The sequence below is a fragment of the Turicimonas sp. TL08 genome (genome assembly GCF_054660695.1).
The window spans coordinates 1-57,671 of the sequence record NZ_BAAGDP010000014.1; the positions used below are offsets into that span (position 1 = coordinate 1).

Genomic DNA, 57,671 nt, shown 5'->3' on the forward strand with positions numbered 1-57,671 from the left:
CAGTTTGTAATGATTTTGAAGCTGACTTAGTAGAGTTTGATAGCGAAAAATATCACGTTCATTTGTTAATTACTTACCCACCTAAAGTCTCTATATCTCGTTCAGTCAATTCTCTGAAAGGAGTATCGAGCCGTCTTATTCGAAAAAAGAAATATCCCTCCATTCGTAGTCAATTATGGTCAACTACTCTCTGGTCGCCCTCTTATTTCATTGCAAGTTGTGGAGGCTCCCCTACTTCGATTATCAACCAGTACATTGAACAGCAGAATACGCCTGACTGAAAAAAATTTTAGATTCGGCCCTTATATGGGGATGTTGCAAAATTCGATTTTTTCGAATGCAAAACATCCCTTTTTTATATCGCTTTTTTACGGTAATTGATTGTTCTACTTTTATTTTTTTAGTAGTTTCCAAAATCAAGCCTTCAAAGAACTCCCATTAATACGTCCAAAGTTATCCACATTTTTGGACAGTGAGGACAACAGAAAAGAAAGAGGTCCTCTAAAACGTCAAATTGATATATATGGCGAGTAATTTCATTGTTGCTCTTGCCAAAGCAACAGAAGGGTCGGCACCCTCAATTTGCTTTTAGATCAAAGAATTAATTCTTATATTTATTACTTCTAAATAATTAAGAAGGGGCTGAAAAATTCTTCTTTGCATAATGAATTTTGCAACAGCCCCTTTTACGGGCCTTTCTGATAAAAAATTCTTTATTGATAAAAGAATCTTGGGAAAGGCATTTAGAAAATCAACAGCGCGTCTTCAGCTCCGCTGTAAAGGAAGCGGCACATAAAAGTTCGAACTTTCATGTGCCGTGTTGAATTGAAATCACAAGAAATTAGACCGCTGCCGCATCGTTTCCGAATTGCGGATTCTTCTTCTCTCTTACAACATTGAGTTTATTCAATGCATCCAGATAGGCTTTAGCCGAAGCTGCTAAAATATCCGGGTCAGCTCCATTGCCGTTGACCATTCTGCCGCCAAATGACAACCTGACTGTAACTTCGCCTTGGGCTTGGGTTCCAAGAGTCAAAGCATTAACGGAGTAAAGAAGAAGTTCTGCCCCGCTCTTCGCACAGCTTTCAATCGCATTGAAAGTTGCGTCGACAGGGCCGTTTCCTTCGGCTTGACCGTGACGCTCTACACCGTTTTCCAGATAAACAATTTCTGCATACGGACGCTTACCAGTTTCACTAGCCTGCTTCAAAGAAACAAATTTGATGTTTTGCTGCTCTGTGTATTGCTCATCAAATAACGATTGAATATCTTCATCAAAAATATCCGTCTTTTTATCTGCGAGCTCTTTAAAACGAGCAAAAGCTTCATTAATTTCTTCTTCACTCTTTGTAGGAATACCGAGTTCTCTTACGCGCTGACGGAAGGCAGATCTACCGGACAATTTGCCGAGAACAAGCTTGTTGGTATTCCAGCCCACTTCCTCAGCCGTCATGATTTCGTAAGTGTCTCTAGCTTTTAAAACACCGTCTTGGTGAATGCCCGAAGCATGAGAGAACGCATTGGCACCAACGATGGCCTTGTTCGGCTGAATCGGGAATCCTGTGATAGAAGAAACCAACTTAGAAGCTGGAACCAGTTGTCTTGTATCGATATAGCAGCCGAGGTTAAAGAAATCTTTTCTGGTCTTAACGGCCATTACAACTTCTTCCAAAGCGCAATTGCCTGCTCTTTCGCCCAGACCGTTAATAGAACATTCAATTTGGCGCGCGCCTCCGAAGTGGACTCCGGAAAGAGAATTAGCCACAGCTAAACCGAGATCATTATGACAGTGAACAGACCAAATAGCTTGATCAGAGTTGTACACATGCTCTCTTAGATTCTTGATAAATTCTCCGAAAACGGATGGAACGGCATATCCGACGGTATCCGGAATGTTAATCGTGTTTGCTCCCTCTCTGATAGCTGCCTCAATGATTCGATATAAAAATTCAGGCTCAGATCTGGAGGCATCTTCACAAGAGAATTCGATATCGTCCGTGTATTTTTTAGCCTCACGGATCGCAGAAACCGCAGCTTCAATTACTTGGCCCGGCTGCAAATTGAGCTTTTTCTCCATATGCAGGGGAGAAGTAGCAATAAAGGTATGAATTCTCTTTCTGGGAGCGGCTTGAATAGCCAAGCCGGCCTTTTCGATATCTCTAAGGTTTGCTCTTGCCAAAGAACAGACTGTTGAGTTTTTAACGACCTGAGCAATAGCTTGAATAGCTGCGAAATCACCGGGAGAACTCGCTGCAAAACCAGCTTCGATAACGTCTACTCCCATTCTTTCTAATTGTTTAGCGATTCTTAATTTGTCTGCCTGCCCCATCGTGGCGCCCGGGCTTTGCTCACCGTCTCGAAGAGTGGTATCAAAAATGATTAATTTTTCCGGTGTATTCATAGGTCTTCTGAGTTTAAGGTTTATAGGCTTAGAGTTATATCTAATCTTATCTATTATATTGAGGTGTGAAAAGAAATCGTAGTTTTTGACAAATAAAAAGGCGCCACTCGGGCGCCAAACTTTGATCAAATTATTTATTGCCGATCTTGAGCCTCAACAGGTTCTTCCGGCTCGTCTAATTCGATCTCATCTTCTTTAGGTCTGACCGGATTATCTTGCCCTGTGTACCAAAGATAGAACTGGTAAATAAATCCGCTGAGTGCGTAGCAGCAGAAGAGGACAAATACCACCAAAGCCGGATCATTTGCTACAACAAACAAAACAACCACGGCAGCAATCAGAACCCAGAAAGGAACACTCTTACCGGAATGGAAGCTCTTTCCGGAATAGAAAGGAGCGTTGCAGACCATGGTTAAGCCGGCATAAACGGTGATAACCAAGGCGAGCCAAGGCAGCCATGCAGCATTAACCGGAATTCTTTGATCAGCAGCAAGCCAAACGAAGCCAGCTACAAGAGCAGCCGCTGCCGGGGAAGGAAGACCTTGGAAGAAACTCTTATCGACCACACCGACATTAGTGTTGAAGCGTGCCAGTCTCAGAGCCGCACCTGCACAGTAAACAAAGGCAGCCGCCCAACCCAGACGTCCGAGATCATGCAAACACCACTGATACATAACTAAAGCCGGTGCCATGCCGAATGCACACATATCTGCTAAGGAGTCGAATTCAACACCAAATTGGCTGGAAGTATGAGTCAAACGCGCTACGCGTCCGTCGCATCCGTCCAACACCATGGAGACGAAAATGGCAATAGCAGCTTTCTCGAAATCTCCTTGGATTGCTACGACTACTGCGAAAAAGCCCGAAAAAAGGCTGGAAAGAGTAAATAAGTTCGGAAGAAGATAGATCCCCTTCTTCTTTACCGTGTCAATTCTTTCCTTGACAATAGCCTGAGGAGTGATACGGGGTCTAGGAGCTAGATTTAAACGTCTTCTCGAGCGAGCGGCTTTCATCTTATCGCTTGGTGTGGGCATTTATGCCTCCTGTTTTTCAGCTGTTTGAGCCGGCTGAGCAACCGGGATTTCAACTTTTTCAGAAGCTTCTAATTCAGGGACAGGCTGACCTTGGACCGGTTCTTCTAATTTTTCCGGATTCAAAAGGGCAATCACTGTATCAGTGGCTCTGACCTTCTGTCCTACGAAAACTAAAACTTCTGAATTCAAAGGAACATAGATGTCAACTCTGGATCCGAAACGGATGAACCCATATCTCTGTCCTCTTTCAACTTCTTCACCAACATGCAGATGGCAAATGATGCGGCGTGCAACCAAGCCGGCAATCTGCACGAAAGTGATAACAGGACCTTCATCGGACTTGACGACAACAGCGTTTCTTTCATTTTGTTCGCTGGCCTTGTCCAGGTCGGCGTTAACGAAAGAACCGGGGATATATTCGATAGCTTCAACTTTACCGCCAACGGGGCAGTAGTTTGAGTGAACATTGAAAACATTCATGAAGGTAGAGATGAGCATCTCTTCCTTGCCTGTATACGGGTTAATACATTTTTGAATCTTGCAGATTCTGCCGTCAGCACCGGCTAATACAGCATGAGGTGTCTGGCTGACTGCCCTGGGCGGATCTCTGAAGAACTGAATAACGAAGGCCAACAGGACAAAGCAAAGGAAGGATATAAATCCTCCAAAAAGGAGCCAAACAAGAAGGGCCACAAAAATTGAAGCGCCTATGATGCCCCAACCTTCTTTAGCAAGAATGGGGTGGGATGAATTTGGTCTCACGAATAAATCTCCTTATTAGTTTCCGCAGATTCAATCAACTTCTGCGACTGTTTGTGCATATTTTGATTATTTTAGTCAAAAACCCTAGTGCATGAGCACCAAAGAGCAAACAAAAACGCAAAATTAACCGATTTTCAACTAATCATTCGGGTTTGCAGTCGGGTTACTGTGGGTTGTCGGGTAGAATTTTCAGACTTGCCCGTGCAGATAGCTCTACATTTGAAGTACCCGCTTCGAAAGACGGCATCGTCACCCCTGCAGAAGAATCCGCAGCCATCATGGAGCGCACAGCGAAGTTTCTTGGAGCAGAATCAAAACCTTGGTTAAACTCAAGCTTTTCTATATAAAAAGTTTCAACCGGAAGTTTCATGGCCAATGCAACATTAGCTGCCTTTTTGTTGACGTTTTCAACAACCATGCCAATTAATTTTTCCTGAGTAAGTTCTTTGGTAGCCTTTGTCAGGCCGTAGTTAATATTGTCTAAAGCCAATTTGGCATTTTGTGCAGTTTGAACTAGAGCAGGAACTCCTTCAATATCTTCTGTCTGAACCTGGATACGCTGAACGGCTTTCCAACCAACAATTTCAGGGGCCTGCCCTGCTTTTGGCTTGGAATAGACAGGAAAAGCGGAGTAACCGTAATTTTGAATTTTTGCTAAAGAGGAAAAATCAGAAATGGTCTTTTGTGCCTCGGCCATGATCCCATTTAGATTTGACTGAGCAGAAGGAAGATCCTTACTCTCAGAAACAGCCGAGAAAACCATCACTGCCAGATCATTCGGAATTTCCGAACTTGCTTGTGCAACAAATGTAAGATTTGAACCAGCCGGCAATGACTTTAGTTGGATACTTTGAGCCGCAGCTCCTGTAGAAAGAATAACTGCGGCAGTAATAGCTGTTAAATATCTAATCATTTTTTTCCTTTGTTTGAGTAGGCTTCAATGATATACAAATAGCACCGAAATGTTCTTGTCTGAGGAAAAACGTGGCCCAAATTAAAAAATGGCACCAATTCTGTAAATCCTTGTTATTTTGTATACCAATTCTTAATTTGGTTAAATGAAAACTTGAAAATTATTGGTAGTATTGTCCGTGTTGTTTGCAGGGGTGAAGAAAAATCTAAATAAGTCTGTGATTTATCCACCTCACAATCCTTAGTAATTTCCATGGATAGGTAGTTTATTTAGTCATATTAAATAAATTTGTAATATAGCGAAATTATGCTCTTACATTATGAAATAAATGACAAATGTCAAAGGTTTTAATTCCATTTAACCCCTAAAACTGACAAATTAAGATATAGGCGGTAAGTACTAAGTATTTTTACTCTATAACAAATCCCAATTTTAATTTGGACAACGGTTAAATAAAATGAAACCAATAATATGAGGTGCAAGTTTGAAACGTGTTGCAGTTTTTGGTGGTGCCGGCTTCATTGGCACCAACCTCGCCTATCGTCTTATTGAAGAAAATCGGCAGGTTTATAATTTTGATAACCTTTCGGGTTCGGGGAATCTGCTCAATATCGCTGATTTGATGCAGAAGCCACACCATATTTTTGCCCGCTGCGACGTTTCCCATGCTGATGAAGTCCGTCAAGCGCTTCTTACAGCTGCAGTAGATACAATCTTTGTCACGATAGCTCCCAGGAATAAGTCTGTGGAGGATGCTCTAGAGGGATTAAAGACTTTCTTAGATTCCTTAACTCTTTGGAGAAACAGGTTTGTTCGGAACCCTGAGAATGCGCAAAAGATTATTTTTCTGACAACCAGAACCTGCAAAAATGGTTTTTCAGAAAAAGCTGTACAGATGATTGACGGTTACGCCTCACAGGGGCTGCCTATAATAACTTTATCCGTTCCTTCGGTTTTCGGTCCATTCCAACAACCAGACAGCCCCACTCCTTTCATGATTTACCGTGCGATCGAAGGAGAAAGCATTCCGGTCGTTCCGGAAGCACTTATTGACGATCCTCTCGTCTCCGTGGACGATGTTGTATCGGCCCTTCTTTACATAGAACAGAACGGGGAGCTTGGAAAGCATTACCGTCTTCTTCCCCCCGGCTCCCAACTTTCTCAGCTTGAGATTGCTAACACCATCTGTGATGTTCTCAATGCGGAAGTTCCTCCTCCAATGGGGAAGTATCAAGCTTTGATTGATGAACTGGATGCCCCGGCGATTCAAAATGGAATTTCTAATAGCTGGGAGAATGAACTCATTCCTTTGCAGATTGAAAATCCGAAAGAAATAAAAGCCGCTCTGAATGATACGGTTAGGTGGTACTTAAAGCATCCGGCTTGGTATTCTCAATCTAGAACCAGATTTTTTGATCTCTGGCAGGACAGCAATAATATTTTTAATTTTTCAGGACTTCAAAAAGTCAGTTGAGTATGAATAAGGCTGCACCTTTCTTCCCGAAAATTGCAGGTGCAGTCATGAGCTTTGCTGAAAAACTCTATTTCTTCTTTACAAACTAACCTGACTTTCACCGGACAACATTGCGGAGCTTTATTCTCTCAAAACTTCAAAATTTATCTTTGTTTTCAGCGAGCGGTTTTTAGGTGCATAGTCCTTCATTTCCGGGACAGCTCCGCCGGCAACCGCCCAAAAGTAAAGACCTGCCACAGATGCGTAAGGAGACAAACGCTTTTTATATTTTTCAAAAAGCTTTTTAGAGATTTGTCGATGATGGTAAACCATCCGCATTCCTCTCAAGATGGCTAAGTCACCGAAGCTCAATATATTTGGACGCTGCATTGAAAAAATTAAAAGCATTTCTGCTGTCCAAACTCCTATTCCATCGAGTTTGATCAATTCTTTGCAGACTTCGTTGTCAGACAGGAACCTCAGCCCCTCTATGTCTAAATCTCCGTCCACAACTTTCTTAGCTGCTGCCTTGATATATTCCGCTTTCTTAAAGGTAATGCCAAAGGTTTGTAAAGTTTCTTTATCCAAACCTGCAATATGTGTAGAAATCAGCGGATATCCAAGTTCATTCGTCATCCTCTGCCAAATTGTGGAGTGAGCCTTAGTAGAAATCTGCTGACCGACAATTGAGTGGACCAGCGCGGAAAATAAATCCGGAATAATCTCTCTTTCAATGTGGCCGACTTTATCGATGACCTCTCCTAACCGCTTGTCTCTGGCTTTAAGGAAACTGATTTCCTTATCGCCATAAACGAAGAAAGCCTCATCCTTCATCGTTTTCTTCCAGAAAGTATTTATTTGAATCTTCCGGAGCTTCTTCCCGTTCCTTATCACCGTAGCTCCTCACCGCATGAGCAACAGTTATTCTGTAACTTTCGAAGAATTCAGACCGTCCTTTTTTCTGAGATACCCGATGTGCAATTGTGTTTCTCCATCTGTCAACATCTTTTTCACTTTTCCAGACATTCAAAGACAAAAGCTTGTTTTCTTCCTTCAAGCTGACGAATCTTTCTGTACGTACTAGTCCTTCTTCCCCATCGAGAAGATGTTTAAGTTCTTCTGCTACCTTGAGATAGTGATCTGTTTTGTCAGGCAATAGCTTTACCTCAAACATTACAATCACATTTCGATTTATTTTGTTCATTTTTATTTGATCCTGCTATTACAAAGAGAAAGTCAGATATCTTCATTTACTGTGCCACTTCCACCCGTTCTCATTGAAACTTCCTTGGATTCGCAGTTGTCTCTCCTAAGTCCTTGAGCTCAAGAAAGATAGAACTTTGCACGTTCATGTGATAACAGCCAGGTTTTAGCCTCAAAGCCCCCACCATAGCCGGTGAGCTTGCCGTTCGCTCCAATAACTCTGTGACAAGGAACAATAATAGAGAGAGGATTAGCTCCGACGGCCCCTCCCACAGCCTGGTAAGCTTGGCAACCCACAGTTGCAGCTATCTCACCATAGCTCTTTGTTTCACCAAAGGGAATGTGCAGAAGAGCAGTCCAAACTCGTTTCTGGAAATCTGTCCCTATAAATTCCAGCGGAAGATCAAAATCCTCCCTTTTACCTTGAAAATATTCGATCAGCTGCGCCTTAGCTTTTTCAATAACTGGAGAAGTTCCGGCTTCAAACTCCTTCTTTGTCAAACGACGAAAACGACTTAACGTCGGTAAACGATGCCAACCTTCCACCCAATCGCTCATGACAAGGCTGTTCCCGATAGATGCTAAATCCAGCCAGCCGCAAGGTGAAAACCACTCTTGGTGGATAATCGCATCGTTGTGATCGGTACTTTTTAACATTTCGACTCCTTGTAAAAATATAATGATGAGTTGACTTGAACTTTTAGAGAGGTGCTCTTTCAACCTCTTGGATAAACCCAAATAACAAAACAAACCTAGTTCTTGACCTGAACAATCAAAAATGCAAAACGAAACCTCTGACAAGTGGCAATCCATCTCTAAAGACTATATCGCCGGAGAAATGCGGCCCTCTCATAAACATTCCCGAGCCCAACTTCTCTATGCTTGCGAAGGCGTAATGCTTGCCGCCACTCGCCAGGGAAGAAGGATAATTGCCCCTTATCAGGCTCTCTGGATTCCGGCCGGCATAGAGCATTCAATTACATTTCTATCGGCAACTAAAATGCGTTCTTTGTATTTTGATAAGAGCGAATACAAAGATATCTTTGAATCAAAAAGCATTAAGGTCTTTGCTGCAACTGCTCTAATTCGAGAACTTATCGCTACTCTTTTTCAGCACCAATTCCCCGGGGCAAAGCAAGAAATGAGACGCCTTCTTCTGCTTTTAGTCCAAGAGACAAAAGCTTTTAACGCAGACGTCTTAATGCCGGAAGAAGAGCCGTTACGTTCAGCGCTCAACGATTTACTTCATCATCGTGCCTGGTCAACCAGTGCACAAGAGCTAGCCAATAAATTAAATGTGACCCCACGAACCTTCACCCGTCACTTTATTCGAGCTACCGGGATGAGCTTCCGCGATTGGAAACACCGGATGCGTCTTATATTTGCTCTTGAAAAAATTGCGAACGGGTTTCCTGTGAAATCAGCTGCAATTTTGGCCGGCTATAGCGACGCATCGGCATTTTCCATTCAGTTCAAGAATCTTTACGGAGCTTGTCCAAGCCATTTTCTCAAATCCGACAACTAGTCTTCAATCTCCCGGATTAAATAAAAACGTACTTGAGAAGTCGGTCGCACACTTCCTTCATCTTTGCAAACGGAATCCCAACGTTCATTCTTATTCCGCAGGGAACATTAAAAGCCTTCCCGTCTCTCCAAATAACACCGGCTTCAACCCCTCTTAATAAAACTTCTTCTATGGCTACCCCATGTTTTTGACACCATTGAGAACATTCAAGCAACATCACGAATGTGCCTTGAGGCTTAACCAGTCGAACGCCCTCAAAATTTTGATGAATAAAAGAAGTGGCATAAGTAACGTTCTCCTCAAGAACTTGCTTAAGTTCATCTAGCCAGATTCTTCCCTGCTCCGAGTAAGCTCCTATTAGTGCATGCATTGTCAGAACGTTCATATCGTTGTAGTGAGATGTGCAGCTCTGCCAAGAAAGTCGATCCAGCAGTCTCTGGTTATAAACAATATGATATGCACCAACAATCCCGGCTAAATTGAAGGTCTTTGACGGAGAATAAAAGGCCATTGTCCTTTCTCTTAGTGCCGGAGACACAGTTTGAAGCGGGATGTGGCGATTTCCGAATAATGTGAAATCAGCCCAGATCTCATCACAGATCACGTAAATATCATATTTTTCGCAGAGATCTGATAACCGTTCCAGCTCCTCTCGGTTCCATACCCGGCCAGTCGGGTTATGAGGGGAACAAAAAAGGAGAGTATGGATTTTGTGTTGTTGGATTTTTCTCTCCATATCAGCAAAATCCATTCTCCAAACTCCAGCTTCATCTACTACCAAATCACTCAAAACAATCTCATAACCATTTCGCTTTAACTGAGTTAAAAAACCAGAATAAATGGGTGAGTGAACAAGGACTGCTCCTCCCCAATCCGTGAGGACGGTTAAGGCGCTTGTGACACCTCCTAAGACGCCGTTTTGATACCCAATGTTTTGCTCTGACAAATCTGTTACCCCGAAGCTGTCTTTTTGCCATTTCTTGATTGCTTCGTAATATTCTCCAGAGGGAGCAAAATAGCCAAAGATTGGATGATCCAAACGTTTTTTGATTGCTTCAATTACGCATGGGGCTGTCGCAAAGTTCATGTCTGCCAGCCATAACGGAATTGGGTCAAATCCCGGTTTTGGATTTCCAACCGGCAATTGCCATAAATCATTTTTTAATCGATCCGCCGACATCGAATCGTGTCCGCACCTATCAACCCATGTCTCAAAGTCAAACATTTTTTCCTCGGTAAAAACTAATGGTTGTATTGGTTATAAAAATCACCTAATCAACCTAAGCAGATAATGCTTGCCGAAGGGAAGAATTAGCTCATAACTCCTGGCCCCATCAGCTTTTAATTGAAATCAGTCTACCAAAGGCAACATTTTCTTAAGAGACAAAGAGTTTTTGTTAAAAGACAAAAAAAATGAAAACTCACCGCTTACAGATAGCCAACATAAGTCTTTAACGGAGAGTCTTCTTGCAATTACTTTGGATTTAGGGCTTTAAAAGAAAAAATGCCCCTTTAAGAAAGCAGCTTTAAACCGTAAACTTAAAGGGGATTGAGATTTATCGGGTCGGTTTCGACTTCCAATAATCTTCTTCCGTATCCGGTTGGAATACTGATGTGATGCTCACAGCTTTCATTGATGGAACATACCCGAGACCAGGCTGAACCATTTCTTGGAATCTTGGATCACTAATTGTTTTAAGAATTGACCAGGCAACAGCCTTATCTAGTCCAGCGGCTAATCGTGAGCAGCCCTCTCTCATGTTCTTTAAGCCGTCAGTCGGAGCGTTATAGGTAATTTCTTGTTTGAGCATACCGCCATTGGAAGAAAAGATTTCCATTTTGATCCGCCATTGAAGCTGAGTCGGCTCGGCAATAATTTTGACAGAATCGATGAGGTTATAGAGCTTTACCTTTGGCTTTTCTTGATTGAGCATTCCAACACTGGAAAGATCGGTGATGAAAGCATTCTTCCAATAATGAGCGAAAGCGTCCCTCAGATCTGAAAACTCTCCTTCTCCCGGAATAGCAATTCTGTCGCCCGCACAATCCAAGTCTATTATCTTGACTACCCTTACTTGTTCTACCCCAATGTCTTTTGCGTCGATGCGATGCCATGCACGCTGAATTTGTGCGTTAGGCTCGAATGAATAGCTGTAATAAGGCTCGGTTGTTTTACACGCAGTTAACAAAAGAGCGGCAGAGACTGCTAAAGAAATAGAGAGAAGTGTCTTCTTCATGAGAGGAATTTACCTATTCAGAGTTTTTGAGGATTGTATCGCACCTCTTACCTCAAACTTTTGACTTCGACTGATTTTCCTTCTGTTAACTTAAATGGAAGCAGTAATTTTTACAAATGATTCATGGTGTGGTCTCTTCCTTTCAGCACCGCTTCTAAGAAACAAAACCTATTTTTTCTGAGTTTCTCATCAGTTATCATCTAAGAAAGGAGAAAGCGATATGTTTAGTTGGTACCGCTATTGCTTAAAGAAATACTTTGATTTCGAAGGAAGAGCTTCCAGAGCTGAATTTTGGTCATTCGCGTTAATTAACATTTTTGTTCTTTTCAGCTTTTCTCTTCTTACCGGAACTATTCACGGAGAAACCGCATCCGGAGAAAAATACAGAGTAATGCTGGCTGCGCTGAGTAACTATCCTACCTTAGTTTCTGTCCTCACTAGTTTGGAGGTTGTATTCGGCGTATTTATTTTTTGTCCGGCTCTGGCTGTTACCGTTAGAAGACTCCATGATGGAAACCATTCCGGCTGGTGGGCGGCCGGACAGTTCATTCCTTTCTTGAACTTTCTTGTTCTAATTTTTTTACTGCTTGATTCACAAAAAGCTCAGAACAAATACGGTGCACGCGCTCCAGTAAGCCCAGAAGATATCGTCCATTCTGAAAATAAGACATCGGATAGTTTTTTCTCTCGATATTTACGACCAAATCGCAAGAGCACCTATAGTTTTCTCTCTCAACATCAAAGTCTAGGCAGTAAGCATTCTCTTGGATCTTCAACCTCTAAGGCTTTGAAGGATGAGAAAAAAGAAATGGATAGAATCGTCGATGAATTGCTGTCGGAAGATTTTCCAGACAGTGTAGAGGAGTTTGAAAGAGAGGTGGAAAGAAGGCTAGACATAGCCATGGGAAGAGATAAGGATCATCCGGATGAGTTTCTTTCCGGGACATCTTTCGCTGAGCATCGTAGAGAAGAAAAGGCAACAGAAATAGCAAGACGGTTAGATGCTCTTGCAGAGCGCAAGCCTCCACTCTCGCAAGAAGAATTGAATAGAGAATCAGAAAAAATCTTAAATGAAGTATTGGGAGAAAACTGGAGAACCAATGGCCTTCCCTCTGAAACTTTTTCAGCACGTCGAATAGTAGAAGAAAAAGGAGATGAAATAGGAAGAAAGCTCGAAGCTCTTAACAAACGCTCACCTGCACCATCAAAGAAAGAACTCGCTAGAGAAGTTCAAAAAATAATAGATGAGGCATTGGGAAAAGACACAAGCGATCAAGATTTCTGGTCCCAATTTAGACAAGATAAGTGGGATGAGATAATGAGAAGACTTGAGGAATTAGGGGCCAGAAAACCGCCACTCTCTCAAGACGAACTTGATAGAGAAGCCTTAGTAACTCTGGTTGAAGTGTTGGGAAGAAACTAGAACAAGTAAGTTGTTCTGGATTATTCATAATCAGAACTTTAAGGACATTACCTTCAAAGGGCGTTTTTATAGTGCCATCTTTGCAGATCCCAGATTCTGAATGAAAAAATTTTAAGAAAAACAACTTGTTGTGTTTTGCAATATCGTCAAACAGAAACAAAGTTTGGTTTTTCTTGTCCTTTACTTTTTTGGGTGATAATCTCGCTCTCCCTTTTGCTGGTCCTCTAAGATATCAATACTTATAAGGAGAAGATGCTATGTTTCGTTGGTATTTTTATTGTTTCTCTAAATATTTAACTTTTAAAGGAAGAGCATCCAGAGCTGAGTATTGGTCATTTACTTTAATCAATATCGTCATTCTGTTTTGTTTGGCTCTTTTTGGCGGGGACATAGATGCCGTACTTACCTCCGGCGATTCCATTAAAACTCTTGTCAATCCCCTAGCAGGCCAGCCTGAATTGGTTTCCACTATCTCTATCATCAATGCAGCGTATAGCCTACTTGTTATTTGTCCGGTTATTTCGGTGACAATTCGCCGCCTTCACGACCGAGATCACACAGGATGGTGGATTTGGGCCCAACCCATTCCTATCTTGAATGTTGTCCTTTTGATTTTCCTCTTGTTAGGTTCTCAGCGTGGCCCTAATCAATATGGTTTACGGGCTCCAACCAGCCCCTCGGATGTTGTGCCCGAAGGCTATATGAGCCCTTATGGTTATTTCCAAGCAGAGGATCCTTCACAACAGCCTTACAACAATAGTAATATCTATCAAAGACAGCCTGAGCAAAGCTATCGCCAGCCTGCTCCGGTTCAGACCAACAATTATCAAAACGTAGGAGAAGGAAGCGTTATGGACGAAATGATGAAGAGCAATGAAAAAAATGCAGACGTTCAGGCCGGCATTGATCAAGGAAAAGTACAAACTCCGGCACAGCCTGCCAGCAAATCCTCAACTCACCGTCCGATGGGAGCTGAGGAATCCAGCATGGTAGATTATCTAAAACGCCTTTCCGGAAAGAAATAATCAAGCTAAATTAAGAATCGAATGATTCTGCTTGAGAGGCTTGAGAGCCGAATACGGCTTTCACAGCCTCTCTTAAATTTTCTACCGGTACGATTTCAACTCCCGGCAAGTCAGCAACTTTGTTCTTCTTCGGAACAATAATTCTCGTAAATCCAAGTTTTGCCGCCTCTTTAATTCTTTCCTGGCCTCTGGAAACAGGACGAATTTCCCCGCCCAAACCTACTTCGCCGAACATGGCTGTTTTGTTAGATACGGCATGATTAGTCATAGAAGAAACAATAGAAATCAAAACCGGTAAATCACTTGCTGTTTCGGTAATCTTTATACCTCCGACAGCATTTAAAAAGACATCCTGGTCATACGTAGCCAATGATACGTGTCTGTGAAGAATCGCCAGAAGCATGGTCAGCCTTTGGCTGTCAGTACCTACCGTCAAACGTTTTGGATTTGGGAGCATTGATTTATCAACAAGTGCTTGGATTTCGATAAGAATCGGTCTCGTTCCTTCCAAATTGATAAAAGTCACGCTTCCGGATACGCCCTCCCTTCTTTCGGCAAGGAATAAAGCAGAAGGATTTCTAACACCTCTGAGCCCTTTATCTGTCATTCCGAATACACCGATTTCGTTGACCGAGCCAAATCTGTTCTTGCAGGCTCTGAGGATGCGATAGTTTGATTCCGTGTCTCCCTCGAAATAAAGCACAGTATCGACCATATGTTCTAAAACACGAGGACCTGCCATTGCTCCTTCTTTAGTAACGTGACCGACAAAGATCACGCCTATCCCTTTTCGTTTTGCAAGTCGAGTTAATCGGGCTGCGCACTCTTTCACTTGTGAAACGGAGCCCGGGGCGGCAGACAAAGCATCGGAGAACATGGTTTGAATGGAGTCGATAACAACCCATTGAGGCTGTTGGCTTTCGATAATGCTCTCGATCTTTTCCAGCTGAATTTCGCTTACGAACTTCAACCCCTTGGTATCGACTTCCAGCCGTTTTGCACGTAAAGCAACTTGCGTCGGACTCTCTTCACCGCTCGCATACAAGCAAACTTGACCGAGGCCAACCATTTTGCACATTGACTGAAGCAATAAGGTGGATTTGCCGATTCCCGGATCTCCGCCTATGAGAACTACTGAACCGGGAACGAATCCGCCCCCAAGCGCCCTTTCTAATTCGCTAAATCCAATGTGAATACGGGCAACCTCTTCCGCTTTTACATCCGAAAGGTCCAAAATGCCGCTTGTGCCTGCAAGGGCTAAATGAGCCGGCTGAGAATCTTCTTCTGCTCTCGCGTAGCGATTCTGAGAGGGCTCGGCCACCTTGAACTCCTTCATCGTGTTGTAGGCTTTGCAAGACGGACACTGTCCGAACCATTTCACGGTGTCATAACCGCACTCAGAACAAACCCAGTAAGTTTTATTTTTTGATTTTGCTGCCATATTCGATCTCTTATTTTTGTGCCGGTTAATTGTATTTTCTTTCTGGAGAACTGAAAAGGAGACATTTCTGATACTCAAAACTTATAAGAGAACCGATTAAATCATAGAAAACACCGACACTAAGGTAGAATCTCACTTAGCGACAACCGATCCTTATTAAATGCCTATACCCAAAATAAAAGACTCGGAGAGATGGAGTACTTTCATTCAGCCAGTAATTATGCTGGCGGTTGATTATTGCTCTATCCTTCTTGCGGAGTGCGTAGCAATAGAATTCAGAGAATTTCTCCTACAAACTTTAGGGCATACGCACGACAAATTCGACCTAGACAGTTTCTATTTCTTCCTGTTTGTCCCTTTAATTTTTATTGTTTTCCTCCACTGGGGCCGAACTTATATTCGTCTTCTTTCCATCGGAGAGATGATTAGAAGAACTTTCTGGTCAGTTCTTTATTCCGTTGTTGTTTACATCGTAATTTTATTTTTAGCAGGAAAGGCTCCTGTTGTCTCCAGACTTTTTGTCACTTTATTAGGCGCCTTCGTATTTTGTTTTGTTTGTGTCGGCCGCTTGATAATGAGGCACCTTCTAAACAGGTACTCGTTGTTTTTAGAAACAACAATTATGATTGGTTCAGATGAGACAGCTAAGAAGTTTTTAAATTACACAACGTCTAATGTATTTTTCGGCATTAGAGTCGTTGGCCTAATCGATGATAATCCAAAGGGCAAAGCTCTCAGCGGAAAGTTTCCGATTCTTGGTCCGACGTCTAAAGCCACTGAAATTATCAAAGAAAGCGGAGTGCAGAATGTTTTGATTCTTGCTCCGAAGATGGATCCTAAGAAACTTAATCTTTTAGTGGACGAGCTCTTTCCTTTGGTGAAGAATGTTTCATTCGTGCCGGATACAGAAGAGATGCCGGTATCCAATATGGAACTGCATCGCCTTTATTCAGAAAACTTAATTGTTTTATCCGTCAAGAATAATCTTTCTCGTTGGTACAACCAATTTGTTAAAAGAGTATTTGACTTGGTCGTTTCCGTCCTCGGAACCCTTCTCATCTCTCCTTTCCTTCTGGTAATTGCTATTCTTATTAAAGCGACTAGTCCAGGTCCAGCAATCTACGCGCATATGCGTTTAGGAAGACACGGAAAGATGTTCCCCTGCTACAAGTTCCGTTCCATGGTAAAAGATGCTGATAAGAAGCTTGCTGCCTACCTAGCTTCAAATCCGGCAGCGAAAGCTGAATGGGAAAGAGAACAAAAACTCAAAAATGATCCGAGAGTGACTAAGGTCGGTAAATTCTTGAGAAAAACCTCTTTAGATGAATTACCGCAGTTATTTAATGTCATTATCGGAGATATGAGCCTTGTCGGTCCCCGGCCTATAACGCGCTCTGAAGTCTGCAAATACGGCACCTACTTCGCTGATTACGAGATGGTTCGTCCGGGGATGACCGGACTTTGGCAAACAAGCGGCCGCTCCGATACTTCGTATGACAGAAGAGTCCGGCTTGACGCTTGGTATGTGAGAAACTGGAATCTTTGGCTTGATATCAGCATGCTGGTAAAAACCGTCCGAGTGCTCCTATCCAAAGATTCCGGCGCCTACTAAACTTGCCTCTTCAGCTCCTTAATAAGTGCCTTTAAGGAGCTGAACGAGTCCTTTCATCTTGGTTGGCGAAATTCTCTTCTTGATGATGTTGTTAATGAAATTAATAACCGGGATAGAGACTTGTTTTTCTTGAGCAAGTTCTAATGCGCCTTCCATCGCATTTACGCCCTCAACAACCATTCCAACCTGTTGGAGAGCTTTTTCAACAGAAATACCGCTGCCTAATAGTTGACCGAATTTCCTATTTCTACTGTACGGACTTCCGATAGTTGTAATGAGGTCTCCCAGGCCACCAAGTCCCATTAGAGTTTCGGGGGCCGCACCGCCAGCCACTGCCAAATTTCTTAAATCTGACATACCTGCTGTAACAAGCATGGAATAAAAGTTAGTTCCCAGACCTTGTTCAAGTGCAATCCCATAGCCAATTGCAATAATGTTCTTGAGAGCTCCTCCCAGCTGAGTTCCTATCAAGTCATCGGTCGCCGGAAGATAGACATTTGCTTTATTGAAGGCTTTTCGAATTAATTCAACTGCTCTCAAATCTTCGGATGCCAATTGCATACCGAAAGGCTCTCCTTTGATTACCTCTTCAGCATGGCTTGGTCCGGACAGAACAGCAACAGAATTATGAGGGAAAGCCTCTTGAATAATTTGCGAAGGAACGAGCAGCGTAAGTGGCTCTAAGCCTTTAATGACCGATATTAGGAGCTGATTCTCTTTAATAAAAGGTTTTACTACTTCAATAGAGGGGCGCAAATATTTTGAAGAAACGGCAAAAATTACAATATCCCTGTCAGCAAGGGAATACTCAACATTTTGAGTAAATTCAACTTCCTTTGGAAGCAGGAGCCCTTCAAAATTTGGATGGTATCCGGAACGAAGTGAGATTAAGTTCCTTTTGGTCAAACTTAATACTTTAACTTGATTTCCGGCCTTAGACAAAATGACCGCCAAAGCTGTGCCCCAGCTGCCGGCTCCAATCACTGTAATTTTCAACATTTAATCAACTTGCTTTTCTGTATAGGTAGATCTTATTTCAAATTCACAATATGCATATGAGACATTTCTCAAATTCTTCCGTTAATTAGCATTGCACCCCATTAAAGTTCAGGATCTGCAGACCTTGGATAGAAACAATCTGACGGTTTTCAACCTTTTTCCATCCATCATTGTAAAAATTCATTGTAAAAATTAGTCTTTTAGGCCTTAAAACATAAAGAAGAGGAAATGAACTCTAAACATTAAGTAAAACTCCAGTTTCTGAATGAGATCTAAAGCGTTAAGCAATAAATTGTCCTAACTCATTAACGCTTATTTCCAATTTCACTCTGGTTTCCCAACGATCAACTTATTAAGAAGCTCTATTTATTTTTATCCAGAAATTATCATTAAAATTTTGGGGGGAGAAAAAATATCATTCTTAGGAATAGGTATGCAGTAGAGACACTTTACTATAATTTCGAAACTTTTAGGAAGAACAGGACTATTTTTACTCACTGTTCCATTAAATATTCTAAGAAGATTTTCCAAAAACAATATGGCCTGAGAGACATGTTTTATTCCCCTCCAAGAATAAATAATTACCGTCCGGACATAGACGGTCTAAGAGCTATCGCTATTCTGGCCGTAGTATTTTTTCATACTTTTCCCGAGCTTTTTCCGGGCGGATTTATTGGCGTAGATATCTTTTTTGTTATCTCAGGCTTTCTGATTTCTGGAATTATCTTTAAAAAATTAGAAAAAGACAATTTTTCATTCGCCGATTTTTACTTTCGAAGAATTCGAAGGATTTTTCCAGCATTAATTTTTCTATTAATTGGAGTCACAATTGCTGGATGCATACTTTTGGCCCCTTCTGAATTAAGCTTATTGGTCCGTCAGATTTGTTGGGGAGCATTTTTCGGAGAAAATATTTACCTCATTAAAAGCACAGGGGGATATTGGGATCAGACCACAGAAATGATGCCATTGATGCATCTATGGACATTGGCCGTTGAGGAACAGTTCTATATTTTTTATCCCTTAATATGCGTTGTTCTTTTCAAAATTAGAAAACTTGTACCAGCCCTATTCATCCTAACCCTTCTCTCATTTTTTTCCGTTTATTTTTTTAAAGATAATACTATTTTGAACTTTTATTCTCTCCATACGCGTTTTTGGGAACTCGCATGTGGTGGTTTATTAGCTTTTTATATAAATAAAAATAACTTTTTATCTACTTTATCTTTAGCCAAGCAAAATTTGTCATCCTTCTCAGGCATTTTGTTAGTCACTATTGGATTAGTAATAACAAGTGAACAAGACAAGTTTCCTGGAATAATTACTCTTTTTCCAGTTCTTGGAACTCTTTTGATCTTAATAGGCCAAAACTCCATCTTTAATAAATCCATTCTTTCACATCAATTAGTAGTTTTCGTTGGCTTGATCAGTTATACCTGGTATTTGTGGCACTGGCCACCTTTAGCCTTCTCCAGAATCATTCTTGGGGGAGATCTTCCGGGGTTTGGAACAAGGATTGGCCTTATCTTTGTTGGTTTGTTAATCGCAATTATTAGTTATTTCTTTGTTGAAAATCCAATAAGAAAAATGAAGGCGACTTTGAGACTTTCCATTTCTCTGTCTGTAATTCTTTTTTTTGTATTTGCTTCTGGGACGACTATTCGCCTTATGAAAGGACTTCCACAACGGCTGGATAAGGCAGGACAATTAGTCTTGGAGAGCGCTGATAACAATTTCCCCCATACCACCGACTATTGTTTAGAGAAATATGGAAAAGGAAGTCTTGATGCTTATTCTTTTTGCTACGCAGAAAAAGGTAAAACCGCCGAGATTGCAATTTTAGGAGACTCACATGGCAGGCACCTCTTAAGAGGCCTTTTCGAGGGCTCCTCGAAAGGCATTGTATTTCTGGGCATGAAAGGAACGCCCGCTATTAAAAATGTATTTGAGGTTACAGCGGAGCCAAACTACATCAAAAAAGGACAAGGACAATCTATGCTCGACAAAGCTTTCGACAAGATACTCAATGATCCGAAGATTAAAACTGTAATTCTGGCATCTAGATGGAATCTTTTTTTGAATTCACCTGGCCTATACAGCTGGCTCAACGACAATAGGGTTGACCCGAAAGATTATAAAAAACGTGAGGAGGCCCTTAAACTTTTTATGAGCGATTGGTTGAAGCAACTGCAAACTCACAAAAAAAATGTGATGATTATTTTGAATACACCAGAATTTCCCTTTACCGTCTACTCTTGTTACCGACCTATCTTCTCTTTAGAAAAATGTGGTGTAAGCCAAAAAGAAGCAACTGCTGCTACTTCTAAGGTAAACGAAATCATCAAGGGGATCGCGTCAAAATTTACGAATGTGGAGGTCGTAGACCCTACCAACATTGTTTGTAAAAATGGATATTGTTCTCTCGTAAATAATGGTAAAGCTGTTTATAGAGATGAAAATCATTTAACGTCATATGGGAGTACTTTGATTGCTCCGGCAATCCTTGAAAAACTAAAAGACTAGTAAAAATCATTTCACTAGGTGAGTATTTAGAAATAGTTAAAGAGACTTTTGTTTATGTGTTGTGAGAGTCAAAACGGCGTAATGCAACGGGAAAAGCGAGAGGATCTCAACTATGGACATTCTTAGTTCTCAACATTTGGATAGATAATCTTTGGAAACAAAATGAACCTCTCAAACTTTTTTAAACGACAAAATTTCTTGGAAAGTGCTCTACTCCTTAGTTTTTGTCTTTGTGCATTTTTTCAATGCATCCAAGTTAAGGTTTCGAACTTATTTCAGATCCTTGTTTATCTTTTTTTTGTTCTCTACTTAATCAAAAATCCTCAGGAAATTAAGACGAGATTCAAAAGATTTCAAATCTTTTTTTTGATTTACTTAATTTACGCTATTTTAGAGTTTTTACCAGTTCTTACTAGCCCTGACATCGCCTTAGCCCTGGGAGTTTGGTCCAGAACTTATCTAATGAGAGGGGTTTTGTTTTTAGTTCTTTTGCTCAGTTTTAAAAACTGGAGGCCTTACCTACTTGTATTTTTTTCTTTAGTTGCCTCTTTTAGCGTCGATTCGATCGCCTGTCTTTTTATTGATCCTCTACCTAAATTTGGTGGCCGAGTGACTGGATTCTTTGGTCACCCTATGGTCTATGCTGGCTTCGCATGCATTGTTTTGCCCTTTTTCTTCTACAAAGCATTGCAAGAAAAAATTCTTTTTAAGAAAGTAGCTTGTATTGCTTTTTGTTTTGCGTTTTTAGTCTTGCTGGTCTTGAATGGCACTCGCGGAGCATGGCTTGCAGTTGGAGCTAGCTTTATCGTAATGCTTTTATTCTTTAAGTTCTCTTTTAAGAGCCTACTGATAGTGTTATGTATTGCAAGTAGTATTGGGGTCGGGTCTTTATACACCTCAGAAGAAGTTTCTAGCCGAATAAAAACCCTAACTTCTTCAGAAGTTTATTTGAAATCAGAACGAATACTTTTGTGGAAAAGTTCCTACAAAATGTTTCAAGATCATCCTTTTTTTGGAGTGGGTCTAGGCGCGTATGGCGACCAATATAAAAATAAATATATAGATAACAACGCAAAAGAAAGAAATTTAACTAGGGCTCACAGTAATATATTTCAACTCTTAGGAGAAAGCGGTTTGTCCGGACTTATTGGATACCTGCTTTTATTTGGCTTCCTTCTTCTAAATAGCTTCAGAAATTTTACTAAGTTTAAACAAGGCATATATGTTGTGATTTTTGCATCAACTCTTTGTCTTTTCCTTCAGGGATTAACAGAATATAACCTAGGGCATTCAGCTGTAATGAAGTTTTATTGGTTATGGTTAGGAGCACTTTTCCCTTTATCTTTATATTTAAGAAATCAAAATGAAAATTGGAATAGTCTGTAATAGTTTTAAGAATGATGGAGGAATGGAGACCTACACATTACAGTTAGTTGAAGCTCTTTTGCCTTATTTAGAATCCAAACCTGTCATTCTTACGAAAAAAATTGATCCAGAACAGAAGCTTCTTAATAATGTAAGTTCCATCAAGATAAATGTCGCTTGGCTACCGAGGATATTAAAAGATCTTTACTTCTCCTGGAAAGTTAAAAAACTTAAGAAACAGTTAGGAATTGATATTTTAATTGGTTGCTGCAGATGCTCGGCCTCAGATATCGTTATGTGTGGAGGCACTCATAAAGGATTTGTTTTATCGAAAGGACGTAGAACCCTTTATGACAGAGTTATTGAAAAAATAGAAACATCTCAAAATAATTCAGCTAAATTTATCGTTGCTCATTCAAAATTAATGAAAGACGAACTCATACGACTTTATGGAGTACCTTCCGGGAAAATAAGCCTACTTTATCCACCAGTATCTTATGCAAAATTTCATCCTGTTTCTAAAGATGAAAAAGAAAAGCTAAGAAAAAAATTGGGTTTGTCCTCTGAGAAATTATATTTTCTGTTCGTTTCTTCTAGCCATAAGAGAAAAGGACTAGATCTCCTTGCTCAATATTTCTCAGAAACCAATCTTCCTGTAACTCTTTTAGTGGTTGGTAAAAAAGTTGATCGCTCAATCAAAAATGTTGAATATTTCGGATACTCCAATAATATTGAAGAACTTTACCAAGCTGTTGACTTTTCAATCCTAGCTTCCAATTATGAGCCTTTTGGTTTAGCTGCTGTTGAAAGTGTCGCTTCTGGCACACCAATAGTCGCATCCAATAAGCTTGGAAGCAACGAAATAATCGAAAACAATTTCAAATATGTTTTTGAGGCTGGCAGTATAGAAAGTCTGAGAACTCAAATAGAACTTGCGATAAAAAATAGCTCCCCGCTAACAAAAGGAAGAGATAATAAAACTAAATTTAACTATGATCTCTCCGTCCATTACCATGTCTCTAAAGTTTTAGAGATAATAAATTCTATTCATTCGAAAAAAGGTCAAAATCAAGATACGGAACTACCTCATAGGGAAGTAAAGTAGAGAGAGAACAATTAAAAATTTTTCGATTGTTCTTCATAAACCAAGCCGAAGCTAATAGCATAAATGGAAGGATCCCGGTTTCATAATCGGCTAGCAACCCACTCCTAACTTTGTCCCCTTCATTTTCATAGAATCGAGGCTTGTTGGAATTTCCGATATCAAATCCTAATAGGTATACTTCCTCGTAACCTAGGAAAGCCGCAATTTGAATTCCGACGGTCATGACCGACCCGCAGTGAAAGACACCTGTCTTATCAAAGGAAGAGAATATCTTCATGGTAATGTCATTACATACAATCCTTTGCTTGTAATCATAAATATTTAAAGATGCTTGACTTTGTAGGATCACGTCGGGAAGTAATTCTTCGAAGAGAAAAATCTTCGCTTCCTCCGGAAGGAGAATTTTTTCTTTAAGAAAGGCCCGAAGAACCCTAAAGGAAAAACATAATCTAATCTTGCTCCCACTCTCTTGAACATACTTCAGCACTTCATTCAACAAACGACTTCTTTTTTGTATAAACGAGTCATCTGAGATAACGAGTGTCGCTTCTTTTAAAGCGAGCTGTTTGATTAGAAGACAACTTCCGTTTAGAAGAATAACGTCTTCATTTTTCAAAACATTAAGATTCTGTTTAGCAATTGATGGACCACTTCCAATAATGAAAATTCTTTTACTTCTGCTCTCCATGTTTTTTCTAAGAGATTGAAAAGAAGAAGTTAAAAGGAGGAAACGACGATTGAAATATATCGAATAAACATCGTCAAATATTTCCTCCCCATCTTTTGAAAATGAAAAACTCCTTTTCTTCCATAGACCATCAGAAAAAAGATAAATTTGAGAAAAATCCGGGACTTCAAAAAGTCTTAAAAATTTTTTGAATATACTTCTTCGTTGTTTGGAAAGGAAAGCTGAGGATAGCATCAAAATTTCCCTCCCGAATTCTTAAGCAGATAGTATCGTATATATTTTTGAAGAGTATATGAATAGTGATTAGCTGCAAAAATAAACCCAATCTTTCCATCCATAAAACCTAAATTTATGAAATAAACTTTAAATGCTGCCCATGCAGGCCTAAGCACAATATCTCTAAAGAAAGAAAACTTTCTTCCTTCTTTAAAATATTTTTCAGCACTAAGCTTTGCATATTGATTCAATTTTCTATAGTACTGATCAGGGTTGTCGTATGGAAAGTGAATCATTCTCCCCTGAAGTTTCTTCTCAGGAAAGGACGAAATGATCTTAGGATGAACAAATCCTTCAACTCTGATTCCTTCATTTGGAAAGAACCTCTGAACCCAATCTGGCCTTAAGGTACCATGTTGAGCTTGATAGTGTTTAAAGTGATTTTCCCTTTGGATCAAATAAGTCTTTTTTTCACCTGTACCAATTACGTCTTTTATGCTCTGATACAGACTAGGCGTTATACGTTCGTCGCAGTCGAGAAGTAATAACCAAGGCTGAGAGGTCTGGTTAATACCAAAACTTTGTTGACTTCCCCAATCCCCGCTCAGAGAACGTTCAAATATTTTTGCATTAAACTTTTTGGCAAGTTCTACAGTTCGATCTGAACTACCATCATCAACGAGGATTATCTCATTGGCAAATTTGCAGGATTCTAAGCAATCTTCAATATTTTTTTCTTCATTTTTAGCCAGGATGACCACTGAAATTGGAAGCTTTTTGTCTGTTCCTGTCGTCAATTTAAATTCCTACTCTCTAAAATTTTGGTACATTTATTTATTCTACTCAGAGTTGCTCTCCTTACTATGAAGTTAAGTTTAATCCTTTCTACTTACAACCGGCCAGATGCTTTGGAAAAGTCCTTACAATCCTTAATGAAACAGAATGATGAGGATTTCGAATTATTAGTTGCTGACGATGGAAGTACGGCCGAGACTCGAGAGCTACTTGAGTCTTACGGACCTTTTTTTAAATTTGGATTCAAACATGTATGGCAAGAAGACTTGGGTTTCAGACTCAGTGCATCAAGGAACAATGCTCTTCGCCAAGCAGGCGGGGACTATATTGTTTTTTTAGATGGCGACTGTATAGCTAGCCCAGAATTTATTGCAAACCATAGAAAACTTGCAGAGCCTGGTTTTTTTGTTACGGGTAATCGAATTTTAGCCTCTCCTTCTTTTACAAAGCAAATTCTGGCAGCCAACGATTTTTCCTTTCCCTCTTTAGAAACGCTATTTAGGCTTAAGAGGAATAAAGAAATAAATAAGGCTATATCGGGTATAAATTTCCCTCAGCTTGATTTCTTGAGGAAACTCTATCCACGGAAATGGCAAAGGCTAAGGGGCTGTAATTTCGCAGCCTGGAGAAAAGATATTTTCGCTGTCAATGGATTTGACGAAGATTTCGTCGGCTGGGGGTTCGAGGACTCAGACTTCGCAGTCAGAATGATAAATAGCAGAATTTACAGAAAGTCTGGAAACTTTGCAACCGCAGTCCTGCATCTTTACCATCCAGAAGGAAATAAAGCAAAAGAAGGTCCCAGTTGGGAGAAGCTCTCGTATCGCTTAAAGCACAAAGAGAGCTCCTGTGCTCATGGGCTAATAAAAACTGATTACTAGACTTATTTAAGAAATTTAGTCATCTCTTTTAGAGCCTCTTTCCAATAAGGAGGCACGTTTCTATTTGATGCTTTATCGTTGTTAGGCAAACGATAATCTAAGCTTCCCGCCTTGTTAATGATGACTATTCTTTCCGGCTCAATAAAGGCATCGTTGCTGTAATTGCTACCAAACACAAATTTACGTTTTGAATCTCTCCAGAGAGATGCCCCTGAAGAATAATCCTCTATTGGATTTTCGCATCCTAAAGCATCAGTTAGTAGCGTAGGAGCTATATCAAGCATTGAAGTTCTGTAATCAACCTCTTCAGTTTGTTTCCCGGGCCATAAAATAACAAGTGGAACTCTTGCTTGATAAGTTGTGAAATTTCCATTGTGTCCCCAGAAATTCTTTTTATTATCGTTAAATTCTTCTCCGTGGTCTGCCCCTATTACTATGATCGTCTTGTCCAGAAGATCTTCTTTTCCTAAGAAATCAATTAGTTTTTTTATATTCTTATCAGCAAATCTAACAGCATTCTTATAACGATTAAAGTAAGGTTCTCGATCAAAATCGTTGTTCAATTCCAAGTGATTTATTTGTTTCCAATATGGTTTATAGAACGTGTTCTCTGTATCTTCTGGAAAAGCAGCAGAATGTACATTATCTAAGAAGATGAAACCAAAAAACGGCCCTTTATTTTTTTTCTCCTCAACCCATTTTTCAAAATCTCGGATAGCGTCCAGATCTCTTTCTATAACGTTTTTACCTTTTGAGGACAGTCTTAAGTCTTTAACGCCTGCAAATATAGTCTGATTAAACTCCGGCATGGTCAAACCCGCGCCGGTAAAAGCTCCGATTGAATAGCCTCGCTGTTCAAGAGCTTGAACTAATATTGAAGGTGTCTTTGTAGACAGAGCTTTAAACCAATAACTTCCCGGAAGGCCAGTAAACAATGTAAAGATTCCGTGTCTAGTGTTTATGCCTCCGGAAATATGATCTTTGAATACTATTCCTTTCTTAGAAATTTCATAAGTATTCGGCATGTACTCTTTATCGAGCATGTCCGCTCTCAAAGAATCAACGAAAAGAAAGAGAATATTGAAATCCTCTCCATTTTTTTTACAAACAAGCGGATGAAGAGGATAGTTCATCTTCTTGTTCTTTCCATCGCCCGGAAGTTCGGTTGAGTAAACTTCCTCTTTTGTCAGAATCCCCGTTTTTATAAGCAATTTGCTAAAAGTCAAAGGTTTATTAAGAGGGAGCATTTCACTAACTTCAACAAAATTTTGTTTATGTGTAGCAAAAGCAAAGCCGTGAATACCGTTGGTAATTATTAGGAGGAGCAAGGAGACTACAAAAGCCGTGATAGCAAATCTTCTGCTTTTATTAAGTTTGACTGCCAAAAAGACACATAAAATGGCTGCTGCAACACAAGCAGCTGAAAGTCCCAAAATTTCTATGAGCATCTTTGGAGAGAACGAGACAATCTGCCCTCCTCCCAAGAATGTCATTTCCAACATGGCTAAATTGATGTGTAATCTAAACTGATTAAAAACAAAGGTATCAGCTAAGAAAAGAATCAAAATAACGGCATCAAGCAAAAGAGAAAGAACAATAACGGTTTTTCTTAACTTAAAAATATTGAAAATTCCCGTCAACAGCAGTTGAACAAGGAAAGTTATAAAAAAATAAAGAGAAAAAGCTACAGCATAAAAATAAACAAAATTGAACCAGCTCCAACTTTCTGTATCCACAGCACTTACGAATCTGCCTGAACAGATAGATAAGCATATGGACATAAATAAAGAGTTATATAGAAAAAAAGAAAATTGAAGGCGACCCGTTTTATCTTTCATCATTTTTATGCAATTTAAGGAATTGTTCTTATACTTTAAAGAAAAAGCCCTCGGTTTTACTCGAGAGCTCTTGTCAGAATAAATTAATTCTTATTTCTTAGCAGCTTTCTTAGTTCTGCGAGCTGGTTTCTTAGGTACATTAACTGCATCTTTGAACTTCTTGCCAGCTACGAATTTTGGAACTGTGGCTTCAGCGATCTTAATAACAGCGCCTGTAGAAGGATTGCGGCCTTCACGTGCTTTGCGGACAGCAGACTTGAAGGAACCGAAGCCAATGATTGTGAATTCACCACCAGCTGCTACAGTTTCAACTGTCTTTTCTACGAATGCGTTGAGAACTTTTGCAACGTCAGCTTTTGTGAGCCCTGTTTGTTCAGCAATCGCATCAATCATTTCAGTCTTGTTCATTGGAATTCCCCTTTACGACGGTTATTTGAAGGTTAGAACATAGTTAACAGTCCAACTATACGCTAATTTGCAACAAATTTTATAATTTTTTAGTCGCAAACCCCCTTGTTTACTGACTTCCCGCTGTTTTTTTCTAAAAAACAACAAAAAAACTTAACAATTTTCTTACTACTTCTGAATTAAACAATTTTTTCTTCTTTTCGAAGTGATTTTTTGTTCACTCTACTACCGTGAATCTGGTACAAAAATATTTAAACCTTAGTAACAACTTGTCTTCAGAATTCAACTGTTTAATGTTAAAGTAGATCCTGTATTTCAAATTATAAATTTGATTTTCATAATGTGAAATATTTACACATTAGTTTGCTTGAAAATACCAGGTCAGCTAAGTATTGACCTGCGATGGGATCAAAACCATCTTGTTCCTCAAAACGATGGTTATAGTCCCTTGTTGACTGAGCATTTGTTTTTGATAATTTTTAGCCTCTACTAAAAAAGGAATGAGATGTCAGTAAGTGCAATGGACAAAATCATGAGTCCTGCCTCAATGGCAGTCATTGGTGCATCTTCCAGAGAACACACCATTGGTTTCGATATCATGAAGAATCTACAGAAATACGGCTACTCTGGAACGATTTACCCGATTAATCCTAAAGATTCTGAAATTCAAGGCTTAAAAGCCTACCCATCCGTTTTGGATGTTCCCGGCCCTATCGATATGGCCGTTATCGTTATTAATTCCAAGTTTGTTCTTTCAACAATCGACCAATGCCATCAAAAAGGCATCAAGGGCGTTGTAATTATCAGCGCAGGCTTCAAAGAAACAGGCCCCGCAGGTAAACAGTTAGAAGAAGCTTTAGTCACCAAACTTCATGAATACGGAATGACTTGCGTTGGCCCGAATTGCTTGGGAGTCGTAAACACTGATCCTAAGATCCGCTTAGACGCTTGCTTTGCCGAAACTCTCCCGGTCCGCGGAGACATTGGCTTCGTTTCTCAGTCCGGAGCTCTCGGCGGCGGTATTCTAAATATCCTTAAAGATTTGAATATCGGTTTTGCCCAGTTCATTTCAATCGGCAACCAAGCTGACGTCAATGCCGACTCCGCCATTGAATACTGGGAAAATGTTGACGACGTTCATCAGATTCTTCTTTATATGGAATCTATTGCCGATCCTCAGAAGTTCAGAACATTGGCAACCAGAACCACCAAAAAGAAACCTATCGTAGCTCTTAAAGCCGGCCGCTCTGCAGCCGGAGCTTCTGCAGCTTCTTCTCACACAGGTTCTTTGGCCGGTGCCGACAAGGCCGCAGCAGCCCTCTTAGCACAATCCGGTGTTATTCGTGAGTTCTCTTTGGAAAACTTATTCAACACCGCTAAAGTCTTCAGCCATTGCCCGATTCCAAAAGGCGATCGCGTTGCTATCGTCACTAACTCCGGCGGTCCCGGAATTATGTGTACCGATGCTGTAGTTGAACACGGTATGCAAATGGCCCAGTTGTCTGAAGAAACAAAGAATAATCTCCGAGCATTTCTTCCGCCGGCAGCCTCCGTCAAGAACCCTGTCGACATGATTGCTTCTGCTCCGTTGGAACACTACAAGCAGACCTTAAAGACTGTCCTTGCTGACGACGGCGTAGATATGGTTGTTGTTATTTATCTGCCGTTCTTGGGTTTGAAAGACATTGATGTTGCTAAAGCCATCATGGAAATCAAGGCCGAGAATCCTTCTAAACCGGTTGTCGGAGTCTTCATGACAACTCAAGACTTCTTCCAGAAGATTTCTGAAATGGAAGTCAATATCCCGTTCTTTATGTTTGGTGAACAAGCTGTCGAAGGATTGAACCGCTTGAACCAACAAAGAAAATGGATCGCTAGACCGGAAGGAAAATTCCCCGAATTTAAAGTCGAATCCGAGAAAGTTAAATCTGTTTTCTCCTCCGTCCTTTCTGAAGGAAGAGAACAGCTGACAACCGCTGAAAGTCTTGCAGTCTTGTCTGCTTACGGCATTCGTGTGTGCAAAGACGGAGAAGCCAAAGATTTAGACCAAGCCATCGCATTAGCCGACAAGATTGGCTATCCGGTTGTTATGAAGCTTAACTCTAAGAAGATTTCTCATAAGACAGATGTAGGCGGAGTTCGTGTAGGCATCGAAAACGCTGACCAGCTCAGAGCCGAATACACTGACATGGTCAACAAGCTTAAAGCTAAGAATCTTCTTGACGGTATGGAAGGCGTCATCATTCAGGAAATGGTTAAGAGCGACAGAGAAATGGTCTGCGGTATCGCAACCGATCCTCAATACGGCCCGATGATGATGTTCGGTTTAGGCGGCGTATTCGTGGAAGTCATGAAAGACGTTTCCTTCAGACTGGCTCCTTTGAGCGATCTTGACGCCCTTGACATGATTAAGTCCGTCAAAGCTTACAAACTTCTTGAAGGCGCCAGAGGCGCAGTTCCTGCTGATATTAACCAGATTAAAGATATTCTTCTTAGACTTTCTCAGCTGGTTAAGGACTTCCCGTTCGTTGATGAATTGGACATCAATCCGTTAATGATTAGTAATAAAGACGGAGAACCTATCGCCGTCGACGGAAGAATTAAGATTCGTCTTCAAGAAGCAGAAAAATTAATTAAGTAAACCCAATAACTAACTATAAAGGAACTAAAGTGTTTCAGATTCGTCTACACGGCCGAGGAGGCCAAGGTGTAGTTACCTCAGCAGAAATGCTCTCCATTGCAGCATTTACTGAAGGTCACTATGCACAAGCGTTCCCAAGTTTCGGAAGTGAAAGAACCGGTGCACCGGTAGTTGCTTTTGCCCGCGTTCACAATGAACCTATCCGCTTACGAGAACCGATTATGGAGCCGGATGCAGTCTTGATTCAGGACCGTACTCTTCTCGAAAGCGTCAACGTATTCGGTGGATTGACTCCAAATGGATATGTTTTGATTAACAGCTCTCATTCCATCGAAGAATTAGGCCTGGAAGACTTGGCAGCCAAGCTGCCTAAGGGTCACCTTATTACTCTTCCGGCGACGGAATATGCAATGAAGCACATCAAACGTCCTCTTCCTGGTGCAGCTATGCTTGCCGGGTTTGCCGCTCTTACCGGCAAATTAAAGCTAGAAAGCATTCAGGAAGCATTCAAAACTAAATATAAAGGCAAAGTTGCTGAAGCTAACGGTCTTGTGGCCGCCGATGCTTATAACTTTGTTCTTGAAGCTAAAAAGAAAATGAAGGAGGCCTAAGAATGCTTAAGCAAATTCAAGGTTCTCAAGGCGTCGCCCAGGCAATTGCACTCTGCCGTCCGGAAGTTATTTGCGCCTACCCTATTTCTCCGCAGACTCACATTGTTGAAGCCCTCGGCGCATTAACCGGAAGCGGTAAGCTGCAAGACTGCGAATTCATCAACGTTGAAAGCGAGTTTGCTGCAATGAGTGTGGCCATCGGTTCTTCCGTTGCAGGCGCACGTTCTTACACCGCTACTGCATCTCAGGGACTTCTGTTCATGGCAGAAGCTGTGTACAACGCATCCGGTTTGGGACTTCCAATCGTGATGACTGTTGCTTCCCGCTCAATCGGCGCACCTATTAACATTTGGAATGACCACTCTGACTCTTTATCTCAACGAGACAGCGGCTGGCTCCAAATTTTTGCAGAAGACAATCAAGAAGCCGTTGATATGCACATCCAGGCATTCAAGATTGCCGAAGAACTATCCATTCCAATCATGGTCTGCATGGACGGTTTCGTCTTGACCCATGCTTATGAAAGAATGGACATTCCTACACAAGAAGAAGTGGACGCTTATCTGCCTCCGTACGATCCGAGACAGAAGCTTGATGTAAATCACCCTGTCTCCATCGGTGCGATGGTAGGTCCCGAAGCTTTTACAGAAGTTCGCTATTTGTTCCATCACCACACTATTGAAGCTCTGCAAACTATTGAAAAAGCTTCCGAAGAGTTTGAAAAGGCCTTCGGACGTAAATCCGGCGGTTTGTTGAGCCCGTACAAGATTGAAGGTGCAGATACCATTGTTCTGGCCTTAGGCTCCGTCATCGGTACGATTAAAGACACTATCGATGAGATGGAAAAGGAAGGCAAGAAGGTTGGTTTAATCGGCATTAAATCCTATCGTCCGTTCCCGGATAAACAACTTGCTGAACTCCTTAAAGGAGCAAAGAAAGTTGTTGTCATCGACCGCGCCTTGCAGGTTGGAATCGGCGGTGTCGTCACTGATGACGTCATTCGTGCCACCCGTAAGATGGACTTAGACATTTTCTCCGTCATTGCCGGCTTAGGCGGCCGTCCGATTACAAAGAAAGGACTTAAAGACGTCTTCAATAAAGCTATAAACGGCGAACTTGAAGAGCTTTATTTCTTGGATTTGGATAAAGAAGTCGTTGAAAAACAATTGAAACGCGAAAAAGAAGATCGTCACACAGGACCTCTTGCTGAAGCAGTAGTTCGTGACTCCGTCAGCATTCATAAAGGAGGCATCTAATGAGCGAACATCAAATTAAGTTCTATCAGACCGGCACTTTTACCGTCGGCAACCGTTTGTTGGATCCTTCTCAAAGATCCGGACAGGCAAATATTGAACGCTTCAACTCCTTGAACTCCGGCCACAGAGCTTGTCAGGGATGCGGCGAAGCACTCGGTGCACGTTATACGGTTGACGCCGCAATGAAGGCAACTGACGGCAATTTGATTGCCGCTAACGCTACAGGCTGCTTGGAAGTATTCTCTACTCCTTATCCGGAAACCAGCTGGCAGCTTCCATGGTTCCACTCTCTTTTCGGTAACACTGCTGCTGTCGGCACAGGCATGGCCGCCGCTATGCGTGTTAAAGCCAAAAAGAACGGAGGTCCTTTAGTCCGTGTGCTTGCTCAAGGCGGTGACGGCGGTACAACCGATATCGGCTTCGGCTGCTTATCCGGTATGTTCGAAAGAAACGATGACGTCCTTTATGTCTGCTACGACAACGAAGGCTATATGAACACGGGTGTTCAGAGATCTTCTGCTACACCTCCGGCTGTCCGGACTGCCACAACACAGATCGTGGGCTCTCACCCGGGCAACGCTTTCGGTCAAGGTAAAGAAGTTCCGCTGATTGCTATGGCTCACGGTATTCCATACGTCGCTACAGCTAGCATCGCCGACCTTCGCGACTTAGAAAGAAAAGTTAAGAAAGCCATGACTTTCCATGGCGCCCGCTATATTCACGTACTGGTACCATGCCCTCTCGGCTGGGGAGCTGCCTCTAAAGATACAGTAAAACTTGCCCGCTTGGCCCAAGAATCCGGCTTGTTCCCGGTCTTTGAAGCTGAATACGGGGAGATTACTCACGTAACTAAGATCAGAAAACTTGCTCCTGTCGAAGACTACATGAAGCTGCAGAAACGCTACGCTCACTTATTCGGACCGAAGGCCGATCAAAGCGCCTTGATCAGAATTAAAGCAATTGCAGAAAGAAACATTCGCCGCTTCGGTCTTCTTGGTGATGAAAGAAGCGAACCAATGCCTCCGGCAGTTCAGGCTGACGAACGCGCAGACAGACTATAACGAGGAGAGATAAATCGTGAAAAAACCTTTTGCTATAACTCTTGATGTCGGAAGCTCTCTGGAAAACAGAACCGGCAGCTGGAGAACATTGCGCCCGGCTTATGTTCATAAGCTTCCTCCTTGCAACAATCAATGTCCTGCAGGCGAAGATATTCAAGGCTGGCTTTTCTATTCCGAAAGCGGCAACTACGAAAAAGCTTGGCGTCATTTGACAAAACGCAACCCTCTTCCAGCATGTATGGGCCGTGTTTGTTATCACACTTGTGAAGGCGCATGCAACAGAGGATGCTTGGATGAGTCCGTTGGTATTAACTCCGTTGAACGCTTCCTTGGCGACCATGCTATTGAAAACGGATACGCTTTCGTTAAACCTAAGAAACTTTCCGGCAAGAAAGTTTTGGTGGTCGGCTCCGGCCCTGCCAGCCTTTCAGCTGCTTACCAATTGGCCTTAAAAGGACATGACGTCACTATTAAGGAAGGCAGTCCGCAAGCTGGCGGCATGATGAGATACGGTATTCCTAAATATCGTCTTCCAAGACACGTTTTGGATAAAGAAATCCAAAGAATTCTTGACCTCGGCGTTAAGCTCGAACTTAACACCACCGTCATGGATGTAAACGACGAAATGAAGAACAACGGCTATGATGCCGTGTTCCTCGGAGTTGGTGCTAACCTTGCCAAACGTGCTTATATCCCGGGCGGAGACGCTAAGCACATGCTTGATGCCGTTTCTGTTCTTAGAAGCATGGAAGGCGAGGGAGAACCTCTGCTCGGCCGTAAAGTCGTTGTTTACGGCGGCGGCAACACTGCTATCGACGTGGCTCGTTCCGCTAAGAGATTGGGTGCTGAACCTCTTATCATCTATCGCCGTACACGCGACAAGATGCCAGCCCATGACTTCGAAGTTGAAGAAGCTTTACAGGAAGGCGTTTCCGTCAAGTGGTTGTCAACCATTTCTGAAGTAGACAGCGGTCAAGAAATCAAGATCGAAAAGATGAAGCTGGATGAAAACGGCCATCCGCAGCCTACCGGTGAGTTTGAAACCGTTAAGGCTGATGCCGTAGTTTTAGCTTTAGGTCAAAACGTTGACTTAGGATTGCTGAAATCCGTAGAAGGCTTGAAGATTGAAAACGGCAGCGTCATTGTTGACTCCAACATGTTTACCGGCGTTAAAGGCATTTATGCCGGCGGCGACATGGTTCCGGGTGAAAGAAACGTTACCGTTGCTATCGGTCACGGCTATAAAGCTGCCAGAGCTATTGATGCTTTCTTGAACGGTAAAGAAGTTGTTGTTCCTCCGAAACATCAGATTGTTACTTTCGACCAGCTCAACACTTGGTACTACTCTGACGCTCCTAAGACTGTGCGTCCGATGCTTGACATGGTTCGCCGTCAGAACACCTTCGATGAAGTTCAGCATGGCTTGACTGAAGAGAATGCCTTGTTTGAAGCCAGACGCTGCATGTCCTGCGGTAACTGTCTGCAGTGTGATAACTGCTACGGTGTCTGCCCGGACAACGCCGTTATTAAGACCGGTGATGACAACGTTCCTTATATCTTCAACTATGACTATTGCAAAGGCTGCGGCATTTGTTCTTCTGAATGCCCGTGCGGTGCAATTAACATGGAAAAAGAATCTATCTAGTCCTTAGATAGTTCTCAACAGGCCGGCTTTGCCGGCCGTTTTCTTTTTAAGACATCAGCAATAAAACCGGTAGCTTGATTAATTGAGTGCACGAATTTTTAACAGAAATTCAAAAAGTTACTCAGTCTTACTCTAGCTCTACGTTGTTTCAATTTCTTTAATTTTCTCCATCACGGCAGACAGCCCTCCTCTCTCCTTTCCTGCGGCATATCCTTTTTCTTCCTTATCTCGCCTAAATTTTCTGCAAAAAAAAATAATTGAACGTTCATTGACCTAGATCAAGGTACTTAAGTACCTCCTCATGAAAAAATCCAATCATCGAGATAACGATGAATCTTCCTAGGAGAAATAATGAAACGTCTTTTATTGCTTCCCTGTGCGCAATTGCACTTAGCTCTTTTGCGTTTGCCGAAGAAACTGACTTGGTTGTTGTCGGTTCGGGCGGCGCCGGAATGTCTGCTGCTCTTACAGCAGCCCAAGCAGGCAAGAAAGTTATCATGCTTGAAAAAATGCCAATTATCGGCGGCAACACCAATCGTGCAGAAGGCGGCATGAATGCTGCAAGAACACTCCAGCAACTTGAACACGGCATCACTCATGACAATGCTATGACTATGTCATTGAACGCTCAAAAAGGCGGACATTACCTCAACAATCCGGAATTAACGTTAGCTCTCGGAGAAAATGCTAAAGAAGCTGAGGCTTGGATGCTTTCTCTCGGTGCAGACTTCTGCCATAGAATGGGCAGAGGGGGCGGTCAATCCGTAGCCCGCGGTCATGGTCCTTGTGATGGTTCTGCTGTCGGCGCCCACATCATGAAACTCTTCTACAAGACAGCCAAGAGCATTCCGGGAATCGAAATTCGTCCTTCTAATAAAGTAACGGAAGCCATCGTCAAAGACGGTAAAGTTGCCGGCGTTAAAGTTATCGGCAAAGATAAAAAGGAATACACAATCGATTCTAAAGCCGTTGTTTTGGCAACCGGAGGTTTCGGTGCTAACACCAAGATGATTGAGTCTCTCAGACCGGAATACAAAGGCTTTGCAACCACTAACCACCCGGGAGCTTTAGGTGAAGGCATCGACTTAGGCCTTAAAGCTGGAGCTGCACTGGTTGATATGCGCGAAATCCAAGCTCATCCGAGTGTTGTTCCGGTTAAAGGCATTTTAATTTCTGAATCCATGCGCGGCCGCGGTGCCTACTTGGTCAATCAGGATGGTAAACGTTTCATCAATGAACTTCTGCCGAGAGATATCGTTGCCGCCGGCGTTTTAGCTCAACCAACCGGCAAAGCCTGGATCCTGATTGACAACGCTTTAGTACAAAAGAACAAGCTTGCTCAAGGTTACAATCAGCAAGGACTGGCCGTAAAGGGCAACAATGTCGAAGAATTAGTAAAAGGCATAGGTGTTCCGGCAGCCAACTTAAAAGCCACGATGGAACAATATACTAAGGCCTATGAATCTAAGAAAGATGAAGCTTTCGGACGTCCGGAAATGATTACGCCTAACAACGTATTTCCGATGTATGCCATTCAGATCACTCCGGCTATTCACAACACCATGGGCGGCTTGAGAATTAACAAGAAGGTCGAAGTCATTGGCGTTACTGCTAAGTCGGTTCCCGGATTGTTAGCTGCAGGTGAAGTCACAGGCGGAGTCCACGGCGGAAACAGAATCGGCGGAAACGCAGTCGCTGACATCATTACTTTCGGACGCATTGCCGGCAAGAGCGCAGCCGACTACATCAAATAACTCCTGAAAAATATAAACTAGCTAATTACCCTCCCAACTTCCAGTTGAGTTTTGAGCCGTTTTCGCTTGGTAAAAACTCTTAGGAAGAATCTAAGGAAGCCAGCTTTCTCTAGCCAGAGGTAGAATGGCTGCCGAAGTTAAAACATTCCAAGGAGAAAAATATGCTTCGCAGAAATTTCACCGTTACCGCCGGCATCATCTTGGTGAGCGGCCTTCTTGCTTCCCCTGCCTTTTCAGCAGACTTCCATTCAAAATATTATGACCTGCCGCTTACCAATGATTGGATGGCTCAAAAAGTTAAAGATGTCAATGTACCGGCAGGCGGAGACGCCACTTTATTTGCAAGTCAGAAGTTTGGAGAAGGCGTTCTAATCACTGTTATGCCGTCCGACGTTGCTGCCAAAGATGCTGCCGATAAAATGGCACAGAGCTACAAACAACAAGGAATGAGAATCATTGCCGGTCCAGTCCAAATCCCGGGACAAAATAGCTATCGCTTTACTTATGTGTCGGCCAACAAAAAAATGAGAGCCATTACCTTTGTAACCAGCAATGGTAAGAACTTGTCCCAAATTTCCGTACTCGGTCGTCAAGGGACTCAAGGCACTTATTTATTGAAAGGCTTGAAACCTAAGGAAGAAGGTCTCTTCCCCAAACTCTAAACCGCTCCGCATTTAGCTTTTCAAGGCATGAAAAACTTAATAATCAGGTTGTAAATGCCTGAATAATTAGATCTGTCACTTTTCAACAGACCTTTCGAAAAGAAAAACGGGAGGATTCGAAGTAAATCGTCAGCCCGTTTTTCTTGATTATTCTTCTATTTTCTCAACTGCATATCCCAGCTTCTCAACGGTCGATTTAATTGTCTTATCGCTTAGTTCTCCGTCAAAGCAAATGGTTGCCAGCTTATTCTCAAGATCCACTTTTACGCTCTGAACTCCCGGAAGTTTTGAAAGTCCTTTCTCTACCGCAGAACTGCAGTGAGAACACATCATTCCTTCAATAACAACTTTCTTTGTATGAAGCACAGGCTTTGCAATTAGGCCGCTCTTTTCCTGAGCCTGCGTTCTTGACAAAACTTCAGGCTTTTCAGGAACGGCAAGATCTTCAATCTTCACAACTTGGTATCCCAGCTTCTCAACAGTGGATTTAATCGTCTCATCGCTCAGTTCTCCGTTAAAAACAATCGTTGCCAACTGATCCTTTAGATCAACTTTTACGCTTTGAACTCCCGGAAGTTTAGAAAGTCCTTTTTCTACTGCAGAACTGCAGTGAGAACACATCATTCCTTCAATTAACACAGCTTTTGTATGTGAAGCGGAATGCAAAGCTACAGAAGCTGTTTCTTGCTTGAGCGTAACAGAAATCACTGCAGCGTTCGCGCTGCTTGCTTTTCTTTGTTCTTGGTTAAAAACTAACTTCGGCTTCCAGCCTCTTAAACGTAAAGCATTACTTACGACACTAACTGAACTCATGCTCATGGCAGCCGCCGCAATCATTGGACTTAACGTCCAGCCAAGCACAGGATAGAACACGCCTGCAGCAACAGGAATACCGATGATGTTATAGAAGAAGGCCCAGAACAAATTCTGTCTGATGTTGTTCATCGTTGAATGAGACAAGTTTTCTGCATTAACAACGTCTGTCAGACGATTTTTCATTAATACGATATCGGCAGATTCAATAGCCACATCGGTACCGGCTCCAATAGCAATCCCAACATCTGCTCGAGCCAATGCAGGAGCATCGTTGATTCCGTCGCCAACCATGATGACTCTTTTACCTTCGCCTTGCAGTCTGCGAACAATTTTTTCTTTATCAGAAGGCAAAACACCGCTTTCAATATGATCAATGCCGACTTTAGAAGCAACTGCCTTGGCCGTTACCTCATTGTCACCGGTAACCATCCAAACTTCTTGACCTGCTTTTTTCATAGCCTCTATAGCAATTTTGCTGTCAGGCTTGATTGGATCGGCAACTGCAATAATTCCTTTCGGTGTACCGTTAATCTTGACTATAAGCGGAGTTTTTCCTTGCCTTGCCAATGACAATGCTTGTTCGGTTATCTGACTATTTTGGATGCTTAGAGCCTTAAGATTCCCGATTTCAACTTTCTCATTTCCGACTGTACCGGAAACACTTCCGGACACTTGTTTAAAATCTGACGACGGAGAAAGAGAGATTTGAACTTCAGCGCAATAGTTGGAGATAGCGTTGGCTAAAGGATGTTCGGACTTACTCTCTACGGCATAAACTTTTTGAAGTAATTCATCCAGAGTTTGGCCGTTAAATAACACGATATCGGTCACGGATGGTTTCCCTTCAGTAACCGTACCTGTCTTATCTAAAACAACAGCATTGACTTTTTCACTGCTTTCAATCGCCTCAGCTGATTTGAATAAGATTCCCTGCTCAGCCCCTTTCCCGCTTCCAACCATGATCGCTGTCGGTGTAGCTAACCCCAGCGCACAAGGACAAGAAATAACGAGAACGGATACTCCAATCATGAGAGCAAATTCCCAAGAATATCCTATAAGCATCCAAGTCACTGAAGCAATAACGGCAAGCGCAATTACCGTTGGGACGAAAATTCCCGAAACTTTATCAGCCAGTCTCGCCACAGGAGCTTTTGAGGAAGTAGCTTCATCTACCAGCTTAATAATTTGAGCCAAGGCTGTGTCTTCTCCGACCTTTGTTACTTGCATCAGAAAATGCCCTTGCGTGACCAAGGTTCCTCCGGATAGTACTGACCCCGCTTCCTTCTCCACCGGAAGGCTTTCTCCGGTCAATGAAGATTCATCGATCGAGCCGCTCCCTTCTTTGACAACTCCGTCGACCGGAATTCTTTGTCCGGTTTTCAGAACAACAATTTCATCCGGGCGGATTTCATCTACGGACACTTCGATGTCTTTTCCGTCTCTTTGAACGACCGCAGTATCCGGAACTAATTCCAATAGTTTGGAAATAGCATTAGTAGTTCTCTTTTTCGCTCTTGCTTCAAAATACTTACCTACGGTAATCAGTGTAAGAATCATTGCGGCGGAATCAAAATAGAGATTATGTGCATACTTGGCAACGAGTTCTTGATTGCCTGCTGACAAGCCTATAAGCATCATATAAAGCGCAAACAATCCGAAAAAAACGGAAGCGGCAGAACCGATGGCTACAAGAGAATCCATATTAGGAGCTCGTGCAAGCAACGAACGGAATCCGATATTGAAGAATTTGAAGTTAATAAAAACGACGGGAATAGTTAAGAGAAACTGGGTCAATGCATTGACGGCAGCGTTCTGATGTCCGCTTAAAAAAGAAGGATTTGACAATCCGACCATCGGTGCCATAGCAATGTACATCAAAGGAACACTGAAAACGATGGATACCCAAAGACGTGTTTCCATGCTCTTGAGTTCTTCTGCCTGGACGTCTTCTTGAGGTTTAGAAGGAGCTGCCGTTCCTTTGCCTCTTTCTTCAGATTTAGCGGTTGCGGAATATCCTGCTTTTTTCACAGCCTCCTCGATTTGGTCTGTGCCTGTTTTGGTCGGATCAAAATCAACCACCATGGAATTTTTTAAGAGATTAACATTTACATCATCAATTCCATTTAGTTCTTTAACGGCCTTTTCCACTCTGGCAGAGCATGCAGAACAGCTCATCCCCGTGACATCAAAATGTTCTTTCATTTCTATTCCTTTATTTGCAAGAACATTTTATTCAATACTTTCAAACTAGCAAGAACTACCAAGAAAGGAATATAGTATCCAAAAATATACTTAGGACGTTTTAATGGCAAAAGAATGCTCAAATCAAAATAAGCCTCAGAACTGCTGTCCGGTAGAGAAAACTCTGGATCTCATCGGAGGAAAATACAAAGCGCTTATTCTGTGGAACTTGGTTGGAAAGACTCTTCGTTTTTCGGATCTTCAGAGGGAAGTCACCGCAGCTACTCCCAGAATGCTCACTAAGCAGCTGCGAGAATTGGAGGAGGACGGCCTTCTAAGCCGTAAGGTTTACGCTGTCGTCCCGCCAAAAGTAGAGTATTCTTTGACCGAATTAGGTGAATCTTTACGTCCGATTTTGGAATCCATGTATATTTGGGGAACAGCGTTTTTACATAAACAAGGAAGAACGCCTTGCTGTTCGATGAAAGAGCTCCCAAAAATTCAGGAACACTAAATGCCCGAGGCCTTAAAAATTAGACGAGTCCACTATGGCTGACAATAAAATAGAAAACTCAAACCTTCCGAAGCTGGTTGGCTTCCTCTCATTCAAGGATAGAGTCGATGTAATCGTCAGGGTCCTGTTCGGTTTCTTTATTGCCATCGGCTGCTTTTTAGTCGTTTGGCCTTTTGCTACGGCCATCTCAGTTGCGGCTGTGATTGCCATTGTTTCCTGGCCTCTTTTTAAAATGATAAGAAAATGGTGCGGCAACAGGAACCTGTTAGCCAGCTTCATTCTTGTCTTTCTATTGACCGTTTTAATCGTTATCCCGATTACAGGCCTTTCTGTTGTTTCTGCCCAACAGATACCTAATTTAATTTCTATGGTCAGAGAGTGGATTGCCTCTGGCTTTTCTTTGCCAAATGAAATCAAAGATATTCCGTGGGTTGGAAACTGGCTTTACGGACAGCTCGACAGTTTTATCGGCAATCGGGAAGATTTAGCAGCTACAGCTCAAAAACTCTTTGATCCTGTCAGCAAAATACTCCTTAAAGGCGCAGTGATGTTAGGCGACGGTCTTTTCCAACTGTTCCTGATGATTTTTATCATTTTCTTCTTCTATAGAGACGGAGACTACCTTGCAGACAAAAGTCTTGCTCTACTGACGCGCATGAGCGGCAACTTAGCTGTAGAAGTAAGAAACATCATTGTTAATACAACAAGAAGCGTTGTATTTGGAATCGTTGGAAGCGCTGCCGGCCAAGGCATTGTTGCTTTCATTGGCTTTTTAATAGCCGGAGTGCCGGGCGCTGTCACTCTCGGTGTTGCGGTCTTCGTGCTTTCTGCCGTCCCAATTGGACCACCGTTAGTTTGGGGTCCGGCAGCGATTTGGCTTTATTACCAAGGTCAAGTTGGAATGGCGGTGTTCCTCGTTTTGTGGGGTTCGCTTGCTGTTTCCAGTGTTGATAACTTCTTGAAACCTCTGCTGATCTCCAAAGGCGCTTCTCTCCCACTGTCTTTAATCTACTTGGGCGTTTTCGGCGGAATCATAGCATTCGGCTTTATGGGAATTATTCTTGGCCCGGTTGTAATTGCCGTTGGGATTGCGATGAGTAAGACTTGGCTCTCCATCTCAGCTTCCGTTAACGCTCAGAATCAACCCACTGAGGAAACTGAGAAGATTCTGGATAAGCTGTCTCAAAATTCAATTAACGACAGCAACTCGATGGATGACGAAATCCTTGATGGAGAGATTGAAAAACCAAAACAGGAAAAAAAATAATCTAAAAAACGAAATAGTCAAGAGCAAAAGTCCGCTGCTAAGCGGGCTTTGTCGTTTTATACTCTTAAAACTTGTTTACGACTTTTGAGAGTATTTACAATCATGTCTGACCTGCATAACATTATTGCCATTTCCGGCGCCATCTGCCCCTCTTTCTTCGTTGAAAAACTTACCGCTGCTATTCATAATGAACCTACTGAAGGAAGTGAAAATCCTCAGGTTGAATCTGTTCGTTTGAAATGGGAATGCCCTCCTGCCGATGCATCAAAGCTAGTAAAAGAAGGCGACAGGAAGTGCAGAGTCTATGATGAAGTTCAATACTTTGCCGATCGCGGCGTCAAAGTTGTTGCCCTTCCCAATTTCCAGGCCCTCACCTTCTTGAGCGAGCTCCAAGTTGAATTTACAACTCCGATTGCCAATATTGGCAAAGCCGTAGCTGAGTCTCTTAAAAATAAAGAAGGACTCAAACTCGGTTATCTTGGCTTAGCCTCTGAGCCAAAATTTGAAGCTGTTAAACACTCTTTCGAAGGTATTGCCAAAGTTGAATGGGTTGTTGCCGAAGAAAATGCTCAAAAAATGCTGAAAGAATATGAGCTCAAATTCTTTGACAAGAATCTTAGTGAAGAACAAAAAGAAGAAGCACTGTCCATCTTAAGAAAAGGCTGTCAGAGTCTGCAGGAAAAAGGCGCAGAACTCATTCTGCCGTCCTGCACCGGTCAAGTTGAATATGCAGATGCATTAAATGCTGCCGGTTTCCGTTTGATTGATATTGTCGGAGCCTACGCCCACTATCTTTGCACCAAGAAATGGGAACCGCTTCCTAAGCCCTTTAAACTCGGTATTGTCGGCGGTATGGGACCGGCTGCCACCGTTGACCTTTATGACAAGATTACTCGTGCGACTCCGGCAAAAATAGACCAGGATCACTTTAAAGTCGTTATTGAGCAGAACCCGCAGATTCCTGATCGCACAAAATACCTGCTTCACGGCGGAATTGACCCAACTCTTTCTCTTTATTCCTGCTGCAAGAAGTTAGAAGCCGACCAGGTCGATGCCATCGTGTTCCCGTGCAATACTGCTCACGCCTACATTGAAACAATTGTTCCTCATCTTGATGTTCCAATCATTAACATGCAGAGAACAACGCTGGAAGAAATCAAGAAGAAATTCGGCGAAAAAGCCGTTATCGGTTTGATGGCCACTGACGGAACCTGCGAAACCGGAATTTACAGCAAGAAAGCCGATGAAATGGGCTTGAAATGTGTACGTCCGGATCCGGAATATCAAAAATACGTCATGGAAGCCATTTACGGCGAAAAAGGCGTTAAGGCAGGATATACAACCGGAGTCTGCCGCGATCAGCTTTTAGAAGCAGCTAAACACTTAGTTAAGGACAAGGCTGCTACCGTTTTGATTTTAGGGTGCACCGAACTTCCGCTCATTTTGGATGAAGACGACAACTTTGATATCGATGGTAAAAAAGTTGCAATTGTTGACCCGACTTCCGCAGTAGCTAGAAAGGTTGTTACTATTGCCACTTTAGTTACCAAAGAAAGAGGTCGCAAATAATGGCAGATCAAAATAAAACAGGGATCAAAGCCGCCTTTATCGGCTTAGGCGTGATGGGCTACCCGATGGCAGGCCATCTTGCCAAAGCCGGTAACGAAGTAACGGTATATAACCGCACCACTTCTAAGGCGGTGAAGTGGGTTGAAGAATTCGGCGGCAAAATGGCCTTAACCCCAAAAGAAGCTGCTCAAGACTGCGACATTGTCTTCGTATGCGTCGGCAATGATGATGACTTGAGAAGCGTAGTGTTGGGCGAAAACGGAGCGTATGCTGGCATGAAAAAAGGTGCAGTTTTGTGGGATGACACCACTGACTCTGCCACTGTTGCACAAGAACTCTATGCCAAGGCCAAAGAACTCGGTCTTAACTTTGTTGACGCCCCGGTTTCCGGAGGGCAAGCCGGTGCAGAAAACGGTGTATTAACCGTGATGTGCGGCGGCGATGAGGACGTCATCAATCAATGTATCCCTGTTGCCAATGCTTTCGCATGCTCAATCAAACGAATCGGGCCTTCCGGTTCCGGACAGCTTGCAAAGATGTGCAATCAGATTTGTATTGCAGGCATCGTTCAAGGGTTGTCTGAAGCGATTGCTTTCGGTAAGACAGCCGGCTTAGATATGCCGTTAGTTCTGGGAGTACTGGAGAAAGGCGCAGCCGGAAGCTGGCAGATGGCTAATCGCGGCATCACAATGGACTTGAATCAATTTGATTTTGGTTTTGCCGTTGATTGGATGCGCAAGGACTTAGGTCTTTGTCTCGCACAAGCAAATAAAACCGGAGCAGTTCTTCCGGTTACCGCTTTGGTTGATCAATTCTATGCCGAGATTCAGAACCGCGGAGGCGGACGCTGGGATACTTCATCCTTGATAACATTGCTGAATACTCAACCCAAAGCTAAGTAACCAAGGGTTTGTTCTTAGCAAAAGAACTTTCCAAAATTGCTTAGAAAAGTTCCTCTGAAAAGCTGGCGATAAAAAAATCGCCAGCTTAAATTTATTCTTGCTCTTTCCTTAAAGAGAAATCTCTAATCTTCTTCGTCAAATAAACGGGAAGTCTTACCATTTTCTCTAAGTACTGGGCAATTCGATATTTCAGTTCTTCCGATTGTTCAATAAATGAAATTAGAAGAAGAAAGAAAAACAAAAATCAGATTTTCATAATCTCTTTTCTGTAGAACTTCATCTCCTCAATCGAATCATAGATATCCGAAAGGGCCTCGTGTTTTGAGGTCTTCACATACTTCTTCATGACTTCAGGAGCCCATCTTCTAACACACTCCTTAATTGATGAAACGTCGATATTTCTATAATGGAAAAACTGCTCGAGATTCGGCATCCAACGCGCCATGAATCTTCTGTCTTGCCCGATGGAATTGCCGCATAGCGGGCTCTTCCTAGGAGAAACATACTGAGAGAAGAAGCGATAGTAAATGTCTGCCGCCTGTGCCTCATCAATTTCGCTTTCAAGAGATTTCCGGACTAAACCAGATTTTGTATGATGACTTGTATTCCAAGAGTCCATTGCGTTTAATACTTGCGGTGTTTGATGAATTACCACAACCGGCCCCTCTGCAATCACATTCAATTGAGGATCCGTAATAACTGCTGCCATTTCTAAAATACGGTTGACTTGCGGTTCCAACCCAGTCATTTCCAAATCCATCCAAATGAGATTATCTTCATTAAAGAGTGGTGAGCGCGGAATCTCGGGCATAAATCCTGACATTTTTAAAGTCCTATTCTTTGTTTTCGAAATTGAAAACATTCTAACCGTTCTTGAGAAAGACTACGTTGTCACAGTACTAACTTAAGCCGTGGAATTCTTTACTCAAATCAAAGCTGAAGCAGCGTCATGGAGAATACGATGAAGTATTATTCTGTCTGACCTTATTTACCAGAGAGACTCCAGTGGCAATTGATTTTTCTATTCTTTTTATTGTTTTTCTAGTGATCAACACTTGCTTGAAATTATGGCTGGATAAGAGAGAAATAGCCAGCATTCTTAGACATCGATCAGCCGTCCCTGAAGCTTTTTCAAAAAAAATAACTCTCCAGGCCCATCAAAAAGCAGCCGATTACTCCATTGAAACCATTCGATTTTCTCAAAAAGAAAGATGGGTTTCCTTACTCTTTCTTCTCATTGCTACTTTCGGCGGTCTCATTCAACTGATTTATGACTTTTTTACGTCATGGTTGGGAAACGGAATCTGGTCCCAAATTTTAATTGTCGGCGTTTTTGCCTTGATTTCTTCCTTAGTGGATCTCCCTTTCTCTTGGATCAGCCAATTCAAGATTGAAGAAAAGTACGGCTTTAATACCATGAAAAAATCTCAGTTCTTTAAAGATTTAGGTATTTCAACCCTCCTCAGCATAGCTCTTGGATTGCCTCTTTTAGCCGTAATCTTCTGGCTCTGGCAAGCGGCTGGAAGTTTGTGGTGGCTATGGGCCTGGGCTTTTTATGTTGCATTCAATTTTGCCGTTCTTTGGATTTATCCAAATTTCATTGCGCCTTTATTCAATAAGTTCGAGAACCTTCCGGAAGGAGATCTCTATAACAAGATCAATTCCCTTCTTCAGAAAGTTGGTTTCGAATCTAATGGGCTTTACGTAATGGATGCCTCAAAAAGAAATGCTAAAGGAAATGCCTATATGACAGGATTCGGCAAAAACAAACGCATTGTTTTTTTTGACACATTAATCAAGAAACTTACACCAGATGAGATTGAGGCTGTACTTGCCCATGAATTAGGACATTACAAGCTAAAACACATCTACAAAATGATGGCCGTTTCTTTTGCTCTTGCTTTTGTTGTATTTGCTTTGCTTGACTTAGCCTCCGAAGCTGACTGGTTTTACGAGGGGCTTGGGGTTGTATTAAATGATGGAACCAGCCACGGGGTAGCTCTTATTCTTTTCTCTTTAGTTCTACCCGTTTTCACCTTCCCCTTCACTCCTCTTGCTAGTTTGTCCTCTAGAAAGCACGAGTTCGAAGCTGATAGATTTGCAGTTGAAAATGCTAACGGCAGAAGCTTGATTACAGCCCTAGTTAAGCTATTCAGTGATAATGCTTCAACTTTAACGCCGGATCCTGTTTATTCTGCTTTTTATAGCTCCCATCCGGACGCATCAACCAGAATTAACGCAATCGAGAAGATAGTTAAAAATGAGCAACAGTAAAGATTTTGTGGCCCGAGTCATTGCCACTCACGGTAAACATAGTTTCGTTGAAGATGAAACCGGAAAAATCTATGAAGCTATCAGACGCGGCAAAAAGAAAGATGTGGTCGTGGGAGACTTGGTTAAATGCAAACAATCTTCAGATGAGCAAGTTGCTATTGAATCAGTGGAAGAAAGGAAATCTCTTTTATATCGCAGCGATGAATTCAGAACAAAGCCTTTAGCTGCCAATATAGACCAGGTAGCTTTAGTTTTTGCCACCAGGCCGACGTATAACCCTAGATTTATTTGGAAGGCCATCCTTGCGGCGGAAACAGCGGATATTCCTATGCTGATTATTCGTAACAAAACCGATATCATCGAGGACGACAACCAAGTTCGCCCGTTTATTGAACAACTGAAAGAATTGGGATGCTCAATTGTTGAAGTCTCTGCTACTGCACATCCAAAAGAAACGGAAGAAAAGCTCATCCCGTTATTCGAACATCGCATCACTCTTCTCATCGGCCAATCAGGTATGGGCAAATCCACAATTCTAAATTTATTGGTAAAGGATGCGGAACAAAAGACTCAGGAATATTCCAAGGCCTTAAACCTCGGAAAACAAACGACTACATCGACCCGTTGGTTCCAATTTGGTAAAGACGGGGCTATCGTTGATTCTCCGGGTTTCCAAGAATTTGGTTTGGCCCACCTGACATTGAATGACATCATGAGAGGATTCCCAGAAATAAAAAATAGAGTGGAACACTGCAGATTTACAAACTGCAGGCATCTGGAAGAACCCCAATGTGCTGTTAAAGCAGCTGTAGAAAGTCATGAAATCGATCCGGAACGCTATGCCTTATATAAAGAACTGGCAGAAGGAACGCTAAAACCCAAAAATTATTAATAATTCGATAGCCGGAGATGATTCTCCGGTTTTTTGTTGATTGCAAAAATACGTTTTTTCAGACAAATTACTAACAAAATTCCGAACCAAAAGAAAGATTAATAATCAAGAGGATAGTTTCCCAAATTAGTAGAGAGGGGAGTAAATAGCTAAGAAAAGCTGATAGCAAATTCTCCCCCTAGTTGACAATTCGCCTCCTAAGTGATTTAATTTTTTCTATTTTTTCTTACAAATCTAACAATAACTAGGTATATTCCCTATTTCTTTTTATATCTTCTTGTTTTTAATTAGATTTTTTCAAAAAATTTTAAACTGCAGCGACAAGAGCCAATATTGGCATGAGGGTAATTGTCCCATTTTGGGGTAAATTTTCCCGTATTATGAAATCAACAAAATCCCATTAGCGTGCATAACTAATTGTTTTTACACTAAATATAAGATATTTTCCTTATATGCTACCGTATTTACGGTATTTTTATGTTATTTTTCTTCTTGCTTAATTCGGGAATTCCCTTTATGATGAATTCAACGTAGTAAAAACACTTAATCAATAAGAAGGAGTCTGAAATGTTAAGAACTCATCGCACACCTAGGGACAGAGCAGCGTTTCCGACGGAACTCCCACAAATGCATATTCCAGCCGGCGTATCTCCAACCGTCTATGCTCAACACCGCGACTTGCTGTCCGTTCTCATGCTTAGATTTATGACCAGCAGACTTAGAGCTATGTATCAAGCTTATGACGGTGATTTAACTCTCTGCCTGGTTCTTGGTGAAATTGCTTCTAGAAATACGGAACGTCACTTTGATGAGAGAAGAGGATATCAGCCGCAGTACGAAAATCAGCCGAAACCATTGCTTCCGTGCAATGCCCTCTCCATCTCTGATGTGACAGGCATTCCTCGTGAAACTGTAAGACGTAAACTGGCTAAACTTTTGGCGTTAGGTTGGATTGAAAAGACACCGGAAGATATGTACGTCATCACAGATAAGATTGGTGAAGTCTTCGCGGCCTTTGATGACTCTCAAACCTACGATTTAATGCATACTGCGGATTTAATCGGATGCGTTTTAAGAGGGTAAAAGTTAAAGAGATTTACTGGCAAGAACCTTAAATAAATAATGCAATTCGCCGCTGGGAACAGCGGCATCTTTTTGTCTGCAGAAAAAACAAAACCGCAGGTTTTGATGTCTGCGGTTTTGCGGAAAGCTTTAGTTTTAATCTTTTGAAAATTAGGCCTTGCGAACCAATTTTTCTTTAATTCTTGCTGCCTTACCGGACAAGTTACGCAAGTAGTAAAGTTTGGCACGGCGGACAGCGCCATGACGCTTAACTTCGATACCGGCAATGATCGGAGAATAAAGCTGGAATGTACGTTCTACACCTTCGCCGCTGGAAATCTTACGAACAGTAAAAGCACTGTTCAAACCGCGGTTGCGAATAGCGATAACTACGCCTTCGAAAGCCTGTACACGTTTACGGTTACCTTCAACAACGTTAACGCTGACAACTACTGTGTCGCCTGGGTTGATGCGAGGATAAGTCTTGCCTTCAGAAAGACGGGCAATCTCTTCCTTTTCAAGTTGTTCAATAATATTCATGAATATCTCCAATGACCATCTTCATGCAGTTCTTTTCATCTTTGCCTGCAGAGAGGATGGATTTTAATCGTCAGCAACTAACTGACTATATACAAAATTGTTCCAAAAACTTTTCATCCGATTTGGACAGCAGCTTTTTAGAACGCGCTATTTTAATCATTTCAGGACGTGTTGTGGCGGTTATTTGTAACGCTTGCTGTCTTGTCCAGGCATCAATGTTCTTATGGTGTCCCGAGATAAGAACATCCGGAATCTCCTTGCCTCTCCAGACCTCAGGTCTAGTGTAGTGAGGAGCATCCAACAATCCGGTAGAAAAAGATTCGTCTGAAGCAGATAAATCTTTGATTGCTCCCGGAAGTCTCCTGACAATCGCATCAAGCATAACCATCGCTGGCAACTCACCGCCGGATAAAACATAGTCTCCGATGCTATAAGTTTCATCAACAAAAGAATCTAAAAATCTTTGGTCGATTCCCTCATACCTTCCGCAGACAAAAACCAAAGGTTGGTTGCTTTCTGCGAAAGCCTTGACATCATCGTCATCCAGCTTTTTTCCGGTTGGAGAAAAAGAAATCACTTTTCCATGATTACCGTCGGCACGGACTGCTTCGACTGCCAAAGCCAGAGGCTCAGCCTTCATAATCATTCCGGGACCGCCGCCAAACGGTCTGTCATCAACCGTTCGATGCGCATCATGAACAAAATCGCGAGGAGACCAGCACTTCAGAGACCAAAGCCCGTTTTTGAGAGCCCTGGATGTAATTCCGTTCTCAGTAATAGCCGAGAACATCGGCTCAAAAAGTGTGACTGCGTCAACTCTCATAAAAATTAATTAATCCCAATCAAGAGACCAATCAACCGTAACTTCTTTCTTTTCCATATCAACGAGCTCAACATACTCCGGAACCAGCGGAATCAAAATCATTTTTCCTTTGACGCCGTTAACTTCCAAAACATCATGAGCACCGTTGTCGGTAATAGATCTAACTGTGCCGATTTCTTCGCCTTTGGTATTCACGACCTTAGCGCCGATGATATCGACCCAGTAAACCTCATCCTCTCCCAAATCTGGGAAATCTTCTCTCAGAAGACCAACAGCACCTTTTAGAGCAGCTGCTGCTTCCGGAGTATCGATTCCTTTTAACTTAGCCACAATCCCCTTCCCATGAAACTTGGCACTTTCCATCGTCATGGGCTGAGGCTCGCCGCCGTGGGTTAAATGAAACCAATTTTTAGAATCCAGCAACGCATCACCGTCTTGGAAAGGAAGGACTCTCACCCAGCCTTTCAAGCCGTATGCACCACATAAAGCACCGAGCGCTATAGGCTCAGCAGCGGAATTCTTTGTGTCTTCCACGACTTAATAAGTCTTAAAGTCTCAATTAAGCGGCAGGAGCAGCTGTTTTCTTGAATTCTTTGTAAAGACGAGAAACAGTTTCGCTCATTTTGGCGCCGTTGGCGATCCACTTGTTGAGGTTGGCTTCATTGATGGACAAACGAACTGCCTGACCGGAAGCTACAGGGTTGTAGAAACCGATACGTTCATTGAAGCGACCATCGCGTGGATTGCGGGAGTCGGTCGCGACGATATTGTAGAAGGGGCGCTTCTTGGAGCCGCCACGAGCCAGACGAATAACGACCATGTTTAAATACCTCTAAAAATATACTAGGTTCAGTGTAAAAACGTTTAAAACTAAGGGGCTTTCCCTTTTAAAACCCGTGATTTTATCTGATTTTTACCAATCAAACAAACGGTTAAAATAGGAAAGCCCGAGGATTATTACAATTTTGTTTGCAACTGACGGATGACGACCATTGCATCAGCTACCAATCCGTAATCAGCCACGTCAAAAATCGGGGCTTCCGGATCTTTATTCACCGCAACGATGACTTTAGCGTCCTTAATACCGGCGATATGTTGGATAGCACCCGAAATGCCTAAGCCAATATATAAGTCAGGGGCGATAATCTTACCTGTCTGACCGATCTGCCAGTCGTTAGGAGCCATTCCGGCATCGACCACTGCACGAGTAGTACCAACTGCAGCTTTCAGCTTATCGGCAAGCTGTTCCATTTCAGCGAATTCCGCTTCGTTTGCCAAGCCTCTTCCGCCGGCGATAACTATCTTGGCAGATTGAAGTTCAGGTCTATTGCTTTCAACTTTTTCCGCTCCCAAGAAAACTACTTTATTGGTACCGGGTACTGCTTCTATTTTTTCAATGGAAGCAGAACCTTCTTTTCCAACCGGATCAAATGCTGTAACACGTACGGTTAAAACTTTGACGGGATCTAAGCTTTTTACTGTTGCAATAGCAGCACCAGCGTAAATCGGACGCTTGAAAGTATCTTCAGAGACAACTTTAATAATTTCCGAAATCTGAGCGACATCAAGTTTGGCTGCCACTCTAGGAGAAGCTGCTTTGCCAAATGAGTCAGCTGCAAAAAGAATATGAGAATAATCTTTAGCAACTTGGAGAACCTGGGCGGAAACGTTCTCTGCAATAGGATGACTGAACTGCTCTCCCTCGGCAAGAAGGACTTTTCTGATGCCGCTTAATTTTGCAGCCTCCGAAGCAATCGCTTCACCGGATTGGCACATCACTAAAACATCTACATCAGAAGAAATCGCAGAAGCGGCTGCTGCTAAGTTAGCTGCAGACGGGCTTAACACGCTCCCGTTATGTTCACCTATGATTAAAACTGCCATCTTCTGCTTCCTTATAAAACTTTAGCTTCATTTTTAAGTCTGTCGATCAGCTCATCTACGTTGGAGAGCATTACGCCGACTTTTCTTGCTTCCGGAGCTTCAACAGTCAAGAGCTCAACATGTTTCTTGAGATCGACGCCGAGAGCATCTGCTTTGATAACTTCTTGCGGTTTTCTCTTCGCCTTCATCATCATCGGCAATGTGACATAGCGCGGGGCGCTCAGTCTCAAATCAGAGGTAACAACCGCGGGCAGAGTCAATTCCAAAGTTTCCAAACCGCCGTCAACTTCAATAGTCACTTTAGCTTTGTCACCGGTTACTTCTAAGGAAGAAGCGTGGGTGGCTTGAGGCCAATCGCACAAAGCAGAAAGCATCTGACCAACCTGGTTAGCATCGGTATCAACGCCTTGTTTACCGGCGATAATTAACTGCGGATTTTCTTTTTCAGCCAGTGCCTTGATAAGCTTAGCAATTCCAAGCGGTTCAATAACATCTTCCGTTTCAATGAGAATTGCTCTGTCTGCACCCATTGCTAAAGCAACTTTCAACGTTTCAGAGCTGTCGGATTTTCCGATAGAAACGGCGACAACTTCTTTAGCAACGCCCTTCTCTTTCAATTGAACGGCTTGTTCAAGAGCAATTTCATCGAAAGGGTTCATAGCCTTCTTGAGAGAGGCTGTCTCAATGGTTCCTTCAGGGCTGACTTTAACCTTGATATTGGCGTCTACCACCCTTTTTACAGGTACTAAGATTTTCATTTTTTTTCCTGTGAAAAAATTCTCGGAAAATTATACAAGCGAAAAAATCCATTAACGGGCTAAAAAAAGCTAAGTTGTTGATATTGGTAAGGCTTTGTCTCGGACAAATACTGCATCTTCGCCAGACTGGAAGAGAGACCTTCCAAGCAGGTAGAATTCCTCTGTTCCTATCTTCAGTTTCGAACATGTCCTTTACCTCTTTTTTAATATCTCTGTTTACAAGTGCCTTTATTTCCTCCACCCTTTTGCCCGGAGGAAGCGAAGCCTTAGTGGTATGGGGAATGACAGAATGGAAAGAGAGACTATGGGACATCGTGCTTGTTGCAACAGCAGGGAACACACTGGGCGCCTTGGTTACTTACTTCATAGGTTTGCTTATTCCAAATAAAGTTGATCAAAAAAAAATAGAACTCTTCAAGAAGTGGGGGCCTGTTTGTCTTCTGTTTACCTGGGTGCCTATCATCGGTGATGCTTTCCCCCTTGCTGCAGGATGGTTAAGAGTGAACTGGATTTTAACTGCTGTCCTGATTCTCATTGGAAAATTTGCACGCTATGCTGCCCTAGCCTACGGAACCTCCTTGTTTCTTTGACCGAATCTTTTTACTGACTTTTCTGCCTCTTATCTGAGCAGCACCATTTAAATGCATTCAGCTAATGTACAAAGTCCACTATTGTCCTCAACGTTCTAAATTTTCTTTCTGATTTTGAAGTTTTCTGTGTTAACCGGTAAAACCTCGCTGGCAATCCAATACAATTTGAACAAATTAATCAGGTTTCCACTATGACAACTCAACAAGAAATCAGTGCAGTACAAAGAGTCTACGATCACTTCTCTAAATCTAGATATAAGTCTTTCTTAAAAGCCTCAGATTTTTATGTGCCTTTCTTCTTCGGTAAGAAGAAAAGAATGGCCGAATTCAGCAAAGAATATGCTCCGTTTGCTGCCGCTTGCTTCACAGAAATTCTTCGTAACCAAACTGCAAAAGACAGCGGAGAACCAAACGAAGAACTGATTTCGGCCTTTGTCAACAAATACGTCCCCGAAACTCTCAAGCCCGCTTACGACGAATACTGGACTTTAATCTGTACGGAAGTGGACAAAAATCCTGAAGATGCCCGTCAAATTGTAAGCGGCTTAAGCACGCTCTTTATGTATAAGCTTTTTGGCCCGGATGCTGAACAACCTAATCCTGATATCTTGAACTCGCATCGCCATCAAGTTGCGATGGATTTCCAAGTCGGAAGTCTGATGTTTGAATTCACCCATGGTATTAAAGTTGTTCTAGAAAAAGAAAAGAAGAAAAAGTAGCGTTCCGAGGCTTTATTTGAACAGTTCCCGTGTAGGTAATCTTTTCGGCTGTAAGTATTCATCGTTATTAACAAATCAACGAACTGAAGATTTTAAAAACGATAGAGCTAGTAAGCTAAAATCACGCACTACCCACCAATGATTCTTCAAGGAACTGTTCAATGCTTACAGATATTGAAATAGCTCAACAAGCGACCCTCATCCCTATTGATCAATTAGCTAAAAAAATTGGCCTGAAAGAAGAAGAATTCATTCCTTACGGCCGTGATAAAGCAAAAGTTGAAATCGATACATCAAACCCTAAAGGCAAACTTATTCTTGTTACGGCAACTTCCGGAATGCCTGCAGGTTCTGGTAAAACAACAACTTCTATTGCCTTAGCTCAAGCTCTTCAAAAATTAGGTGAAAGCGCTTGCTTAGCTTTAAGAGAACCTTCTCTCGGCCCATCCTTCGGTATGAAGGGCGGAGCTGCCGGCGGCGGTTACTCTCAGGTCGTTCCAATGGAGTCCATCAATCTCCACTTCACAGGCGATTTCCATGCAATTACAGCAGCCAATAACCTTTTAGCTGCTCTAATTGACAATGCAAAACATCAAGGTCAAGTTGAACTTAAGGAAGTTACTTGGAGACGTGTTCTCGACGTTAATGATCGCTCTTTGAGAGACATCGTTACCGGTCTCGGCGGCTTAGCAAACGGAACACCGGCTCAGACAGGATTTGATATTACTGCTGCCAGTGAACTCATGGCAATTATCTGCTTAGCTGACGGCGAATCTGACCTTCGTGCCAGACTTGATCGTCTAGTCGTAGGTATCAAAAAAGACGGCTCTGCCTACACTTGCGGTGAACTCGGTGCAACCGGCGCTTTAATGGCTTTATTAAAGGACGCCATGCTTCCAAACCTTGTCCAAACATTGGAAGGTGTCCCTGCTTTCGTTCATGGCGGTCCTTTCGCTAATATCGCTCACGGATGCAACTCCGTTGCGGCAACAAGAGCAGCTTTGAAACTTGCCGACTGGGCTATCACGGAAGCAGGCTTCGGCAGCGATTTAGGCGCTGAAAAATTCTATGACATCAAGTGCCGTTTAACAGGTCTTCAGCCTGCCGCTACCGTTTTGGTAACTTCTTTGAAAGCTCTGAAGTGGCACGGCGGCGTTGCTCTTCCTGAAATCGGAAAACCGAATATGGAAGCCTTAAAAGCCGGCTTGCCGAACTTGAGAGCTCACATCAAGAATCTTCAGAACTTCGGCCAACAGGTAGTCGTCTCCCTCAATCATTTCTTCGGCGATCCGGAAGATGAAATCGAGGTTGTTCGCAATGAATGCAAGGCTTTAGGTGCGAGATTTGCTGTCAGCGACGGCTTTGCCAAAGGCGGAGAAGGTGCTGTAGACGTAGCCAAGGAATTAATTGAAGCAGTCAAAGAAGGCTCTCAGCCTCTCCACTTTGCTTATAACCTTGACCAGACAGTTCTTGAAAAGATTCAAGAAGTTAACACAAAGGTTTATGGCGGTAAAGATGTTGAATTCTCTCCCGCAGCTCAAAAAGACTTGGCTAAGATCGAAGCTTTGGGCTTCAGCAAGCTGCCTATTTGCATTGCCAAAACACCATTCTCTCTTTCTCATGAACCCGGCTGGAAAGGTGCTCCGAAGGACTTCACTCTTCCGGTTCAAAGACTTATCCTCAACGCCGGTGCAGGCTTCATCGTTGTTACAACCGGCGCCATTATGAGAATGCCTGGCCTGCCGAAAAAACCGGCAGCCTACTCTATTGACGTTGTTAACGGTAAATTTGTTGGCTTGAGCTAATGTTATCCGGCTCGGCCTCGCGCTGAGCCAGCTTGCAGGAAAACTCCAATCTGTAAAAAGGTTGGAGTTTTTCTTTAGATTTCCAAGTGCAGGGGTTTAAAAGACTGGTTATTAGCGTTGTAATAACCGAACGAATGTTCTAATACCTTGGCCTGTCCGATGTGAATGACGTCAGACTCATGGCAATGCCCGAAAACCCATGCCTTAATCTGAGGATTATCCAAAATAATGTCCTCAAGAGATGTACAGAAGCAGCTCTTAATTGGACTCTGCGACCAGCGCTCTGTTGTTTGGTAAGTCGGGGCATGGTGAGTCAAAATCAAAGTCTTCTGATCAGAAAATTTGTCTATCTGTTTCTTTAAATTTTCTAACTCTAAGTTATACAGAGCCTTATATTGTTCCAATGAAAATTTCTTGATGGCTTTGAAATCATTCAATGCGGCCTGAATAAGAACTTCATAGACAGGATCCAGTTCCGACCATAAAGTACCTCCGATAAGTACAGTGTCATCGATAATGATTTCATTCGGCTCGCTCAGACTAAGAAAATGAATATTAGGAGCGTTATATCTTTCGGACCAATACTTCCAAGGAGATTCGGTATTAAGATCAAATCCCCAATAATCATGATTGCCGAGAATACAGACAACCTTTTCATATTTCTTTTTTACCAAATCAAAGAAATAGGAGGAATAAAAATCACTTTGGAAACCCACATCACCGCCAATCAGCAAATTAGGTGCTGTCGGATTTTCAAAGACAGAGTCTATAAACTCTAACCCTTTATCTCCCGTACCGGTTAGGTGGTCTAAATGAATATCAGAAATGATGTCAAAGCTAGGCATCTTAAAACCGAACTCCTAAGTGTTTATACCTAGGTATTTTTAAACTATAACGTCCCTTTTGACAAGAGTGTGAAACTTTTTGAGTACACAAAATATTTACTTATTAAGAAAAAGGCAATTTTGTATAGAAAGAAAAGTTTGGCAGAAATAGTTTTTTGTGAATTGCATTAATATCTACGTGGAGAAATACAATTTTTGGAAAGGAACGAGGATGCCAACAAAAGTCATGTCACCTGTGCTCAAATGGGCCGGCGGGAAGACACAACTTTTAGAGGCGTTAATGTCTAAAGTTCCCCAAACTTACAATACGTACTTTGAGCCGTTTATCGGCGCAGGAGCATTTTTTTTATCGCTCAAACCAAAAAGTGCGGTCATTAACGATACGAATGAGCAACTGATTAATCTTTATCAACAATTAAAGCATAGTCCCTCAGAAATAATTTCTATTGTGAACTCATTGGATGAAGTTGCTTGTGATAAGAAGTACTACTACCAGATTAGAGAGCGGTATAACCGGAAAATTACATCAAAGGAATTAGATCCGGAATGTGCAGCTCTCATGGTATGGCTTAACAAACATTGTTTTAATGGCTTGTATAGGGTCAATAGCCAAGGTTTCTTCAATGTCCCTTACAACAACAAAGTGACCGGTAAATCCTTAGACGAAAATAATATAGAAGCGATTTCTCGATTCCTTAAGGAACAGGACGTAACGATATTGTGTTCCGATTTTGAAGATGCCTGCAAAAACGT

52 protein-coding genes (1 of these 52 running past the window's edge) are annotated in these 57,671 nt (G+C 42.2%); 28 read left to right on the forward strand and 24 right to left on the reverse strand.

The features are described 5' to 3' along the window. On the forward strand, positions 1 to 281 hold a 281-nt coding region (tnpA, locus tag ACYQ4O_RS08300; RefSeq protein WP_460175298.1), incomplete at its 5' end, for an IS200/IS605 family transposase. Positions 282 to 841: 560 nt separating this feature from the next. Here the strand turns inward: tnpA and ACYQ4O_RS08305 are convergent. The 4 genes from ACYQ4O_RS08305 to ACYQ4O_RS08320 form a co-directional block, all read right to left on the reverse strand. Next, complete coding sequence (locus tag ACYQ4O_RS08305) at positions 842 to 2,401, reverse strand: 2-isopropylmalate synthase (RefSeq protein WP_066592093.1); 1,560 nt, start codon at positions 2,399 to 2,401, stop codon at positions 842 to 844. 134 nt (positions 2,402 to 2,535) lie between these two features. Further along, positions 2,536 to 3,414: a CDP-diacylglycerol--serine O-phosphatidyltransferase gene (gene pssA / locus ACYQ4O_RS08310; RefSeq protein WP_308515141.1), complete on the reverse strand. Its 879-nt coding sequence runs from the start codon at positions 3,412 to 3,414 to the stop codon at positions 2,536 to 2,538. A gap of 21 nt (positions 3,415 to 3,435) precedes the next feature. Further along, the gene (locus tag ACYQ4O_RS08315; protein ID WP_277036556.1) at positions 3,436 to 4,197 is read right to left on the reverse strand and encodes a phosphatidylserine decarboxylase; all 762 of its coding nucleotides are present in this window, start codon (positions 4,195 to 4,197) and stop codon (positions 3,436 to 3,438) included. A gap of 163 nt (positions 4,198 to 4,360) precedes the next feature. Beyond that, a complete protein-coding gene (locus ACYQ4O_RS08320; RefSeq protein ID WP_460175299.1) occupies positions 4,361 to 5,110 on the reverse strand; it encodes an SIMPL domain-containing protein in 750 nt (249 codons plus the stop codon). A 484-nt stretch (positions 5,111 to 5,594) separates the two neighbouring features. Here ACYQ4O_RS08320 and ACYQ4O_RS08325 point away from each other — a divergent pair, with 484 nt between their 5' ends. After that, complete coding sequence (locus ACYQ4O_RS08325; protein WP_460175300.1) at positions 5,595 to 6,584, forward strand: NAD-dependent epimerase/dehydratase family protein; 990 nt, start codon at positions 5,595 to 5,597, stop codon at positions 6,582 to 6,584. A 120-nt stretch (positions 6,585 to 6,704) separates the two neighbouring features. On the opposite strand, the gene ACYQ4O_RS08330 is transcribed toward ACYQ4O_RS08325, so the two are convergent. The 3 genes from ACYQ4O_RS08330 to ACYQ4O_RS08340 form a co-directional block, all read right to left on the reverse strand. Beyond that, the gene (locus tag ACYQ4O_RS08330; RefSeq protein ID WP_460175301.1) at positions 6,705 to 7,397 is read right to left on the reverse strand and encodes a DNA-3-methyladenine glycosylase family protein; all 693 of its coding nucleotides are present in this window, start codon (positions 7,395 to 7,397) and stop codon (positions 6,705 to 6,707) included. Then, the gene (locus ACYQ4O_RS08335; protein WP_460175302.1) at positions 7,387 to 7,767 is read right to left on the reverse strand and encodes an antibiotic biosynthesis monooxygenase family protein; all 381 of its coding nucleotides are present in this window, start codon (positions 7,765 to 7,767) and stop codon (positions 7,387 to 7,389) included. Before ACYQ4O_RS08335 ends, ACYQ4O_RS08330 begins: the two co-directional genes overlap by 11 nt. A gap of 119 nt (positions 7,768 to 7,886) precedes the next feature. After that, positions 7,887 to 8,423: a methylated-DNA--[protein]-cysteine S-methyltransferase gene (locus tag ACYQ4O_RS08340; protein WP_460175303.1), complete on the reverse strand. Its 537-nt coding sequence runs from the start codon at positions 8,421 to 8,423 to the stop codon at positions 7,887 to 7,889. Between the two features lie 121 nt (positions 8,424 to 8,544). Between ACYQ4O_RS08340 and ACYQ4O_RS08345 the strand changes: the two genes are divergently transcribed. Next, entirely contained in the window at positions 8,545 to 9,291 is a 747-nt protein-coding gene (locus ACYQ4O_RS08345; protein WP_460175304.1) for an AraC family transcriptional regulator, read from the forward strand. A gap of 16 nt (positions 9,292 to 9,307) precedes the next feature. On the opposite strand, the gene ACYQ4O_RS08350 is transcribed toward ACYQ4O_RS08345, so the two are convergent. Beyond that, positions 9,308 to 10,516, reverse strand: a complete 1,209-nt coding sequence (locus ACYQ4O_RS08350) for a MalY/PatB family protein (protein ID WP_460175305.1) — start codon at positions 10,514 to 10,516, stop codon at positions 9,308 to 9,310. Positions 10,517 to 10,847: 331 nt separating this feature from the next. Beyond that, entirely contained in the window at positions 10,848 to 11,528 is a 681-nt protein-coding gene (locus ACYQ4O_RS08355; protein ID WP_277041880.1) for a hypothetical protein, read from the reverse strand. 220 nt (positions 11,529 to 11,748) lie between these two features. Between ACYQ4O_RS08355 and ACYQ4O_RS08360 the strand changes: the two genes are divergently transcribed. Together ACYQ4O_RS08360 and ACYQ4O_RS08365 are read left to right on the forward strand one after the other, a co-directional pair. After that, the gene (locus tag ACYQ4O_RS08360; RefSeq protein ID WP_460175306.1) at positions 11,749 to 12,951 is read left to right on the forward strand and encodes a DUF805 domain-containing protein; all 1,203 of its coding nucleotides are present in this window, start codon (positions 11,749 to 11,751) and stop codon (positions 12,949 to 12,951) included. A gap of 257 nt (positions 12,952 to 13,208) precedes the next feature. Continuing rightward, entirely contained in the window at positions 13,209 to 13,976 is a 768-nt protein-coding gene (locus ACYQ4O_RS08365; RefSeq protein WP_460175307.1) for a DUF805 domain-containing protein, read from the forward strand. A 10-nt stretch (positions 13,977 to 13,986) separates the two neighbouring features. On the opposite strand, the gene radA is transcribed toward ACYQ4O_RS08365, so the two are convergent. Next, complete coding sequence (gene radA, locus ACYQ4O_RS08370) at positions 13,987 to 15,417, reverse strand: DNA repair protein RadA (RefSeq protein WP_460175308.1); 1,431 nt, start codon at positions 15,415 to 15,417, stop codon at positions 13,987 to 13,989. Between the two features lie 220 nt (positions 15,418 to 15,637). On the opposite strand from radA, the gene wbaP reads away from it, so the two are divergent. Beyond that, complete coding sequence (wbaP, locus tag ACYQ4O_RS08375; RefSeq protein WP_460175335.1) at positions 15,638 to 17,029, forward strand: undecaprenyl-phosphate galactose phosphotransferase WbaP; 1,392 nt, start codon at positions 15,638 to 15,640, stop codon at positions 17,027 to 17,029. 18 nt (positions 17,030 to 17,047) lie between these two features. Here the strand turns inward: wbaP and ACYQ4O_RS08380 are convergent, their stop codons facing one another. Then, positions 17,048 to 18,028 (reverse strand): NAD(P)H-dependent glycerol-3-phosphate dehydrogenase, encoded by a 981-nt coding sequence (locus ACYQ4O_RS08380; RefSeq protein ID WP_460175309.1) that lies wholly within the window; start codon positions 18,026 to 18,028, stop codon positions 17,048 to 17,050. A gap of 552 nt (positions 18,029 to 18,580) precedes the next feature. Between ACYQ4O_RS08380 and ACYQ4O_RS08385 the strand changes: the two genes are divergently transcribed. The 3 genes from ACYQ4O_RS08385 (at position 18,581) to ACYQ4O_RS08395 (ending at position 23,021) form a co-directional block, all read left to right on the forward strand. Continuing rightward, positions 18,581 to 20,551 carry an acyltransferase family protein gene (locus ACYQ4O_RS08385; protein WP_460175310.1) on the forward strand — a complete coding sequence of 657 codons (1,971 nt, stop codon included), beginning with the start codon at positions 18,581 to 18,583 and terminating at the stop codon, positions 20,549 to 20,551. 366 nt (positions 20,552 to 20,917) lie between these two features. Further along, a complete protein-coding gene (locus ACYQ4O_RS08390; protein WP_460175311.1) occupies positions 20,918 to 21,937 on the forward strand; it encodes an O-antigen ligase family protein in 1,020 nt (339 codons plus the stop codon). Beyond that, positions 21,915 to 23,021, forward strand: a complete 1,107-nt coding sequence (locus ACYQ4O_RS08395) for a glycosyltransferase family 4 protein (RefSeq protein ID WP_460175312.1) — start codon at positions 21,915 to 21,917, stop codon at positions 23,019 to 23,021. Before ACYQ4O_RS08390 ends, ACYQ4O_RS08395 begins: the two co-directional genes overlap by 23 nt. On the opposite strand, the gene ACYQ4O_RS08400 is transcribed toward ACYQ4O_RS08395, so the two are convergent. Both ACYQ4O_RS08400 and ACYQ4O_RS08405 read right to left on the reverse strand, forming a co-directional pair. After that, the gene (locus ACYQ4O_RS08400) at positions 22,960 to 23,943 is read right to left on the reverse strand and encodes a hypothetical protein (RefSeq protein ID WP_460175313.1); all 984 of its coding nucleotides are present in this window, start codon (positions 23,941 to 23,943) and stop codon (positions 22,960 to 22,962) included. The genes ACYQ4O_RS08395 and ACYQ4O_RS08400 overlap by 62 nt on opposite strands. Continuing rightward, on the reverse strand, positions 23,943 to 24,722 hold the full coding sequence (locus tag ACYQ4O_RS08405) for a glycosyltransferase family 2 protein (protein WP_460175314.1): 780 nt from the start codon (positions 24,720 to 24,722) through the stop codon (positions 23,943 to 23,945). The genes ACYQ4O_RS08400 and ACYQ4O_RS08405 overlap by 1 nt, the downstream gene beginning before the upstream one ends. A gap of 66 nt (positions 24,723 to 24,788) precedes the next feature. Here ACYQ4O_RS08405 and ACYQ4O_RS08410 point away from each other — a divergent pair, with 66 nt between their 5' ends. Further along, a complete protein-coding gene (locus ACYQ4O_RS08410) occupies positions 24,789 to 25,601 on the forward strand; it encodes a glycosyltransferase family 2 protein (protein WP_308514449.1) in 813 nt (270 codons plus the stop codon). 2 nt (positions 25,602 to 25,603) lie between these two features. On the opposite strand, the gene ACYQ4O_RS08415 is transcribed toward ACYQ4O_RS08410, so the two are convergent. Both ACYQ4O_RS08415 and ACYQ4O_RS08420 read right to left on the reverse strand, forming a co-directional pair. Next, positions 25,604 to 27,442, reverse strand: coding sequence for a sulfatase-like hydrolase/transferase (locus ACYQ4O_RS08415; RefSeq protein ID WP_460175315.1), 1,839 nt, complete (start codon positions 27,440 to 27,442; stop codon positions 25,604 to 25,606). 87 nt (positions 27,443 to 27,529) lie between these two features. Then, a complete protein-coding gene (locus ACYQ4O_RS08420) occupies positions 27,530 to 27,847 on the reverse strand; it encodes an HU family DNA-binding protein (protein WP_277036615.1) in 318 nt (105 codons plus the stop codon). Between the two features lie 505 nt (positions 27,848 to 28,352). On the opposite strand from ACYQ4O_RS08420, the gene ACYQ4O_RS08425 reads away from it, so the two are divergent. The 7 genes from ACYQ4O_RS08425 to ACYQ4O_RS08455 all read left to right on the forward strand — a co-directional run bounded on the left by ACYQ4O_RS08425 (position 28,353) and on the right by ACYQ4O_RS08455 (position 37,477). Beyond that, positions 28,353 to 30,488: an acetate--CoA ligase family protein gene (locus tag ACYQ4O_RS08425; protein WP_460175316.1), complete on the forward strand. Its 2,136-nt coding sequence runs from the start codon at positions 28,353 to 28,355 to the stop codon at positions 30,486 to 30,488. 29 nt (positions 30,489 to 30,517) lie between these two features. Further along, positions 30,518 to 31,099 carry a 2-oxoacid:acceptor oxidoreductase family protein gene (locus ACYQ4O_RS08430; protein ID WP_308514442.1) on the forward strand — a complete coding sequence of 194 codons (582 nt, stop codon included), beginning with the start codon at positions 30,518 to 30,520 and terminating at the stop codon, positions 31,097 to 31,099. 2 nt (positions 31,100 to 31,101) lie between these two features. Beyond that, a complete protein-coding gene (locus ACYQ4O_RS08435; protein WP_308514440.1) occupies positions 31,102 to 32,355 on the forward strand; it encodes a transketolase C-terminal domain-containing protein in 1,254 nt (417 codons plus the stop codon). Continuing rightward, positions 32,355 to 33,416 (forward strand): thiamine pyrophosphate-dependent enzyme, encoded by a 1,062-nt coding sequence (locus tag ACYQ4O_RS08440; RefSeq protein ID WP_460175317.1) that lies wholly within the window; start codon positions 32,355 to 32,357, stop codon positions 33,414 to 33,416. Before ACYQ4O_RS08435 ends, ACYQ4O_RS08440 begins: the two co-directional genes overlap by 1 nt. A 16-nt stretch (positions 33,417 to 33,432) precedes the next feature. Further along, positions 33,433 to 35,061: an NAD(P)-binding protein gene (locus tag ACYQ4O_RS08445; RefSeq protein WP_066592017.1), complete on the forward strand. Its 1,629-nt coding sequence runs from the start codon at positions 33,433 to 33,435 to the stop codon at positions 35,059 to 35,061. Between the two features lie 329 nt (positions 35,062 to 35,390). Then, entirely contained in the window at positions 35,391 to 36,815 is a 1,425-nt protein-coding gene (locus ACYQ4O_RS08450; RefSeq protein ID WP_460175318.1) for an FAD-dependent oxidoreductase, read from the forward strand. 161 nt (positions 36,816 to 36,976) lie between these two features. Further along, entirely contained in the window at positions 36,977 to 37,477 is a 501-nt protein-coding gene (locus ACYQ4O_RS08455; protein ID WP_460175319.1) for a Tat pathway signal protein, read from the forward strand. Positions 37,478 to 37,624: 147 nt separating this feature from the next. Here ACYQ4O_RS08455 and ACYQ4O_RS08460 read toward each other — a convergent pair whose 3' ends face one another. Continuing rightward, complete coding sequence (locus ACYQ4O_RS08460; protein ID WP_460175320.1) at positions 37,625 to 40,495, reverse strand: heavy metal translocating P-type ATPase; 2,871 nt, start codon at positions 40,493 to 40,495, stop codon at positions 37,625 to 37,627. Positions 40,496 to 40,598: 103 nt separating this feature from the next. Between ACYQ4O_RS08460 and ACYQ4O_RS08465 the strand changes: the two genes are divergently transcribed. The 4 genes from ACYQ4O_RS08465 to ACYQ4O_RS08480 all read left to right on the forward strand — a co-directional run bounded on the left by ACYQ4O_RS08465 (position 40,599) and on the right by ACYQ4O_RS08480 (position 44,726). Further along, on the forward strand, positions 40,599 to 40,988 hold the full coding sequence (locus ACYQ4O_RS08465; protein ID WP_460175321.1) for a winged helix-turn-helix transcriptional regulator: 390 nt from the start codon (positions 40,599 to 40,601) through the stop codon (positions 40,986 to 40,988). A 34-nt stretch (positions 40,989 to 41,022) separates the two neighbouring features. Then, entirely contained in the window at positions 41,023 to 42,255 is a 1,233-nt protein-coding gene (locus ACYQ4O_RS08470) for an AI-2E family transporter (protein WP_460175322.1), read from the forward strand. A gap of 102 nt (positions 42,256 to 42,357) precedes the next feature. Next, a complete protein-coding gene (gene cuyB, locus ACYQ4O_RS08475; protein WP_460175323.1) occupies positions 42,358 to 43,824 on the forward strand; it encodes a cysteate racemase in 1,467 nt (488 codons plus the stop codon). Continuing rightward, the gene (locus tag ACYQ4O_RS08480; RefSeq protein WP_460175324.1) at positions 43,824 to 44,726 is read left to right on the forward strand and encodes an NAD(P)-dependent oxidoreductase; all 903 of its coding nucleotides are present in this window, start codon (positions 43,824 to 43,826) and stop codon (positions 44,724 to 44,726) included. The genes cuyB and ACYQ4O_RS08480 overlap by 1 nt, the downstream gene beginning before the upstream one ends. A 244-nt stretch (positions 44,727 to 44,970) precedes the next feature. Here ACYQ4O_RS08480 and orn read toward each other — a convergent pair whose 3' ends face one another. Continuing rightward, a complete protein-coding gene (gene orn, locus ACYQ4O_RS08485; RefSeq protein WP_460175325.1) occupies positions 44,971 to 45,549 on the reverse strand; it encodes an oligoribonuclease in 579 nt (192 codons plus the stop codon). A 182-nt stretch (positions 45,550 to 45,731) separates the two neighbouring features. On the opposite strand from orn, the gene ACYQ4O_RS08490 reads away from it, so the two are divergent. The 3 genes from ACYQ4O_RS08490 (at position 45,732) to ACYQ4O_RS08500 (ending at position 48,975) form a co-directional block, all read left to right on the forward strand. Further along, complete coding sequence (locus ACYQ4O_RS08490) at positions 45,732 to 47,000, forward strand: M48 family metallopeptidase (RefSeq protein ID WP_308514664.1); 1,269 nt, start codon at positions 45,732 to 45,734, stop codon at positions 46,998 to 47,000. Next, the gene (gene rsgA / locus ACYQ4O_RS08495) at positions 46,987 to 47,892 is read left to right on the forward strand and encodes a ribosome small subunit-dependent GTPase A (RefSeq protein WP_308514662.1); all 906 of its coding nucleotides are present in this window, start codon (positions 46,987 to 46,989) and stop codon (positions 47,890 to 47,892) included. Before ACYQ4O_RS08490 ends, rsgA begins: the two co-directional genes overlap by 14 nt. Before the next feature lie 567 nt (positions 47,893 to 48,459). Next, entirely contained in the window at positions 48,460 to 48,975 is a 516-nt protein-coding gene (locus tag ACYQ4O_RS08500) for a Crp/Fnr family transcriptional regulator (protein ID WP_308514660.1), read from the forward strand. A 150-nt stretch (positions 48,976 to 49,125) separates the two neighbouring features. On the opposite strand, the gene rplS is transcribed toward ACYQ4O_RS08500, so the two are convergent. The 6 genes from rplS to ACYQ4O_RS08530 form a co-directional block, all read right to left on the reverse strand. Then, the gene (gene rplS / locus ACYQ4O_RS08505; protein WP_066591966.1) at positions 49,126 to 49,494 is read right to left on the reverse strand and encodes a 50S ribosomal protein L19; all 369 of its coding nucleotides are present in this window, start codon (positions 49,492 to 49,494) and stop codon (positions 49,126 to 49,128) included. Positions 49,495 to 49,579: 85 nt separating this feature from the next. Continuing rightward, the gene (trmD, locus tag ACYQ4O_RS08510; protein WP_308514657.1) at positions 49,580 to 50,317 is read right to left on the reverse strand and encodes a tRNA (guanosine(37)-N1)-methyltransferase TrmD; all 738 of its coding nucleotides are present in this window, start codon (positions 50,315 to 50,317) and stop codon (positions 49,580 to 49,582) included. Between the two features lie 9 nt (positions 50,318 to 50,326). Next, positions 50,327 to 50,851 (reverse strand): ribosome maturation factor RimM, encoded by a 525-nt coding sequence (gene rimM, locus ACYQ4O_RS08515; protein ID WP_460175326.1) that lies wholly within the window; start codon positions 50,849 to 50,851, stop codon positions 50,327 to 50,329. Positions 50,852 to 50,876: 25 nt separating this feature from the next. Further along, positions 50,877 to 51,137: a 30S ribosomal protein S16 gene (rpsP, locus tag ACYQ4O_RS08520; protein WP_066591959.1), complete on the reverse strand. Its 261-nt coding sequence runs from the start codon at positions 51,135 to 51,137 to the stop codon at positions 50,877 to 50,879. Positions 51,138 to 51,274: 137 nt separating this feature from the next. After that, entirely contained in the window at positions 51,275 to 52,201 is a 927-nt protein-coding gene (locus ACYQ4O_RS08525) for an electron transfer flavoprotein subunit alpha/FixB family protein (protein WP_460175327.1), read from the reverse strand. 11 nt (positions 52,202 to 52,212) lie between these two features. Next, entirely contained in the window at positions 52,213 to 52,959 is a 747-nt protein-coding gene (locus ACYQ4O_RS08530) for an electron transfer flavoprotein subunit beta/FixA family protein (RefSeq protein WP_308514650.1), read from the reverse strand. A 185-nt stretch (positions 52,960 to 53,144) separates the two neighbouring features. Here ACYQ4O_RS08530 and ACYQ4O_RS08535 point away from each other — a divergent pair, with 185 nt between their 5' ends. From ACYQ4O_RS08535 to ACYQ4O_RS08545, 3 genes are all read left to right on the forward strand, one after another. Next, positions 53,145 to 53,549 carry a YqaA family protein gene (locus ACYQ4O_RS08535; RefSeq protein ID WP_460175328.1) on the forward strand — a complete coding sequence of 135 codons (405 nt, stop codon included), beginning with the start codon at positions 53,145 to 53,147 and terminating at the stop codon, positions 53,547 to 53,549. A gap of 191 nt (positions 53,550 to 53,740) precedes the next feature. Further along, the gene (locus ACYQ4O_RS08540) at positions 53,741 to 54,268 is read left to right on the forward strand and encodes a hypothetical protein (protein ID WP_308514646.1); all 528 of its coding nucleotides are present in this window, start codon (positions 53,741 to 53,743) and stop codon (positions 54,266 to 54,268) included. A gap of 161 nt (positions 54,269 to 54,429) precedes the next feature. Next, positions 54,430 to 56,073: a formate--tetrahydrofolate ligase gene (locus tag ACYQ4O_RS08545; protein WP_460175329.1), complete on the forward strand. Its 1,644-nt coding sequence runs from the start codon at positions 54,430 to 54,432 to the stop codon at positions 56,071 to 56,073. A gap of 74 nt (positions 56,074 to 56,147) precedes the next feature. On the opposite strand, the gene ACYQ4O_RS08550 is transcribed toward ACYQ4O_RS08545, so the two are convergent. Next, positions 56,148 to 56,918, reverse strand: a complete 771-nt coding sequence (locus ACYQ4O_RS08550; RefSeq protein WP_460175330.1) for a metallophosphoesterase — start codon at positions 56,916 to 56,918, stop codon at positions 56,148 to 56,150. Positions 56,919 to 57,129: 211 nt separating this feature from the next. Between ACYQ4O_RS08550 and ACYQ4O_RS08555 the strand changes: the two genes are divergently transcribed. After that, positions 57,130 to 57,671, forward strand: partial view of a DNA adenine methylase gene (locus ACYQ4O_RS08555; RefSeq protein ID WP_460175331.1) — the 5' portion only. 295 nt of this gene lie beyond the right edge of the window; only the first 542 of its 837 coding nucleotides appear in the window; it begins with the start codon at positions 57,130 to 57,132; its stop codon lies beyond the right edge, outside the window.

What these genes read in the sequence shown, in the direction of transcription:
- ACYQ4O_RS08400 (WP_460175313.1), bottom strand. Translation starts at nt 23,943, where the DNA reads ATGCTATCCTCAGCTTTCCTTTCCAAACAACGAAGAAGTATATTCAAA.
- ACYQ4O_RS08455 (WP_460175319.1), top strand. Translation starts at nt 36,977, where the DNA reads ATGCTTCGCAGAAATTTCACCGTTACCGCCGGCATCATCTTGGTGAGC.
- ACYQ4O_RS08500 (WP_308514660.1), top strand. Translation starts at nt 48,460, where the DNA reads ATGTTAAGAACTCATCGCACACCTAGGGACAGAGCAGCGTTTCCGACG.
- ACYQ4O_RS08550 (WP_460175330.1), bottom strand. Translation starts at nt 56,918, where the DNA reads ATGCCTAGCTTTGACATCATTTCTGATATTCATTTAGACCACCTAACC.
- pssA (WP_308515141.1), bottom strand. Translation starts at nt 3,414, where the DNA reads ATGAAAGCCGCTCGCTCGAGAAGACGTTTAAATCTAGCTCCTAGACCC.
- wbaP (WP_460175335.1), top strand. Translation starts at nt 15,638, where the DNA reads ATGCTGGCGGTTGATTATTGCTCTATCCTTCTTGCGGAGTGCGTAGCA.
- ACYQ4O_RS08385 (WP_460175310.1), top strand. Translation starts at nt 18,581, where the DNA reads ATGTTTTATTCCCCTCCAAGAATAAATAATTACCGTCCGGACATAGAC.
- ACYQ4O_RS08365 (WP_460175307.1), top strand. Translation starts at nt 13,209, where the DNA reads ATGTTTCGTTGGTATTTTTATTGTTTCTCTAAATATTTAACTTTTAAA.
- rsgA (WP_308514662.1), top strand. Translation starts at nt 46,987, where the DNA reads ATGAGCAACAGTAAAGATTTTGTGGCCCGAGTCATTGCCACTCACGGT.
- ACYQ4O_RS08420 (WP_277036615.1), bottom strand. Translation starts at nt 27,847, where the DNA reads ATGAACAAGACTGAAATGATTGATGCGATTGCTGAACAAACAGGGCTC.
- ACYQ4O_RS08345 (WP_460175304.1), top strand. Translation starts at nt 8,545, where the DNA reads ATGCAAAACGAAACCTCTGACAAGTGGCAATCCATCTCTAAAGACTAT.
- ACYQ4O_RS08350 (WP_460175305.1), bottom strand. Translation starts at nt 10,516, where the DNA reads ATGTTTGACTTTGAGACATGGGTTGATAGGTGCGGACACGATTCGATG.
- ACYQ4O_RS08525 (WP_460175327.1), bottom strand. Translation starts at nt 52,201, where the DNA reads ATGGCAGTTTTAATCATAGGTGAACATAACGGGAGCGTGTTAAGCCCG.
- cuyB (WP_460175323.1), top strand. Translation starts at nt 42,358, where the DNA reads ATGTCTGACCTGCATAACATTATTGCCATTTCCGGCGCCATCTGCCCC.
- ACYQ4O_RS08305 (WP_066592093.1), bottom strand. Translation starts at nt 2,401, where the DNA reads ATGAATACACCGGAAAAATTAATCATTTTTGATACCACTCTTCGAGAC.
- orn (WP_460175325.1), bottom strand. Translation starts at nt 45,549, where the DNA reads ATGTCAGGATTTATGCCCGAGATTCCGCGCTCACCACTCTTTAATGAA.
- ACYQ4O_RS08415 (WP_460175315.1), bottom strand. Translation starts at nt 27,442, where the DNA reads ATGATGAAAGATAAAACGGGTCGCCTTCAATTTTCTTTTTTTCTATAT.
- rpsP (WP_066591959.1), bottom strand. Translation starts at nt 51,137, where the DNA reads ATGGTCGTTATTCGTCTGGCTCGTGGCGGCTCCAAGAAGCGCCCCTTC.
- ACYQ4O_RS08530 (WP_308514650.1), bottom strand. Translation starts at nt 52,959, where the DNA reads ATGAAAATCTTAGTACCTGTAAAAAGGGTGGTAGACGCCAATATCAAG.
- ACYQ4O_RS08335 (WP_460175302.1), bottom strand. Translation starts at nt 7,767, where the DNA reads ATGAACAAAATAAATCGAAATGTGATTGTAATGTTTGAGGTAAAGCTA.
- ACYQ4O_RS08355 (WP_277041880.1), bottom strand. Translation starts at nt 11,528, where the DNA reads ATGAAGAAGACACTTCTCTCTATTTCTTTAGCAGTCTCTGCCGCTCTT.
- ACYQ4O_RS08435 (WP_308514440.1), top strand. Translation starts at nt 31,102, where the DNA reads ATGCTTAAGCAAATTCAAGGTTCTCAAGGCGTCGCCCAGGCAATTGCA.
- trmD (WP_308514657.1), bottom strand. Translation starts at nt 50,317, where the DNA reads ATGAGAGTTGACGCAGTCACACTTTTTGAGCCGATGTTCTCGGCTATT.
- ACYQ4O_RS08535 (WP_460175328.1), top strand. Translation starts at nt 53,145, where the DNA reads ATGTCCTTTACCTCTTTTTTAATATCTCTGTTTACAAGTGCCTTTATT.
- ACYQ4O_RS08440 (WP_460175317.1), top strand. Translation starts at nt 32,355, where the DNA reads ATGAGCGAACATCAAATTAAGTTCTATCAGACCGGCACTTTTACCGTC.
- ACYQ4O_RS08460 (WP_460175320.1), bottom strand. Translation starts at nt 40,495, where the DNA reads ATGAAAGAACATTTTGATGTCACGGGGATGAGCTGTTCTGCATGCTCT.
- ACYQ4O_RS08480 (WP_460175324.1), top strand. Translation starts at nt 43,824, where the DNA reads ATGGCAGATCAAAATAAAACAGGGATCAAAGCCGCCTTTATCGGCTTA.
- ACYQ4O_RS08450 (WP_460175318.1), top strand. Translation starts at nt 35,391, where the DNA reads ATGAATCTTCCTAGGAGAAATAATGAAACGTCTTTTATTGCTTCCCTG.
- ACYQ4O_RS08465 (WP_460175321.1), top strand. Translation starts at nt 40,599, where the DNA reads ATGGCAAAAGAATGCTCAAATCAAAATAAGCCTCAGAACTGCTGTCCG.
- ACYQ4O_RS08545 (WP_460175329.1), top strand. Translation starts at nt 54,430, where the DNA reads ATGCTTACAGATATTGAAATAGCTCAACAAGCGACCCTCATCCCTATT.
- ACYQ4O_RS08360 (WP_460175306.1), top strand. Translation starts at nt 11,749, where the DNA reads ATGTTTAGTTGGTACCGCTATTGCTTAAAGAAATACTTTGATTTCGAA.
- ACYQ4O_RS08380 (WP_460175309.1), bottom strand. Translation starts at nt 18,028, where the DNA reads ATGTTGAAAATTACAGTGATTGGAGCCGGCAGCTGGGGCACAGCTTTG.
- ACYQ4O_RS08470 (WP_460175322.1), top strand. Translation starts at nt 41,023, where the DNA reads ATGGCTGACAATAAAATAGAAAACTCAAACCTTCCGAAGCTGGTTGGC.
- ACYQ4O_RS08330 (WP_460175301.1), bottom strand. Translation starts at nt 7,397, where the DNA reads ATGAAGGATGAGGCTTTCTTCGTTTATGGCGATAAGGAAATCAGTTTC.
- radA (WP_460175308.1), bottom strand. Translation starts at nt 15,417, where the DNA reads ATGGCAGCAAAATCAAAAAATAAAACTTACTGGGTTTGTTCTGAGTGC.
- ACYQ4O_RS08410 (WP_308514449.1), top strand. Translation starts at nt 24,789, where the DNA reads ATGAAGTTAAGTTTAATCCTTTCTACTTACAACCGGCCAGATGCTTTG.
- ACYQ4O_RS08425 (WP_460175316.1), top strand. Translation starts at nt 28,353, where the DNA reads ATGTCAGTAAGTGCAATGGACAAAATCATGAGTCCTGCCTCAATGGCA.
- ACYQ4O_RS08340 (WP_460175303.1), bottom strand. Translation starts at nt 8,423, where the DNA reads ATGTTAAAAAGTACCGATCACAACGATGCGATTATCCACCAAGAGTGG.
- ACYQ4O_RS08320 (WP_460175299.1), bottom strand. Translation starts at nt 5,110, where the DNA reads ATGATTAGATATTTAACAGCTATTACTGCCGCAGTTATTCTTTCTACA.
- rplS (WP_066591966.1), bottom strand. Translation starts at nt 49,494, where the DNA reads ATGAATATTATTGAACAACTTGAAAAGGAAGAGATTGCCCGTCTTTCT.
- ACYQ4O_RS08395 (WP_460175312.1), top strand. Translation starts at nt 21,915, where the DNA reads ATGAAAATTGGAATAGTCTGTAATAGTTTTAAGAATGATGGAGGAATG.
- ACYQ4O_RS08540 (WP_308514646.1), top strand. Translation starts at nt 53,741, where the DNA reads ATGACAACTCAACAAGAAATCAGTGCAGTACAAAGAGTCTACGATCAC.